Source organism: Planktotalea frisia, assembly GCF_001890925.1.
GTDB classification, from domain to species: domain Bacteria; phylum Pseudomonadota; class Alphaproteobacteria; order Rhodobacterales; family Rhodobacteraceae; genus Planktotalea; species Planktotalea frisia.
Map to the genome: position 1 here is coordinate 1 of NZ_MLCB01000121.1, position 43,847 is coordinate 43,847.

The 43,847-nt window shown below is 53.6% G+C and carries 49 protein-coding genes and 1 pseudogene; 18 read left to right on the forward strand and 32 right to left on the reverse strand.

Annotation, left to right across the window (positions count from 1 at the left end; all coding sequences use genetic code 11):
* Positions 1-88: 88 nt before the first annotated feature.
* The 5 genes from PFRI_RS08360 to PFRI_RS08380 all read left to right on the forward strand — a co-directional run bounded on the left by PFRI_RS08360 (position 89) and on the right by PFRI_RS08380 (position 2,947).
* The gene (locus PFRI_RS08360; protein ID WP_245812327.1) at positions 89-736 is read left to right on the forward strand and encodes a FliG C-terminal domain-containing protein; all 648 of its coding nucleotides are present in this window, start codon (positions 89-91) and stop codon (positions 734-736) included.
* 87 nt (positions 737-823) lie between these two features.
* Positions 824-1,132, forward strand: coding sequence for an SH3-like domain-containing protein (locus PFRI_RS21840; protein ID WP_072630254.1), 309 nt, complete (start codon positions 824-826; stop codon positions 1,130-1,132).
* Positions 1,107-1,424, forward strand: a complete 318-nt coding sequence (locus PFRI_RS21845) for an SH3-like domain-containing protein (protein WP_072630255.1) — start codon at positions 1,107-1,109, stop codon at positions 1,422-1,424. The genes PFRI_RS21840 and PFRI_RS21845 overlap by 26 nt, the downstream gene beginning before the upstream one ends.
* Positions 1,414-2,055 carry a nitrile hydratase subunit alpha gene (nthA, locus tag PFRI_RS08375; RefSeq protein WP_072630256.1) on the forward strand — a complete coding sequence of 214 codons (642 nt, stop codon included), beginning with the start codon at positions 1,414-1,416 and terminating at the stop codon, positions 2,053-2,055. The genes PFRI_RS21845 and nthA overlap by 11 nt, the downstream gene beginning before the upstream one ends.
* Positions 2,056-2,086: 31 nt before the next feature.
* On the forward strand, positions 2,087-2,947 hold the full coding sequence (locus tag PFRI_RS08380; RefSeq protein ID WP_072630257.1) for a lysophospholipid acyltransferase family protein: 861 nt from the start codon (positions 2,087-2,089) through the stop codon (positions 2,945-2,947).
* Positions 2,948-2,950: 3 nt separating this feature from the next.
* Here the strand turns inward: PFRI_RS08380 and PFRI_RS08385 are convergent, their stop codons facing one another.
* Positions 2,951-3,640 carry a DUF1223 domain-containing protein gene (locus PFRI_RS08385; RefSeq protein ID WP_072630258.1) on the reverse strand — a complete coding sequence of 230 codons (690 nt, stop codon included), beginning with the start codon at positions 3,638-3,640 and terminating at the stop codon, positions 2,951-2,953.
* Between the two features lie 238 nt (positions 3,641-3,878).
* Here PFRI_RS08385 and acnA point away from each other — a divergent pair, with 238 nt between their 5' ends.
* Positions 3,879-6,563 carry an aconitate hydratase AcnA gene (acnA, locus tag PFRI_RS08390; RefSeq protein ID WP_072630259.1) on the forward strand — a complete coding sequence of 895 codons (2,685 nt, stop codon included), beginning with the start codon at positions 3,879-3,881 and terminating at the stop codon, positions 6,561-6,563.
* Positions 6,564-6,725: 162 nt separating this feature from the next.
* On the opposite strand, the gene PFRI_RS08395 is transcribed toward acnA, so the two are convergent.
* From PFRI_RS08395 to PFRI_RS08460, 14 genes are all read right to left on the reverse strand, one after another.
* A complete protein-coding gene (locus PFRI_RS08395; protein ID WP_072630260.1) occupies positions 6,726-7,265 on the reverse strand; it encodes a DsbE family thiol:disulfide interchange protein in 540 nt (179 codons plus the stop codon).
* A complete protein-coding gene (ccmD, locus tag PFRI_RS08400; RefSeq protein WP_072630261.1) occupies positions 7,258-7,410 on the reverse strand; it encodes a heme exporter protein CcmD in 153 nt (50 codons plus the stop codon). Before ccmD ends, PFRI_RS08395 begins: the two co-directional genes overlap by 8 nt.
* Entirely contained in the window at positions 7,407-8,135 is a 729-nt protein-coding gene (locus PFRI_RS08405) for a heme ABC transporter permease (RefSeq protein WP_072630262.1), read from the reverse strand. The genes ccmD and PFRI_RS08405 overlap by 4 nt, the downstream gene beginning before the upstream one ends.
* Positions 8,136-8,176: 41 nt before the next feature.
* Positions 8,177-8,833 carry a heme exporter protein CcmB gene (ccmB, locus tag PFRI_RS08410; RefSeq protein WP_072630263.1) on the reverse strand — a complete coding sequence of 219 codons (657 nt, stop codon included), beginning with the start codon at positions 8,831-8,833 and terminating at the stop codon, positions 8,177-8,179.
* Positions 8,830-9,447, reverse strand: a complete 618-nt coding sequence (ccmA, locus tag PFRI_RS08415; protein WP_072630264.1) for a heme ABC exporter ATP-binding protein CcmA — start codon at positions 9,445-9,447, stop codon at positions 8,830-8,832. Before ccmA ends, ccmB begins: the two co-directional genes overlap by 4 nt.
* Complete coding sequence (locus PFRI_RS08420) at positions 9,447-9,806, reverse strand: Mth938-like domain-containing protein (RefSeq protein ID WP_072630265.1); 360 nt, start codon at positions 9,804-9,806, stop codon at positions 9,447-9,449. The genes ccmA and PFRI_RS08420 overlap by 1 nt, the downstream gene beginning before the upstream one ends.
* A gap of 6 nt (positions 9,807-9,812) precedes the next feature.
* On the reverse strand, positions 9,813-10,565 hold the full coding sequence (locus PFRI_RS08425; protein ID WP_072630266.1) for a sulfite exporter TauE/SafE family protein: 753 nt from the start codon (positions 10,563-10,565) through the stop codon (positions 9,813-9,815).
* On the reverse strand, positions 10,558-11,529 hold the full coding sequence (secF, locus tag PFRI_RS08430; protein ID WP_072630267.1) for a protein translocase subunit SecF: 972 nt from the start codon (positions 11,527-11,529) through the stop codon (positions 10,558-10,560). Before secF ends, PFRI_RS08425 begins: the two co-directional genes overlap by 8 nt.
* 1 nt (position 11,530) lies before the next feature.
* Complete coding sequence (secD, locus tag PFRI_RS08435) at positions 11,531-13,192, reverse strand: protein translocase subunit SecD (protein WP_072630268.1); 1,662 nt, start codon at positions 13,190-13,192, stop codon at positions 11,531-11,533.
* 37 nt (positions 13,193-13,229) lie between these two features.
* Positions 13,230-13,517, reverse strand: coding sequence for a preprotein translocase subunit YajC (gene yajC, locus PFRI_RS08440; protein WP_072630269.1), 288 nt, complete (start codon positions 13,515-13,517; stop codon positions 13,230-13,232).
* A gap of 343 nt (positions 13,518-13,860) precedes the next feature.
* Complete coding sequence (locus PFRI_RS08445) at positions 13,861-14,553, reverse strand: nitroreductase family protein (RefSeq protein ID WP_072630270.1); 693 nt, start codon at positions 14,551-14,553, stop codon at positions 13,861-13,863.
* A 9-nt stretch (positions 14,554-14,562) separates the two neighbouring features.
* Positions 14,563-15,312 carry a maleate cis-trans isomerase family protein gene (locus PFRI_RS08450; protein WP_072630271.1) on the reverse strand — a complete coding sequence of 250 codons (750 nt, stop codon included), beginning with the start codon at positions 15,310-15,312 and terminating at the stop codon, positions 14,563-14,565.
* Positions 15,309-16,448, reverse strand: a complete 1,140-nt coding sequence (locus PFRI_RS08455; RefSeq protein ID WP_072630272.1) for a M24 family metallopeptidase — start codon at positions 16,446-16,448, stop codon at positions 15,309-15,311. Before PFRI_RS08455 ends, PFRI_RS08450 begins: the two co-directional genes overlap by 4 nt.
* Complete coding sequence (locus tag PFRI_RS08460; protein ID WP_072630298.1) at positions 16,448-17,434, reverse strand: pyridoxal-phosphate dependent enzyme; 987 nt, start codon at positions 17,432-17,434, stop codon at positions 16,448-16,450. The genes PFRI_RS08455 and PFRI_RS08460 overlap by 1 nt, the downstream gene beginning before the upstream one ends.
* Positions 17,435-17,573: 139 nt before the next feature.
* On the opposite strand from PFRI_RS08460, the gene purL reads away from it, so the two are divergent.
* From purL to grxD, 3 genes are all read left to right on the forward strand, one after another.
* Positions 17,574-19,733, forward strand: a complete 2,160-nt coding sequence (purL, locus tag PFRI_RS08465) for a phosphoribosylformylglycinamidine synthase subunit PurL (protein ID WP_072630273.1) — start codon at positions 17,574-17,576, stop codon at positions 19,731-19,733.
* Positions 19,734-19,801: 68 nt separating this feature from the next.
* Positions 19,802-20,038, forward strand: coding sequence for a BolA/IbaG family iron-sulfur metabolism protein (locus PFRI_RS08470; RefSeq protein WP_072630274.1), 237 nt, complete (start codon positions 19,802-19,804; stop codon positions 20,036-20,038).
* Between the two features lie 34 nt (positions 20,039-20,072).
* On the forward strand, positions 20,073-20,435 hold the full coding sequence (gene grxD, locus PFRI_RS08475) for a Grx4 family monothiol glutaredoxin (RefSeq protein ID WP_072630299.1): 363 nt from the start codon (positions 20,073-20,075) through the stop codon (positions 20,433-20,435).
* A 38-nt stretch (positions 20,436-20,473) separates the two neighbouring features.
* On the opposite strand, the gene olsA is transcribed toward grxD, so the two are convergent.
* The 3 genes from olsA to PFRI_RS08490 form a co-directional block, all read right to left on the reverse strand.
* A complete protein-coding gene (gene olsA, locus PFRI_RS08480) occupies positions 20,474-21,313 on the reverse strand; it encodes a lyso-ornithine lipid O-acyltransferase (RefSeq protein WP_072630275.1) in 840 nt (279 codons plus the stop codon).
* Positions 21,313-22,080, reverse strand: coding sequence for a GNAT family N-acetyltransferase (locus PFRI_RS08485; RefSeq protein ID WP_072630276.1), 768 nt, complete (start codon positions 22,078-22,080; stop codon positions 21,313-21,315). The genes olsA and PFRI_RS08485 overlap by 1 nt, the downstream gene beginning before the upstream one ends.
* A gap of 138 nt (positions 22,081-22,218) precedes the next feature.
* Positions 22,219-22,404, reverse strand: a complete 186-nt coding sequence (locus PFRI_RS08490) for a DUF3553 domain-containing protein (RefSeq protein ID WP_072630277.1) — start codon at positions 22,402-22,404, stop codon at positions 22,219-22,221.
* Positions 22,405-22,445: 41 nt separating this feature from the next.
* Here PFRI_RS08490 and PFRI_RS08495 point away from each other — a divergent pair, with 41 nt between their 5' ends.
* Complete coding sequence (locus PFRI_RS08495) at positions 22,446-23,060, forward strand: histidine phosphotransferase family protein (RefSeq protein WP_072630278.1); 615 nt, start codon at positions 22,446-22,448, stop codon at positions 23,058-23,060.
* On the opposite strand, the gene PFRI_RS08500 is transcribed toward PFRI_RS08495, so the two are convergent.
* The 11 genes from PFRI_RS08500 to PFRI_RS08550 form a co-directional block, all read right to left on the reverse strand.
* Positions 23,057-24,322: a glutamate-5-semialdehyde dehydrogenase gene (locus PFRI_RS08500; RefSeq protein WP_072630300.1), complete on the reverse strand. Its 1,266-nt coding sequence runs from the start codon at positions 24,320-24,322 to the stop codon at positions 23,057-23,059. The genes PFRI_RS08495 and PFRI_RS08500 overlap by 4 nt on opposite strands.
* A gap of 12 nt (positions 24,323-24,334) precedes the next feature.
* Complete coding sequence (gene proB, locus PFRI_RS08505) at positions 24,335-25,435, reverse strand: glutamate 5-kinase (RefSeq protein WP_072630279.1); 1,101 nt, start codon at positions 25,433-25,435, stop codon at positions 24,335-24,337.
* Complete coding sequence (gene obgE, locus PFRI_RS08510) at positions 25,423-26,463, reverse strand: GTPase ObgE (RefSeq protein WP_072630280.1); 1,041 nt, start codon at positions 26,461-26,463, stop codon at positions 25,423-25,425. Before obgE ends, proB begins: the two co-directional genes overlap by 13 nt.
* A 39-nt stretch (positions 26,464-26,502) precedes the next feature.
* Positions 26,503-27,033 (reverse strand): GNAT family N-acetyltransferase, encoded by a 531-nt coding sequence (locus PFRI_RS08515; protein WP_072630281.1) that lies wholly within the window; start codon positions 27,031-27,033, stop codon positions 26,503-26,505.
* A gap of 17 nt (positions 27,034-27,050) precedes the next feature.
* Positions 27,051-27,644 (reverse strand): LysE family translocator, encoded by a 594-nt coding sequence (locus PFRI_RS08520; protein ID WP_072630282.1) that lies wholly within the window; start codon positions 27,642-27,644, stop codon positions 27,051-27,053.
* Positions 27,641-28,147, reverse strand: coding sequence for a GNAT family N-acetyltransferase (locus tag PFRI_RS08525; RefSeq protein ID WP_072630283.1), 507 nt, complete (start codon positions 28,145-28,147; stop codon positions 27,641-27,643). Before PFRI_RS08525 ends, PFRI_RS08520 begins: the two co-directional genes overlap by 4 nt.
* 78 nt (positions 28,148-28,225) lie before the next feature.
* A complete protein-coding gene (rpmA, locus tag PFRI_RS08530) occupies positions 28,226-28,495 on the reverse strand; it encodes a 50S ribosomal protein L27 (protein ID WP_072630284.1) in 270 nt (89 codons plus the stop codon).
* Between the two features lie 15 nt (positions 28,496-28,510).
* Entirely contained in the window at positions 28,511-29,245 is a 735-nt protein-coding gene (locus PFRI_RS08535; protein ID WP_072630285.1) for a 50S ribosomal protein L21, read from the reverse strand.
* 183 nt (positions 29,246-29,428) lie between these two features.
* Positions 29,429-29,737, reverse strand: coding sequence for a Dabb family protein (locus tag PFRI_RS08540; protein ID WP_072630286.1), 309 nt, complete (start codon positions 29,735-29,737; stop codon positions 29,429-29,431).
* 9 nt (positions 29,738-29,746) lie between these two features.
* Positions 29,747-30,148 (reverse strand): cell division protein ZapA, encoded by a 402-nt coding sequence (locus PFRI_RS08545; RefSeq protein WP_072630287.1) that lies wholly within the window; start codon positions 30,146-30,148, stop codon positions 29,747-29,749.
* Entirely contained in the window at positions 30,141-30,746 is a 606-nt protein-coding gene (locus PFRI_RS08550; protein ID WP_072630288.1) for a hypothetical protein, read from the reverse strand. Before PFRI_RS08550 ends, PFRI_RS08545 begins: the two co-directional genes overlap by 8 nt.
* A gap of 215 nt (positions 30,747-30,961) precedes the next feature.
* Here PFRI_RS08550 and tkt point away from each other — a divergent pair, with 215 nt between their 5' ends.
* From tkt to gap (PFRI_RS08570), 5 genes are all read left to right on the forward strand, one after another.
* Positions 30,962-32,980: a transketolase gene (gene tkt / locus PFRI_RS08555; RefSeq protein ID WP_072630289.1), complete on the forward strand. Its 2,019-nt coding sequence runs from the start codon at positions 30,962-30,964 to the stop codon at positions 32,978-32,980.
* Positions 32,981-33,027: 47 nt separating this feature from the next.
* Complete coding sequence (locus PFRI_RS08560) at positions 33,028-34,134, forward strand: THUMP domain-containing class I SAM-dependent RNA methyltransferase (RefSeq protein WP_072630290.1); 1,107 nt, start codon at positions 33,028-33,030, stop codon at positions 34,132-34,134.
* Positions 34,135-34,426: 292 nt separating this feature from the next.
* Positions 34,427-35,431: a type I glyceraldehyde-3-phosphate dehydrogenase gene (gap, locus tag PFRI_RS08565; protein WP_072630291.1), complete on the forward strand. Its 1,005-nt coding sequence runs from the start codon at positions 34,427-34,429 to the stop codon at positions 35,429-35,431.
* Positions 35,432-35,569: 138 nt separating this feature from the next.
* Positions 35,570-35,713, forward strand: coding sequence for a hypothetical protein (locus tag PFRI_RS21350; protein WP_170124859.1), 144 nt, complete (start codon positions 35,570-35,572; stop codon positions 35,711-35,713).
* A gap of 94 nt (positions 35,714-35,807) precedes the next feature.
* Positions 35,808-36,809: a type I glyceraldehyde-3-phosphate dehydrogenase gene (gap, locus tag PFRI_RS08570; protein WP_072630292.1), complete on the forward strand. Its 1,002-nt coding sequence runs from the start codon at positions 35,808-35,810 to the stop codon at positions 36,807-36,809.
* 4 nt (positions 36,810-36,813) lie between these two features.
* Here the strand turns inward: gap (PFRI_RS08570) and PFRI_RS08575 are convergent, their stop codons facing one another.
* Positions 36,814-37,608, reverse strand: a complete 795-nt coding sequence (locus tag PFRI_RS08575) for a phytanoyl-CoA dioxygenase family protein (RefSeq protein WP_072630293.1) — start codon at positions 37,606-37,608, stop codon at positions 36,814-36,816.
* Positions 37,609-37,616: 8 nt separating this feature from the next.
* Positions 37,617-38,609, reverse strand: a complete 993-nt coding sequence (locus PFRI_RS08580; RefSeq protein ID WP_072630301.1) for a type I glyceraldehyde-3-phosphate dehydrogenase — start codon at positions 38,607-38,609, stop codon at positions 37,617-37,619.
* Between the two features lie 176 nt (positions 38,610-38,785).
* Here PFRI_RS08580 and PFRI_RS08585 point away from each other — a divergent pair, with 176 nt between their 5' ends.
* From PFRI_RS08585 to PFRI_RS08595, 3 genes are read left to right on the forward strand one after another with little or no spacing between them, the layout of a single operon-like run.
* Complete coding sequence (locus PFRI_RS08585) at positions 38,786-39,946, forward strand: acyl-CoA dehydrogenase family protein (protein ID WP_072630294.1); 1,161 nt, start codon at positions 38,786-38,788, stop codon at positions 39,944-39,946.
* Between the two features lie 3 nt (positions 39,947-39,949).
* Entirely contained in the window at positions 39,950-41,986 is a 2,037-nt protein-coding gene (locus tag PFRI_RS08590; RefSeq protein WP_072630295.1) for an acetate--CoA ligase family protein, read from the forward strand.
* Positions 41,983-42,768 (forward strand): carnitinyl-CoA dehydratase, encoded by a 786-nt coding sequence (locus PFRI_RS08595; protein ID WP_072630296.1) that lies wholly within the window; start codon positions 41,983-41,985, stop codon positions 42,766-42,768. Before PFRI_RS08590 ends, PFRI_RS08595 begins: the two co-directional genes overlap by 4 nt.
* Positions 42,769-43,200: 432 nt before the next feature.
* Here the strand turns inward: PFRI_RS08595 and PFRI_RS08600 are convergent.
* A pseudogene (locus PFRI_RS08600) lies at positions 43,201-43,584 on the reverse strand (SDR family NAD(P)-dependent oxidoreductase); the annotation flags it as partial.
* Positions 43,585-43,847: the final 263 nt, after the last annotated feature.

Sequence of the window (43,847 nt, forward strand, 5' to 3'; positions counted from 1 at the left end):
TCAGACAATTTCCGCGTCATAACCCATGAAAAAATTCGGGTTTTGGGGTAGCAGCGGTATATTTGGATTAGATGCCGAAAAACTGCTGATGCTTATTGAGGACGAAAGTATCGAAGTCGCTGCCGTGCTCCTCTCCAAGATCGATGTAAAAAAAGCAGCCACGATGCTTGGTCAAATGCCGGGCGAGCGCGCAAGGCGCATTACTTATGCTGTTTCACTCACCAATTCGGTGACACCCGACGCGGTTGATCGCATTGGGCGTTCTTTGATTACCCAACTTGATGACGAACCGATTCTCGCATTTACAAACAAACCCGAGGAACGCCTTGGGGCTATCTTGAACTCGTCGCGTAGCGTGACACGCGACGAACTGCTCGATGGGCTTGATGAGGCTGATCAGACGTTTGCGGCAGAAGTGCGTAAGGCAATTTTCACCTTTAAACATGTTGCCGAACGCGTAGATGAACGCGATGTACCCGCGATACTCAAGTCCGTGGACAACGATACGCTCGTAACAGCTCTTGCCAGCGCAACAGATGAGGCCACCAAAATTTCTGCGGAGTTTATCTTTGCCAATATTTCCAGTCGAATGGCCGAACAATTGCGTGAGGCCGTCCAAGAACGTGGCCAAGTGGGCGAAGAGGATGGTGAAATCGCTATGGCAGAAGTTGTCACCGGTGTTCGAGACCTTGCCCAAACAGGTGAAATACTTCTGAAGGAAGGCGTGCCAGCGTAAGTTCGCGCTCAAACTCTAGACAGTACAATCACGCTTCGATAGCGTCACAATATGGATAATAGAACCGACGGACGCCGCTGGCATGATATGGGTGGCCAAGATGCTGGACCTATCTGTGATGATCAACACGACTTTTCGCTCTGGGAAAAGCGCGTGGACGCATTGATGATATTGTGTAGCGGCAAGGGCTATTTCACAGTTGATGGACTTAGACGCGCGCTTGAAGATATGGGCGAGGACGCTTTCGAGAGCATGAGCTACTATGAGCGTTGGATTGCCTCGATCAATCAAAACCTGATCGAAAGCGGTGCTTATACGATCGAAGAACTCGGCGTGAAAATGGCCGAAGTTCAAGCACGGGGCGAGACTTATGGCGACGCAAGCCTTGGACAATAATGTGTTGCCCGTTGGTGCCAAAGTACGCATCCGTTCGATAATGCCGCCGGGCCATGTGCGCGCACCAGCCTATGTGCGTGGCAAAACCGGTGACATCGAACGCGTAATCGCGCCGTTCAAAAATCCCGAACAATTGGCTTACGGCTTGCCCGCCGCAGAACAAATTCTCTACCGCGTTAGTTTCAGTGCGGTGGAACTTTGGGGCGACGAAGCTGAAAATCCAGAAGACCGGATCGAAGCTGAAATATATGCGCACTGGATTGAAGAATTGGAAACCGCCAATGCCACATGATCATCACGACCACCTGTCTCCGTCTGGCCACCCCTACCGCCAAGACGATGACACACCCCTAAGCTATTGGCAAAGCATGGAAATTGCCGTGCGAGAACTGCTGGTCGAGAAAAACATAACGACCCTTGAAGAGATTTCAACACAGATCGACAAAATGGACGCACGTGGCCCCGCTCTGGGTGCAGCTGTTGTGGCGCGCGCTTGGGTGGATCCCGCTTTCAAATCGCGCTTGTTGAAAGATGGCTCTGCTGCAAGTGGCGAGATGGGATTTGACGTCGGTCCAATGCACTTGATCGCGCTCGAGAACACTGCCGATACACACAACATTGTCGTGTGCACATTGTGTTCATGTTACCCGCGCAACCTACTTGGACTTCCACCTGACTGGTATAAGTCACGCGCCTACCGTTCACGCACCGTAAAAGAACCGCGCAAGGTTTTATCCGAATTTGGTGTGAACCTACCCAATGATACGCAAATTCGCGTTCACGACAGCACCGCGGACATGCGCTACGTTGTGATTCCTGCCCGCCCGAGCGGAAGTGAGGATCTCAGTGAAGAAGATCTCGCCAAGCTGGTCACGCGCGATTCGATGATCGGAACAGGATTGGCGATGATGCCAAATGCTTGAGCATCGCCCTCAAGCGCAGTAAGCCGCCTCTATGAAACGCGTTTCGCAATATATCATTAACCTCTTTCTACGCAGCTTGATCGGGCTCGCGTTGGCCCTGCCATACGCTGCGCGCGTGCGTACGATGGGATGGTTGGTCGAAAAGGTGGTTTCACCCTTGGCTGGCTATCCTAAACGCATCCGCGCAAACCTCGCGCATGTGCTTCCCGACCTGCCCGAAACGGAGGTTGAGCGCCTGTGCAAAGAGGTGCCCAACAATGCCGGGCGCACTTTGATCGAGCTTTATTCCGGCGACGCCTTTGTCCAACGCGCGATCAAAGCGCCAATCAACGGTTCTGGTTATGAAGCTCTAGAAACCGCGCGCGCGGATGGCCGCCCTGTCATTCTCGTCACAGGTCACTTTGGCAATTACGATGCGAGCCGCGCAGCGCTTATTGCCAAGGGGCACAACATGGGCGCGCTCTATCGGCGCATGTCGAACCCATATTTCAATGAACATTACGTCAAATCAATCACGACGATTGGCACGCCGATGTTTGAGCAAGGCCGCAAAGGTATGTCGCAAATGGTGCGTCATATCAAATCTGGTGGCGTTTTAGGAATTTTGACGGATCTACATGCACATGGTGGCGCAAGTCTGGATTATTTTGGCAAACCCGCAATCACCTCTCTGATTACGGCTGAATTAGCCCTGAAATACAACGCCGCTCTCATACCGGTCTATGCCGTAAGACAGGCTAATGGACTCGATTTCGAGATCATTGTGCAGGATGAAATCCCACACAGCGATGCAGAGACCATGACGCAAGCCGTAAACGACGGTTTGGAAGCATTGGTGCGCGAAAACATGCACCAATGGTTCTGGATTCACCGACGGTGGAAAAACACGTAAAGGTTAGTTAATCGCTGCCGCCGCTTCGATAGGGCCATGGCCTGCACGCTGGATCAAGACCACCATAGGACCAGAGCCGATGTTCGCAGCCAATGACAGCGGCGCGCGGCCATCCCATTTCTTTACCGTTTTGAAATCTGATACAACGTTCACGTAAGTGATTGTTTTACCTGCATTCTCACCACGTTTGATCGCCGTGGTGCGTGCTTTGGAATAGCTCACCAGTTTAACTTCGTATTTCGCAGCACGGCGTGCGGTAGCTGCGATCGTAAGCTTGCCGCCAGAGCGTGCAACTTTCATCGCAACGTCTTTGGTATCAGCAGAGTGTTTACGAATGAGGTCTGCAACATCCATCGGATGCGTGCCGACAACTGAATCTTCACCCGCGATTATCATCTGCGGCGTATAAACAGAACGGCGCCCCGCCGTTTGCGCATATGCCCGCTGACGCGCAGCATTTTCGGGACGCCCGAATTCGTCTTTCCAGCCAATATAGTCCCAATAGTCCACGTGCATCGAAAGCGCGATCACATCACTGCGCTGTGCCAATTTATGCATTAATGCATCCGCAGGCGGGCAAGAAGAACACCCTTGAGAGGTGAAGAGTTCAATCACGACAGGCTGGTTTTGCGCCTGCGCGGACCCAGACAAACCGATCCAGAGCGCGGCAAAGAGAGCTGAGAGCGTTTTCATGAGGGTTAGTCCATTTGAAATTATTGCGTTACAGTGGTGATAGGTCGAAAGCATTGTAATGACCAATCACCCTTTTGCGAGAGCCGCGCGAGCGGTACGAACACTTTGTTTCCAATTTAGCTCAAATTTCAGTGTACAATCGTATACAATTTGCTCTGCACCCCTTGATTGAGACGTCTTCATAGGGCAAATAGCAGGCAATTCGCCAGCAATGTAGACTTTAGATCAGGAGGCTTTCATGCCCATCACAGTCGGTCAGGACACCAGCAAAACGCGCAAGACCCTTAAGGTCGGTGACGCGTCCATCGCCTATTATTCCATCCCAGCCGCGACAGAAGCCGGCCTTGGTGATTTCTCCAAGCTTCCTGCTGCGTTGAAAGTCGTACTGGAAAACATGCTGCGCTTTGAAGATGGCAAGACGGTTTCCGTCGACGACATCAAAGCCTTCGCCGAGTGGGGTGCCAAAGGTGGCAAAAACCCGCGCGAGATTGCCTATCGCCCTGCGCGCGTTCTGATGCAAGACTTTACAGGTGTTCCAGCGGTTGTTGACCTTGCGGCGATGCGCGACGGGATTAAATCCCTCGGTGGTGATCCACAAAAGATTAACCCGTTGAACCCAGTTGATCTGGTCATTGACCACTCTGTTATGATCGACGAATTTGGCAATCCACGTGCGTTCAAGATGAACGTGGACCGCGAATATGAGCGCAACATGGAGCGTTATACGTTCCTGAAATGGGGACAGTCCGCATTTTCAAATTTCCGCGTTGTTCCTCCGGGCACAGGCATTTGTCACCAGGTAAACCTTGAGTACCTTAGCCAGACGGTTTGGACCGACAAGGACCAGAACGGTGAAGAGGTTGCCTACCCTGACACGCTCGTTGGCACAGACAGCCACACGACTATGGTGAACGGCGCAGCTGTTCTGGGTTGGGGCGTTGGCGGGATCGAGGCGGAAGCGTCGATGCTCGGCCAGCCTATCTCTATGCTTATCCCTGAAGTCATAGGGTTTGAGCTGACAGGCGCGATGATGGAAGGCACGACCGGTACGGACCTCGTCCTTAAGGTTGTTGAAATGCTGCGTGAAAAAGGCGTTGTTGGGAAGTTCGTAGAATTCTACGGCAAGGGTCTCGATACGCTTCCACTGGCAGACCGTGCGACAATCGCCAACATGGCGCCTGAGTATGGCGCAACATGTGGCTTCTTCCCGATCGACAACGAGACACTGCGTTATTTGCGCACAACGGGTCGTGACGAAGACCGCATCGCATTGGTCGAAGCCTATGCAAAAGAGAACGGTTTCTGGCGCGGCGACGACTACGCACCGATCTATACAGACACTCTTTCCCTCGACATGGGTACAATTGCACCTGCGATTTCGGGTCCCAAGCGTCCACAAGACTATGTCGCCCTCACAGGCGCGAAAGAAGCGTTCAAGCGCGAAATGGAAGATACTTTCAAGCGCCCCATGGGCAAGGAAGTTGCTGTCGCGGGTGAAGACTACACTATGGAATCAGGCAAAGTTGTTATCGCTTCCATTACGTCTTGCACCAACACATCCAACCCATACGTCATGATCGGCGCGGGCCTTGTTGCGCGCAAAGCGGCAGCTTTGGGTCTTAACCGCAAACCTTGGGTCAAGACATCGCTCGCACCTGGCTCTCAGGTTGTGACCGCCTATCTGGAAGCTGCAGAGCTTCAGGTTGATCTTGATGCGCTTGGCTTTAACCTTGTTGGATATGGTTGCACGACCTGCATCGGCAACTCTGGTCCGCTTCAGGCAGAACTTTCTGCCGCGATCCATGAAGGCGATCTGGTTGCGACTTCTGTCCTGTCTGGCAACCGCAACTTTGAAGGACGTATCAGCCCTGATGTGCGCGCCAACTACCTCGCCTCGCCCCCCCTCGTGGTGGCCTATGCGATTGCAGGCACGATGGACATCAACCTTGCAACCGACCCCATCGCGCAAACGCCTGATGGCAAGGACGTCTACCTGAAAGACATCTGGCCCACGACACAAGAAGTGGCAGAACTGGTCGAGCAGACAGTCACACGCGAAGCGTTCCAGACGAAATATGCGGACGTGTTCAAGGGTGACGAGAAGTGGCAGGGCGTGGAAGTGCCCCAGCAGGAAGTCTACGACTGGCCCGCGACTTCGACCTACATCCAGAACCCGCCTTACTTCCAAGGCATGTCCAAGGATCCGGGCGTCATCATCAATATCGAGGGCGCAAAGGTTCTCGCGCTTTTGGGTGATATGATCACAACCGACCACATCTCTCCTGCGGGTTCTTTCGCTGAAAGCTCCCCTGCTGGTCAGTATCTTGTCGAGCGTCAGGTGCCTGTACGCGAGTTCAACTCTTATGGCTCACGTCGTGGTAACCACGAAGTCATGATGCGCGGCACATTCGCCAACATCCGCATCAAGAACGAGATGCTGGACGGTGTTGAAGGTGGTTACACCAAAGGCGTCGATGGCGCGCAAACCTCGATCTTTGACGCGGCGATGGCGCATCAGGCAGCGGGTACACCCCTGGTGATCTTTGGTGGTGAACAGTACGGAGCGGGTTCGTCCCGTGACTGGGCCGCTAAGGGTACAGCGCTTTTGGGTGTGAAGGCCGTGATCGCGGAGAGCTTTGAGCGTATTCACCGCTCCAACCTTGTGGGCATGGGGGTGATCCCGTTCGAGTTCACAAATGGCGACAGCCGCAAATCACTCGGCCTGACAGGTGATGAGAGCGTATCTATCTCCGGTCTCGACACGATTGAGCCTTTGCAAGAAGTGCCCTGCACGATCACGATGGCAGACGGTTCTGTGAAAGAGATCATGCTGAAGTGTCGTATCGATACCGCAATCGAGATCGAATATATCGAGCACGGCGGCGTTCTGCACTACGTTCTGCGCGACCTCGCTGCGGCGTAAGTCACAAAACTTTTGAACTCTGAAAAGGGCTGCTTTCGGGCGGCCCTTTTTGTTGTTGGGGGCAGATGCTCCTCGCGCCTGACAGCGCTCCTCGCACGCAAGCTGGAAGCGTGGTGCGTGTTGAGAATGCAGATAAGTTTATTTTGAAAGATGAAGCAGGGGTTATTTCCCTAAAGCTTTGTTCAGCTCTGGCAAAAAACGCTGCTCATAATCGCTTCCGATCAGAGGGCCTGCGAAACGGTAGAGCACGGTGCCATCACCATCCAGAATGAAGGTTTCAGGCGGAGCAGTGACGCCCCAATCAATCGCGGTGCGCCCTTGTGGATCAAAGGCAACGCCTTTGAACGGGTTGCCATCATCAGTCAGGTAGCTGGACGCCGCGCGTGCTGTGTCTTTGAAGTTCACACCGATGATCGTGTGTGTTTCGGCGAGTTCCAGAAGCTTTGGATGCTCTGCACGACACGGCGGGCACCAACTGGCCCAAAAGTTTACCAACGTGACGTTGCCATTCGCAAGGTCACTTTGCACGACTGGATCAAACCCCGGAAGATTTGCAGCGGTTTCGATAGGAGGCGCAGCTTTACCGACAAAAACAGACTCAAGCTCGTCTTTGCCTTCACGAAACATTCCTAAATAAAACAACGTCGCGAGGCTAAGAAAAATTGCGGGTGGCGCAATCATCAGGGGGGAGATTTTAGCCATTTCGACGTGTCTCGATCTCTTTTAGGGCAGCTTTGGCACGACGGCTTTGCATCACGCTGACAAGAACCAGCAGGAGGATCAAAACGATGGTCGCCGCATAGGCGCTGAGCACCGCATCAGCGTATTTTCCAAGATCAGGCATCATGCCATGCGCTCCCGTGCTAGCAGCGCCTTAGTCCGGCGCGCGCGAATTTCTGTGCGTGTACGCAAAAGCATGAGCGCCACAAACAGCAACACAAACCCTGCGATGCACACCAACAAAGGTTGATAAAACACGTCCGCTACGTTCTTTTCCTTATCGAGCGAAAGCGACGCGCCTTGGTGCAAGCCTTGGTTCCAGAAGTTTACCGCATAGCGCGACAGCACCGCAAAGACGGAGCCAACAAGGCAGAGTATCGACGTGAGATCCGCGGCTGTGTCGTTGTCCTCGATGGCGGACCAAAGAGCGATATAGCCGAGGTAGAACAGGAATAGGATCAGAAACGACGTGAGGCGCGGATCCCAGACCCACCATGTGCCCCACATGGGCTGGCCCCAAATCGCGCCAGTGATCAGAGCGATCAGCGTCATCACGACACCGATAGGCGCTGCGGCTTTGGCCGCCAAGGCGCTGACGTGATGGCGACGGATGATCCAGATGAGCGATGTCACCAGCATCATGAACCACACGTTGATCGCCATAAGCGCCGAGGGCACGTGCAGGTAGATAATTTTGACCGTCGATCCTTGGCGGAAATCATCAGGCGTGAAGAAGAAGCCCCAGATCAAACCAACCACAAGGCAGATCGCTGAAAGTGCGGCTGTCCACGGCAAAATGCGACCCGAAAGGGCCATGAATTTCACCGGATTTGCGTATTCCCATAAAGACATGGTTCGGATGTAGTCCTTAACTGTTGAGGCTTCAATTCACTTTAACGAATGTTTACGCGCAAAACCGCAGCAGAGGCAAAAGGTAGCAGTGCGATTGTGCCCAGAGTGATGCCCGCAAGCATGATGAGCGGAGTGCTGTAGCTTAGCCCGTCTGCGCCGCGACGCGCGACTTCTGAGCCAAAGATCAAGGTTGGCACGTATAGTGGTAACACGAGAAGTGATAGAAGCAGCCCGCCCCGTTTGATGCCAACCGTGAGTGCTGCACCAAAGGTCCCGATCACGCTAAGCGCGGGCGTGCCAAGCAGGAGTGAGAGGATGAGCGGGATGTAACCTGCACTCGGCAGGCTCAGCAAAAGTGCGAATAAGGGGGCTGCTAGGATCAGCGGCAGCCCAGTGGTGAGCCAATGCGCCAGCGCTTTGATCGAAACTGTGCCCTCCATCGGCAAAGGCGCGCAGGCGAGCAGATCAAGCGTGCCATCCTCCCAATCGAGCGCGAGAATGCGATCGAGCGACAGCAAACACGCCAGCAATGCGCCAAGCCAAAGGATGCCAGCCGCGATGGTGGACAAAAGCGCGCTGTCAGGGCCAACGCTGAACGGAACCAAAACCGTGACAATCAAAAAGAACGCAAGGCCAAGGCCGAAGCCGCCCCCTGCCCGCATGGCCAAGCGAAGGTCACGTATGAGCAGCGCTTTCACAAGAACCCCTCCATTGCGTCGTCTTTCATCGCCACGGGTTTAGCTTTGAACGAAGTAATGTCGAGGATGTCCGCCTCTAGCCCCAAATCAATATGCGTCGCGATCAGGGCGATGCCGCCCCCCACAAGATGCGCGCGAATGGCGTTGGCGAACATTTCAACCGCATGGATGTCGAGCGACACAGTCGGCTCATCCAAAATCCAGATAGGACGTGCGGTGACCAGCAAACGCGCAAGACCCAAGCGCCGCTTTTGCCCAGCCGAGAGCGCGCCTGCAGGGCGATTGGCCAGTGGTTCCAGCTCAAAGGCGTTGAGCGCGGGCGCGATATCGTTGGTGCCAAACACATCTGCCCAAAACTCTAGGTTCTCGCGCACGGTTAAGACATGTTTGATCCCATCAGAATGCGCCGCGTATGCGATGCTCTCATTCGGGGCGTTAATTTCGCCGTTGAGCGCAGGTTGAAGCCCCGCGAGCGAGCGTAACAAAGTGGTTTTACCGATGCCATTTGGGCCGCGCAAAATCAGCGCTTGGCCAGGGTTCACAGTGAACGACAGCCCTTCAAGCACAGCAATTCCGCCACGTGCAACGCTTAGGTCTTGCACGTTAAGGTGCATTATTTGGTAACCGGAAGAAGAGCCGCTGCGACACGGCGGCCCTCAGACACCAGCACATTATAAGTGCGGCAGGCAGCCGGAGAGTTCATCGCTTCGACGCCAATGCCTGCTTCATCCAGCGCCTCTTTCAACGCAGATGGCAAGTAACCGATTTCGTCGCCAGTGCCGAAAAAGATTACGTCAATCTCGCCTTTCATCGCCAGAAGCGTGTCTAGATCATCATAACCCGCCCAAGGGCCAGCCCCGCTTGCGGTCACGATCAATGGTGCCGCAACTGCTTCGCCAGCAATGCGGAAGAATCCCGGGCCGTAGCCTTGTACGGGTTGTGCATCGTCAAATTCAAGTTCCGTCAAACGCATCGCGTGTCACCCCCAAATTGGCAAACCATAGAGTGCGGACACTCCAATAATGACATAGGCCACTGTTCTATAAACCGTTTCATATGCAGGACGAAAGAGCCATGTTCCGATGAGAATGCCGAGCATCATCGGAGCAATCAAAACTGCGCCCAGAACGAGGGTTGCGGCGGACAATAGGCCTTGCACACCGACCATCCCAAAGAAGATCACATCAAAGGCGAAAAGAAACACCATGGTTGTGGCACGGATCACGGCGGGCGCATGTGTGCTGGCCATATAGAGTAAGATAACCGGTGGCCCTGCAAGGCCAAGTGCACCCCCCAGAACACCGCCTGCAGCACCTATGCCATAGACTTTTGGCGGGCTTAAGCGTCCTGAATAACGCACGCCAAATATGAGCGCGGCGAGCAAAGCCAGTGAAATAAGCGAAACAGTACCGCGAAAAACATCAACCGGAACCGTCAGCAGCAGCCAAATTCCTATGGGCATGCAGAGAAACATCCCAAGTATCAGACGGCGTAGATCCGTCCAATCCGCTTCACGCACCGCACGAGGCAGCGCTGGGAGTGGGCCGAAACCGTCGATGACCATTAGGGTCATGACGGCTCCGAGCGGTGTTAGAAATTGGCCTGCAAAGGGCAGATAAATCATCGCTGTGCCGAAACCTGCAAAGCCGCGCACAAGCCCCGCGAGCAAGCTTCCCAAAGCGATCCACATCAGCCCATCAGTTGCGAGGGCTGATGCGAGGATGTCAGGCATCTATGTTGGCAAATTGCGTTCCCGCGTTTGCGTCTGGCTTGTTGGTCCAGTCACGCTTTACCCCGAGGTAGAGCAGGATCGCAGAGGCCACGAAGACAGAACTATACGTTCCAACAATCACGCCCCAGATCATCGCAAAGACAAAGCCACGGATCACATCACCGCCCAATACGAACAGAGCAATCAGCGCCAAAAGCGTGGTTACAGAGGTCATGAAGGTACGGCTTAGTGTTTCGTTGATTGAAATGTTGAGAACTTCATTCAGCGGCTTTTTCTTATACTTGCGCAGGTTTTCACGCACGCGGTCGAAGACAACAACCGTATCGTTGAGCGAGTATCCAACAATGGTCAGCAAGGCCGCGATAATGGCGAGATCAAACTTGATCTGAAGCTCGGAAAAGATACCAATCGTCAGGATAATGTCGTGCACAAGTGCGGCCACAGCACCCAAAGCGAACTGCCACTCAAAGCGCAGCCAAATGTAGATCAGAACCGCTGCAATCGCGAGAACGACAGCTATAGCGGCTGTCTGGATCAGCTCGCCAGAGACTTTCGGACCCACAGACTCAACCGAGACAAACTTTATGTCCGGCGCAATAGCTTGCAGCGCGACTTGCACTTGGGCGATGATGTCAGACTTGACCGCTTCTTGGCCCTCTTGCGCTTGGATACGGATCATGGCGACGTGCTGATCGGCCGCGAACGTCGGATCGAACACTTCGGAAATCGTGATGTCACCTAACTCAAGCGGCGAAATCGCATCGCGGTAGGCACCCACATCAATCGGTGTGGTGCTTTCAGAACGAATCGTCGTGCCGCCTTTAAAGTCGATACCGTAGTTCAAACCTTGGTACATGAACGAGGCAAAGCCAACGATCATCATGACCAGCGAAATCCCCAACCACATTTTCCAGCGGGAAAAGAAATCGAACTTGGTGTCTTGTTTGACTAATCTTAGGCGCATCTCACACCTCCAATTCTTTGGGGCGTTTACGTTCGAACCACATCACAATGATCAGTCGTGTGACGAAGATAGCCGTAAAGACCGAAGTGAGAATGCCAAGGCCAAGCGTAATCGCAAAGCCACGCACAGGGCCAGACCCCATAACAAAGAGGATCACAGCCGTGATAAACGTCGTGATGTTGGCATCGATAATGGCACTGAGCGCTTTCTCGTAGCCAAGATCAATCGCGCGCGCTGGACCTTTGCCTGATTTGATCTCTTCGCGGATCCGCTCAAAGACCAGCACATTGGCGTCCACCGCCATACCAATCGTCAAAACGATTCCCGCGATACCGGGCAAGGTGAGCGTCGCGCCGACCATGCTGAGCAGGCCAAAAATGAGGCCAACGTTAATGATAAGCGCAATGTTGGCGAATAGACCGAACGTACCATAGCTCAAGAACATAAAGATCAGGACTGCGGTAAAGGCCACGATACACGCGACCTGACCTGCTTTGATACTATCCGCGCCCAGCTCTGGTCCGATGGTGCGTTCTTCGAGGAAGTCGAGACCCGCAGGCAACGCACCCGCACGCAAGAGCACAGCGAGGTTGGTGGATTCTTCAACAGTGAAGTTACCCGTGATGATTCCAGAGCCGCCCGAAATATGACTTTGGATCACGGGTGCGGAAATGACTTCGCTATCGAGCACAATCGCGAACGGATTGCCGATATTTTCAGCGGTGTAGTCGCCAAACTTACGTGCACCCGTCGGGTTAAAGCGGAAGTTCACCGCAGGACGACCATTTTGATCGAACGCAGGCTGCGCGTCTACCAATTCTTCGCCTGTCACGACAGGCGCAGATTCGAGCGTGTAGTACGCCCCCTCTTCATCCAGCGACGGCAAGATTTCATTACCGATCCCAGCGTTGGCATCAGGATCAGAGCCGCGCCCCAGAACAGGTTGGAAAGTCAGTTGGGCAGTTGTACCAATGATCGCCTTGAGCTCAGCCGCAGAACCAATGCCGGGCACCTGGATCAGGATACGATCCGTGCCTTGGCGCTGGATCGTTGGCTCACGCGTGCCGACCTCGTCGATACGACGGCGAATGATTTCGAGCGATTGCTGCATCGTACGCTCGTCCGTCGCGCGCTTTTCTGCTTCAGACAACCGCACTGTCAGTGCGCTACCGTCCGCGCTGACTTCGATGTCAGAGGCACCGACACCTGAGAGTGAGACAACTTGCTGAGCGAGACCGCGCACAACTTCCATCGCGCGCGTCATGCCGTCAGGCTCAGAAATACGGACTTTGAGTTCATCGCCCGCAGAAGGTTGCAAGCGGATCGTACCAATCGTTGAACGCTCCGGGCGAAGCGCATCGCGCACTTCTGGCCAAAACGCTTTCATGCGCGCTGAATAAACGTCCTCAACCGCGACCTCGGCCAGCAAATGCGCGCCGCCGCGCAGATCAAGTCCCAGATTAACCAAACCAGAAGGCAAAAAGCCCGGCCACTGTGCGGCCATGGCTTCGCGTTCAGGCGATGTACCTGACAGCTCAATCTCTGCAATCGCATCGTTATGCCCTTCTACTTTGCTGTAGAAAGCATTCGGAACCGCGAGCAGCAACCCAAGTGCGCAAAGCGCCCAGATGACCACCCGTTTCCACAGGTCAATTTGCAGCATCTGTCAGGCCTCTCGCACCGACCAGCTTATCCGTAGATTACGCGGACGCTGGTTCTGTTCTGTTGATTACGCTGGTGATCGTGGATTGCACGACACGCACTTTAACGCCGTCAGCGACTTCAACTTCGATTTCGTTGTTGTCTTTGACTTTGGTCACTTTACCGATCAGGCCGCCTTGCGTGACCACTTGGTCCCCGCGGCTTAGGCCTTCGACCATTTTCTGGTGATCTTTGAGCTTTTTCTGCTGAGGGCGGATCAACAAGAAATACATGATCGCAAAGATCAAAATCAGCGGAACAAATTGGCCAAGTGCGCCAGCATCCATGTGGAACATCCTTTTTTGAGATTGGCTTGCCTTGCAAGCACGGTCTGAAATTGGCCAGAACCTATGGTCTGACAGAGGGCTTTGCAATGGGCTACGGCACTCTGTTTTACGGCCACGGAAACCCTTGGATTTTAGGTATGCAAATAACGCATAGCGGACATGCTGCGCTTGTAGCAGATTTTGCCTTGAAAGCGGGCACATCGCACACTAATTCAGCCTCATGAGGACGACGATGGTGCTGCGGTACCTAGTCCTTGTACCTCCCTGTTGGACTTCGGCCGAGCTTAATGCTCGGCCTTTTTTTTGGCTAAAGGGGATCTTCAATCACCATTTTATTGAACGTTTAGTCAAAAACAGTTCGAATCTGCGCCAGAGGCTTTTTGAGTTTTGCCACACTCGGGACAGTTGCATCGCTTGCCGCCTGCCCCACGGCAAGAATCATCACAGGCTTTTCCGAGGCTGGACGATCTAACAAACCATTGAGAAATCTCATCGGATTGGGCGTATGGGTCAAACATGATAGCCCTGCATGATGCAACGCAGAGATCAAAAAACCTGTCGCGATGCCAACGCTTTCAGGAACATAATAATTCTTGTAGCGCGTTCCATCGTCAAATTCGCCCCAACGCTGCGCAAACACAACGATCAACCATGGTGCGATATCGAGATGCGGTTTGCTCGCATTTGTACCAATCGGCTCGAGCGCTTTGATCCATTCGTCATTGCCACCACCTGAGTAGAACTTTTCTTCTTCTTCCTCGGCCGCAAGTCGGATCTGATGTTTCACATCCGCGTTCGAGATCGCAACAAAGTGCCAAGGTTGATGGTTCGCACCAGACGGCGCAGATCCAGCCGCAGTAATCGCCGCATCAATCACCTCTTGCGCAACGGGCGTCGGTTCAAAGTCGCGCACTGTATGGCGCTTTTGCATAAAGCTTAGATGCGCCTGTACCGCTTCAATCTGAGCGTCATCATCCAGCGCGATACGATCGGGCAAAGCAATGGCGGTATAGTCGAGTTTTTCACGTGCGAACATGAGAGTTCCTTAATTTACAGATTTGTCCCAAAGCATCCCATCGCGACGCGCGGATGTTGTGCCTGCAAGGCCAAGCATATGCCAAAAGAACGCTTGATTGGATGAAAGTGCTGGTTTTCCAATTGCGTTTTCAACGTCTTTTAGAATGGAAAAGGTGCGAAGGTTCGTGCAGCTCATAAAGACGGCGTCGGCCCCTTTGTCTTGGCCCAGTTCGATTGCCGCGTCACGCACAGAGGTGGGATCAATCCGCGCAACCTTGGTTTCAACGGGTTCGTTGAAGGTGCCGAACACAGGCGTGTCGATACCATGGGCGCTCAGGGCAAGGCGCAGGCTTTCACTTACCGCCTCTGTATAAGGTGTCAAAAGCGCGAGTTTGCTGATGCCAAGTGCCTCGCAGGCCGAGACCAAAGCGCTGACAGGGTTAGTAACCGCCTTGGTCTCAAGAACCGTTCCGACCAATTCGGTGACCCGCTCTGTCCCGATAATGCTTGAGGCAGAGGTGCAGCCGTAGCCAACAACATCAAAGCTCACGGTCTTTGGCAGCAACCCAGCGGCGCGGGGCAAGTCTGCTTCCATCGCAGCGAGGCTTTCGTTGGACACTTTCGCAGCACTTGGAATGCGCGAAATGAACGCGCCGACGTCCGCATCAGGCAAGACCTGCCGCAGTTCATGTTCCATCGTTTCGTCAGATTGCAAAACGATCAGGCCGATACGCCCATCCGTGCCAATTTGCGGCGCGAGTTTATATGGGATGCTCATGTATCAAGCCGTAGCATTTGATCTGCTGGCGCAGGCGACAGTCGCTCGCAGCCGGTGTCCGTAATGACGTAGTCATCCTCGTGCACCATCAAGCCGGTGCCACCAGACACAGACACGCCCGGTTCTAAGGTGATGACCATCCCCGCCTCTAGCACCGTATGATCATCCGCGATGAAAGACAGCCCTTCGGTTAGTTGTAAGCCAAGACCATGCCCCAAACGCCCCGCGCTTTGACCACCTGCACCACCTGTGCAGACTGTATCCATCGCATGAAAAATATCCGCAGCCGTGCTTCCCGGCTTTAGCAACGCTTCACCTGCGCGCGTTGCCTCCATCAGTTTGTCATAGGCCCGCGCAGCGGCATCACTTGGTGCGCCAACACTATAATTGCGATCGAAATCGCTGAAGTAGCCGTTGCGAATGACACCAGTGTCGAGCATCACGATTTCGCCCGCCTGCAACGGATCATCGCTTGCAGGCGAAATCACATCGTCATAGCCGTCGCTTCCTTTTCCGCCAGAAAGATAAGGTACCCAATCGGCGCCCTCTTCCAAACAGAGCATCTGAAAGCTGCGAAACACCGAACTCAGTGGCGTTCCAGCGCGCGCTTTCTCAGGGACCCGTGCGAAAGCACGGCCAGCGATCTGGCACGCCTCGCGAATAGCTTCGACCTCAAGCGGCGTTTTCACCATGCGCGCAGCGCGCATCACTTGCATGTCGCTGCCGATCTCGACGTCTTTGATCAAGCGGATCCAATCGCCAAGCGGCATCCGCAAATGGCTCTCGATTCCATGCGGCGTGCCAATACGACCTTTGCCCGCCACTTCACGCAAGGTGTCGCGCAACAGCGAAATACCATCGTCGCTATAATCAGGTGCGGACCATGTGCGTATATCCTCAACGACAGAGCGCGACATGAGTTCCGCGCCAATAGACGGGATCACCGCAATGGGCAGTCCACTGGCTGGCAGAACCAAAAACCAAGGGCGCGTCGGGCTTTCCCAAAACCGCGTGAGATACCCTGTGAGATATCGAATATCAGCTTCTTGCGTAAGCAAAAGCGCCGAAAGACCCTGCGCAGCCATACGGGTTTGCACGCCTTTGATGCGCGTGAGAAATTCGTTGGTGTCAAACATCACGCGCCCTCGCTCAAGATACACAACACTTTTGCATCACTTGGAAGATCACTGAGCAAGGCCGCCGCGATCCCTGCTGCGCCTGATGTACTCGATGCGAGACCTAGGTCTGCAAGCTTTGGCAGAACCGCCGCCGCTTCCTCCTCGCTGATTAAAACGCAAGTGTCCGCGTCGCGCGACAAACCTTTGAGCGCGATCAACGACGCCTCTTTGCAATCAAGCCGCCCCATATCAGAGACAGGTCCTGTGCTGGTCATAAACGCACCTGCTTGGATCGAATCATAAATGGCGGGTGCGAACTCTGGCTCGACCACAATAATCTTGGGCTCATCACCCCAAACATCGCGAAACAGCGCAGCACATGCTCCCGCAAGCCCGCCAACACCCGCTTGCAAGAAGATATGTGTCGGCTGTTCCATTTGCTCAGTGCATTCCGCCGCCATGGCGAGATACCCTTCCATCAAGCGATGCGGCAGATCGAAATACCCATCCCATGAACTATCAGACAGCAAAGTCCAGCCATTCACTTCTGCGGCCTTCAAAGCCCCTGCCATGCTTGCCTCATAGTCATCGCCTTCGATGACCACTTCCGCACCCTTTTCGCGCAGACGATCCGCAAATTCGCTCGGTACAGTTTTGGACAGATAAATCACTGCTTTCGCACCGAAAGCCTTTGCTCCAGCGGCCACGGACATCCCATGATTGCCAGCGCTTGCGGTAACATAGGTGCGCCCGTCTAGCGACCCAAGCTGTGCTTCATGCGCAATAACATACGCCGCACCCAAGGCTTTGAAACTCCCTAGCCCCATGCGGCCACGTTCATCTTTGATATGCAGACCAAGTGCATTCACCAAAGGCGTGGCACTATGCACAGGGCAGCGATCTAGCAACGCGCGCGGCGCGCTTGCGTTGACCGACGGCGACGGCGCGCTTTCGAGACCGATACTGATCCCCTGCCCGCGAAATGGGTTTTTCAAATCTTGCATAGGTTCCTCCCAGAATTCGAGCCACATCAGTGCAAAAAACATCGTAGGTCAACGCCACAAATCACATGCTTGTCGCATTGCCCCTAAGCGCCTTTGGCATTATGACACGCCCAACTTCACGTTTTGGGGACCAAACCGGATGCAAGAGCCTGCCATCACCACCGATCTCATCGCCTCTCATGGCCTGAAACCTGACGAATACGCTGTCATTCTAGAGATCATAGGGCGCGAGCCGACCTTCACAGAACTCGGCATCTTTTCGGCGATGTGGAATGAGCATTGCTCTTACAAATCTTCCAAGAAATGGCTACGCACGCTGCCCACCGAAGGGCCGCAGGTGATTTGTGGCCCCGGTGAGAACGCTGGTATCGTTGACATCGGTGACGGCCAAGCGGTTGTTTTCAAGATGGAAAGCCACAACCACCCGTCCTACATCGAGCCCTATCAAGGGGCTGCGACTGGCGTTGGCGGCATTCTGCGCGACGTCTTTACAATGGGCGCGCGTCCGATCGCGGCGATGAACTCACTCTCTTTCGGTGAAACGTCCCACCACAAGACCCGCCAGTTGGTGAACGGTGTTGTGGAAGGTGTCGGCGGTTACGGCAATTGCTTTGGTGTTCCCACTGTCGGCGGCGAAGTGCGTTTTGATCCGGCTTATAACGGCAACTGTTTGGTAAACGCTTTCGCGGCCGGTCTCGCGGATACGGATAAGATTTTCTACTCTGCCGCCTCCGGTGTTGGGATGCCCGTGGTTTATCTCGGGGCCAAGACGGGTCGCGACGGCGTTGGTGGCGCAACAATGGCGTCGGCGGAATTTGACGACACGATTGAGGACAAACGCCCCACGGTTCAGGTCGGCGATCCCTTTACGGAAAAGCGCTTGATGGAAGCGACGCTAGAGCTGATGCAAACCGGCGCTGTGATCTCGATCCAAGACATGGGTGCCGCTGGTCTCACTTGTTCTGCGGTTGAGATGGGCGACAAAGGTGGCCTTGGCGTGCGTCTCGATCTAGAACGCGTCCCTGTACGCGAGGTCAATATGACCGCCTATGAAATGATGCTGTCCGAGAGCCAAGAGCGCATGTTGATGGTCTTGAAGCCCGAACTCGAGGCCGAGGCGAAAGCCGTGTTTGACAAATGGGACCTCGATTTTGCAATCGTCGGCGAGACCATCGCAGAAGACCGCTTTTTGATCGTGCACAACGGCGATGTGAAGGCAGACCTACCGTTGAGCAAACTCGCGTCCTCTGCACCTGAATATGATCGTCCTTGGGTGCCGACTCCTGCGGCTGAGCCCCTCAGCGATGTCCCTCAGATTGATCCGATTGATGGCCTAAAAGCACTGCTGAGCAGCCCAAATTACGCGTCAAAGCGTTGGGTTTATGAGCAATATGATGCTCAAGTCATGGGCGACACGATCCGCATTCCCGGCGCTGGCGCTGGCATTGTGCGCGTTCACGGCACGGGCAAGGCTCTGGCGTTCACCTCTGATGTGACGCCACGCTATGTCAAAGCAAACCCTGTTGAGGGCGGCAAGCAAGCGGTTGCAGAAGCGTATCGCAATCTGACCGCTGTTGGCGCAAAACCATTAGCGACGACGGACAATATGAACTTTGGCAACCCTGAAAAGCCAGAGATCATGGGCCAGTTCGTCGGCGCGATCCAAGGGATCGGCGAAGCCGTAAAAGCGCTGGATATGCCCATCGTGTCTGGCAACGTCTCGCTCTATAATGAAACCGATGGTACTGGCATTCTACCGACGCCGACGATTGGCGCTGTGGGTTTGCTCGCCTCTGAGGACGACTTGATCAACGCGGATGTGCGCGAGGGTCATGTGGCGATGGTGATCGGTGAAACAACCGGCCACCTAGGTCAATCAGCCTTGCTCGCTGAAGTGTTCAATCGCACAGATGGTGATGCACCCAGCGTTGATCTGGTCGCAGAAGCCAAGCACGGCGATTTCATCCGCGATAACCGTGAATGGATCAAAGCCTGCACGGACCTTTCTGATGGTGGCTTGGCTTTGGCGGCGTTCGAGATGGCCGCTTGTGCCGATGTTGGTGTGACTTTGGATAGCGCCGATACGCCCGAGCTTTTTGGCGAAGATCAAGCACGCTACTTGGTGGCCTGCAACTTTGATCAAGCAGAAGCGCTCATGAGCGCGGCTGGGCAAGCAGGTATTCCTATCGCATTCGTTGGTAAATTTGGCGGCGAGGACGTGACAATCGGCGGCTCTACCGCGAGCCTGGCAGAACTCAAAGACACATCAGAGTCCGTCTTTCCGACACTCTTTTCATAAGCAGCTCTTGCGAGCCTCTCACCCCGCTTCTACATTCGGGGGAACACAGACACGAAAGGGCACGATCCATGGCGATCACGGCACAAGAGATTGAAACGCTTCTGCGCGAAGGTTTTCCCGAGGGACAAATCACCGTGCAAGGCGACGATGGTCAGCATTTTGCGGCTGAAGTCATTGATGCGTCCTTTGTGGGCAAGAACCGTGTGCAGCAACAGCGCGCCGTTTATGCTGCGTTGAAAGGTAAAATGGACGGCAGTGAGGGCGAATTGCACGCGCTGGCCCTGACGACTAAGGCCCCAAGCTAAAAGATATGCGCTATTTGCGCGAATGGAGATGACAATGAGCGACGTTAAAGAAACCATCCAAAAGACCGTCACGGACAACTCGGTTGTCTTGTTCATGAAGGGCACAAAAGAGATGCCGCAGTGTGGGTTTTCATCCCGTGTGGCAGGTGTTTTGAACTACATGGGCGTCGAGTTTGCAGACGTAAACGTACTGGCAGATGAAAATATGCGCCAAGGCATCAAAGATTTCTCTGATTGGCCGACGGTTCCACAGCTCTACGTAAAAGGAGAGTTTGTGGGCGGTTGCGACATTATCACCGAGATGACGCTCTCAGGTGAGCTCGACACGCTCTTCACAGAGCAGTCCATCACGTTTGACAAAGACGCGGCCGACAAAATTCGCGAAGCAAACGGCTGATATAGAGAGCCGATTTTTCTAGAAAAATCGCGCGCCTCTCAAATATCCTTACTGTCAAAATGGTGACCGCGCTGAACAGCGCGTTCACACTCCAATGCCATAGACTTGCGGTTATCTGCCTGAGACACTCGCAAGGGTATATGATAAACTACCTCGACCCGCCCTGCTTTGCGCACAGCCAAAGTTTTGACCAAATGCGGGAAGAACCCCATTTCGCCCCACCAACCATAAAAGCGTTTTTCTTCTGCATCTGGCGCATAATAGTTCACGGTGACAGGTTGCACCCATAAAATCTCTTTCAGGTCTTGCGCAAAAAATGCCGCGAACAAAGTTGATTTAAAAGGCAACACGCGCAATCCATCCGTTGACGTGCCCTCTGGAAAGAACAACAGTTTGTGCCCAGCTTTCAAGCGCGCCTCAAAGACCTCTTTTTGTGCTTTGGCTTTGCGCGGATTGCGTTCGATAAAGACTGTCCCCGTCGCTTTGGCCAGCACTCCAATCCCCGGCCAATTGGCGACTTCGGATTTTGAAACGAAATACACACGTTTCGCCGCATTCAGCGCAAAAATATCGAGCCACGAGCTATGATTGGCCACCACAGCGCCCGGATGCGTCATCTGCGTCCCTTTGACGGAAAAACGCATTCCCATAATCCGAAACGCATTGCGGCATACGAACTGTGTAATAAAGGGTGTGATAGGGCGGCCTAAGCCAAACAAAGGGCGTTCAATCAAACGCAAAAGTAAAAGCGCGGTAAGACAAATCAGGATCAACACAACAATCGGAATCGCACGCAATGCAAAACGCAGCCAACCCAGGGCGCCGATTTGGCTCAGATCGACAACATCATCCTCGTCTGGTTTCCAAACATCTGCCATTATTTACGTTCCATTAGATAAAGATTGCGTTGTTTCTCACTGATTTGAGCCACATCAAGAACCAAACATACATCTGTTGTATTAAACGCATGATCCAAATAGGCACCCTGCCCGATATATCCACCCAGACGCAAATACGCTTTGATGAGCGCGGGAATTTGCGTCATCGTAGCTTTGCGATCCAGCTGGTTTGTGTCTGTTTCAGCTGGTAAAACAAACGGCTCCAGAGCAATCGGGCGCAGATGAGCCGGCGCGAGATGACGTTCATGCAGCAAGCGCAATGGCGCATTAAGGTCTGCAAGGTTTGTGCCCTGAAAGCTTGCAACTCCAAAGAGAATATCAATGCGCTGCGCAAAAACATACCGCGCAAGTGCAGACCAGAGGTGATACATCGCCGTGCCGCCGCGATACTCTTTGTCCAAACAAGACCGCCCCAATTCAAGCAGCTTGAGAGGTGTGGACATGAGCGCTGCTAGATCAAACTCTTGCGCAGAATAAAAGCCGCCCGCTCGTTGTGCACCACTTTGCTCCATCAACCGATACGCCCCGACGAGTTGGTGGGAAGTATCGCCTCCGCGCGCGCGATCCAGCAGCATCATATACATACTATGCTGATCGTAGCGGTCTATTTCCAAGCCATTTTCGTGATCAATCATAGGTCCATCGCCGCCTAATTCTGTCACGAATACTTTGTAGCGCAGCGCTTGAACAGCACGGTGCTCTTCGTCTGTGCGCGCAAAAGTAACTTCAAATTCAGGGGTTGGCATGGACGCGGATTCCTTCGCGCAGACGGGCGCGCTCGGGATGAGATTTAGGTAAAGCACCGCTTAAGTTCAAGCAAAACACCCTGGCGGTCTTGATTGCTCACAAATTCAACCTATGGTTGATTTACCAAAAATTAACCTTCACACTTCATCAAAGACAGGCACAAGCGCGATACGAGAGCCATCAATGACCACCTTGCCCATCTCACGGAAATTAACGGTGATCCTACTTTGGATGACAGATTGTACCTGCCCGAGGCCCCACTCGGCCTCATTTGGGTGGCGTACAATCATCCCCGGCTCAAGAAACGCATTCAAATCTGTCATTGTCTTCCTAACTTCTGGCACTTCATTTGAGGAATTCCCAAATGGGTGAACAAAACCTGCATTTTTCGGCTCTTGTCGGATCCCGTATCTGCCACGATCTAATTAGCCCAATTGGTGCGATTAACAACGGGATGGAACTTTTGTCCATGTCCGGTACCCCACCCAGTCCTGAAATGGCGCTGATTTCTCAAAGTGTGGAAGCCGCAAATGCGCGCATTCGCTTTTTTCGCATCGCTTATGGTGCCCCGAGCGAAACGCAACTTATGGGGCGCTCAGAAGTAACGCAACTCCTGAGAGATATCACGCGGGATTCGCGGCTGGTCCTGAATTGGCTCCCGGGTGAGGATGTGACACGCAGCGAAGTTCAATTGGTGTTCCTCGCCATTCAATGCGCCGAACAGGCTCTGCCCTACGGCGGACGTGTCGATATCGAGCGCCAAGATGATCTTTGGAAACTGACTCTTGAAGCCGAGCGTCTGGCGCTAGACCCTGCGCTGTGGGACGCGTTCGAGCAGCACGCCGCGCAAACGCAAAATTCGAGCGACGCGATTATTCCTGCACATGTTCAGTTTGCCCTTTTGCCAATGCACGCAAGTGCAATGGGACGGCGTGTGCAGTATGTTCAACAAGACGGAAAAGTCATCTTGACGGTTTAAGCCCGCGTTGTTCCATCGCCGACCACTAGGTATTTGAAACTGGTGAGCTGAGCTGCGCCGACCGGCCCGCGTGCGTGCATTTTACCAGTCGCAATCCCGATTTCCGCGCCCATGCCAAACTCACCGCCATCCGCAAACTGCGTTGAGGCATTGCGCATCAAGATCGCGCTATCCAGCTCAGCAAAGAACTTGGCAGCACTCGCGTCATCCTCTGTCATGATGCAATCCGTGTGGTTCGAGCCGTATTGGCGAATATGTGCGATCGCACCATCTACGTCATCGACAACTTTCGCGGCGATAATCATATCCAGAAATTCATGACCGAAATCATCTGCATTGGCTTTGTGCGTTCCAGCGATGCTTGCCAAAGCACCCTCTGCGCGCACTTCAACACCTGCATCTATCAGTGCTTTCACCACACCTTGACCAATCGTATCCACCGCATCTTTGTGGATCAATAGACACTCCGCAGAGCCACAAATCCCGGTGCGCCGCGTCTTGGCATTCAGCACCACATCGAGCGTTTTGACAGGGTCAGCAGAGGCATCGATATAGATGTGCACAATGCCTTCAAGATGGGCGAAAACCGGCACGCGCGCTTCGCGCTGAACAAGACCAACGAGCCCTTTCCCACCACGCGGCACGATCACGTCTATCGTATTCGTCATTGTGAGCATCTCTTGAACAGCCGTGCGATCACGGGTCGGTACGAGTTGAATGCAATCTGCAGGCAAGCCAGCCTTTACGGCACCATCAACCATAGCCGCATGGATCGCGCTGGAGCTGTGAAAGCTCTCTGATCCGCCACGAAGAATCACCGCATTACCGGATTTGAGACACAGCGCACCCGCGTCGGCCGTCACGTTCGGGCGGCTCTCGTAAATCACGCCAATCACACCCAATGGCGTACGCACGCGACGAATGTTGAGCCCAGACGGCATATCCCATTGTGCCAGCTCTTCACCGACGGGATCTGCTTGTTCCGCTACAGCGCGCAGACCATCGACGATGCCTTGAATACGCGCTTCATCCAGCATCAAGCGATCCATCATCGCGTCAGAAAGACCTTTGTCGCGGCCATATTCGAGATCAAGCTTATTCGCTTCGATGATCGCATCGCGCGTTTTCCAAACGGCTTCTGCGGCCCCAATCAGAGCGGCATGTTTACGCTCGGCACTAGCGCTCGCGAGTACGGACGAGGCCGCTTTCGCGCGCTTACCGATGTCGGCAATCAAGGCCTGAATACTATCAAAATCTTTCATGTTGGCCTCCATCTAAAGTGCCATATCGTCTCTGTGAATCAATGCTGCGCGCCCGGCGTAGCCAAGCAATTGTTCGATCTCGCGACTATGATGCCCTTTGATCGCGCGCACTTCGGTGCTGTTATAGCGCGTCAAACCATAGCCCAATGCGTGCCCATCAGGTCCCTCGATTGCAACGCTATCGCCGCGCTCAAAAACCCCTGATACAGCCGTAACTCCTGCGGATAAAAGACTTTTTCCAGAGGTCAGCGCATTCACAGCGCCCGCATCAAGACGCACAGCCCCTTGCGGTTTCATTGCAAAGATCCAAGCCTTACGCGCGGCGTGCGGATCAAGCTGAGCGGTAAACCAAGTGGCATTCGCACCATTTTCCAAAGCTGTGATGGGGCGCAAAACAGAACCTTCTGTAATCGCCATTGCGCAGCCTGCCAGCGTCGCAGTCTTAGCGGCCATAACCTTGGTTTTCATGCCCCCCTTTGACAACGAAGACGTCGCATCCCCAGCCATGTCTTGGATCTCGGATGTGATTTCGTCAACCACATCGATGCGTTTGGCAGCGGGGTCTAGCGAAGGGTTTGCGGTGTAAAGCCCATCTACATCCGAGAGCAAAATGAGCCTGTCCGCACCGACAGTCACAGCCACTTGTGCAGCAAGACGATCATTATCTCCAAAGCGAATTTCATCTGTGGCGACAGTGTCATTCTCGTTCACAATCGGCACAGCACCGAGGCTCAAAAGCTGCTCAAGTGTGGCACGGATGTTCAAATATCGCCGACGATTGGCACTGTCTTCAAGGGTTACAAGCACCTGCGCCGCAGTAATCCCAAAGGGAGCCAAGACCTCTTCGTAAGCGCGTGCGAGTCGGATTTGACCGACCGCCGCGGCGGCTTGGCTTTGCTCTAAAGGCAAAGCAGTGTTTGGTAATTTTAGCGCGCCGCGTCCCAATGCGATGGACCCAGAGGACACCAAAACAACGTCACATCCTCGTGCACGCAACATTTCCACATCCTGCGCCAAGGCTTGCAACCAAGCCGAGCGAAGGGTGCCTTGCTCGACCAATAGCGCCGAGCCGATCTTGATTACAATGCGTTTGGCGTCACTTAGGGTTGCCATGGCGCGTCATCCTCAGCCTCTCCGATGTGCGCACGCAGGCGATTGTCATCAATCTGAGCACGAAGCGCGCGCAAAACTTCGGTGGTGCCTAGTTTGGCGACACCTGACATCTCCATGACCGACCCACCGCTCGCCTCTTCGAGGGCCGCTTTCGCCTGTGCGCGTGCGTCGTCATCAAGTGCGTCGACTTTGTTCAAAACTGTCACGCGGTTCTTGAACGCAAGATCCCCGCCATAAGCTTCTAGCTCGCCTATGATGGTTTTATAGTCCTCTGCCACCGTTTCGGATGTACCATCCACGAGATGCAACAGGACTGCACATCGCTCAACGTGGCCCAAGAAACGCACGCCGAGTCCAACGCCCTCATGCGCGCCTTCAATCAGGCCCGGAATGTCTGCGACAACAAACTCAATGTTATCCACGCCAACGACCCCCAAATTCGGATGCAACGTGGTGAACGGATAATCCGCAATCTTTGGGCGCGCGTTTGAGGTCGCCGCGAGGAACGTGGATTTACCCGCGTTCGGCAGTCCCAAAAGACCAACATCCGCAATCAACTTCAGGCGCAGCCAGATTGTCCGCTCTACCCCTTCTTGACCAGGGTTTGCACGTCGCGGTGCTTGGTTGGTTGAGGATTTAAAGTGCAGGTTGCCAAAACCACCATTACCGCCCTTCGCAATCAACACGCGCTGACCAAGCTCGGTCATATCCGCGATCACAGTTTCCTGATCTTCATCCAGAACTTCGGTTCCAACAGGAACCCGCAAGATAATATCGTCACCATCTTTACCCGTGCGTCCCTGCCCCATACCGGGCTGGCCGCTTTTGGCGAAAAAGTGCTGCTGATAGCGAAAATCGATCAACGTGTTGAGACCATCAACCGTCTCGACCCAAACAGAGCCGCCACCGCCACCATCACCGCCATTAGGGCCACCATATTCGATGAATTTTTCACGGCGAAAGCTGACAGAACCGCCACCGCCGCCGCCGGAGCGAATATAGACTTTGGCCAGATCGAGGAATTTCATGTCAGTGCTTTCTACAGGGTTTCGAGGCGGTTTACGCGCTTAGTTCAGTTTGCGCAAATAGGTCCATGTTGGCACATTGGCGCTGCGTGCAACGCTAAATGTTTCTGCGTCCCCGATGTAGTCAAATCCTGCGCTGATCAGAACCTTTGCAGAGACCGGATTATCCTGAAAAACAGACGCAAAAATGGCTTTATTCCCGAGCGGATTGTTCTCGATCAGATTGTGTACCGCCTGACTGGCTGCTCCGGTGTTCCAAAACGCCGGGGCGACCCAACCTGTGACTTCGGATTGGCTTTCATCGAGCCTGTTAAGCATGATCAGACCGATAAGATCAGGACCGCCTTTGTGGGTCATATCGATCGCCCAAATGTCCTGTTCACGCTTTGGGTCATTGGCGCGCATTAACAGCGCTTCCGTCGCACCGGGGGGCAATGGATGCGCGATATTGTTGGTCATACGCGCAACGCGATCATCGCTGGTATACAACTCAATCAAACCCGCATCAGAGGTGCGAAGCGGACGCAAAACAAAGTGCTCTGTGGTGATCGTCGGTTGCTGTGTCAAAGTCATTTCATTCCTACCTTTGCTCATGCGAACAAAACAAACAGTACAGAGGCGACAGTGAGTGCCGCAAGGGTCCACATCAAATAAGTTTCCACGCGCGTCCCCGCGACGGTCTGCGCGATTTTATGACCTGCGAAGGTCCAGATCGGGTGCAGCACGATTTGGCACGCGAGTAGGCAGGCAGCAATCACAGCGGTCGCATAAAGCGTCGGCGTGCCCGGTTCGACAAAGGCGGTGAAACCGCCGACGATCATCGCCCAAGCTTTGGGATTAAGCGGATGCACGATCAGGCCTGCCGCAAAGCCAGGGGCTTTGGATGTGGTCTGCTCGGTGTTGAGGCGTAGGTTGGCAACCTTCCACGCGAGCCAGATGATGTAGGCCGCGGAAATGTACTTGAGCGCTGTAAAAAGCCACGGCACAGTTGCGATGACTTCCATCAAGCCAAACCCGATAGGCCAGATGATCAACTGCTTGCCAAGCGCGACACCGACGACAAAAGGCAGCGCAGCTTTGAACCCAAAGCGCGCACCCGTAGCCATCAGCGCCATATTCGCGGGACCGGGTGTGCCGACTTGTGAGGCGGCGAAGATTAGAAAAGCTCCTGCGGCGACACTCATTTACCTCGCGCCTCCCAATCAGAATTTTTCAAAATCATCCGTTGTATAGTTACTTTGCCTACAACATTTGATCTACTTGGGACCTGCTCTATTCTTTGAAAATTCATTTTTTCCAATATCTTACAAGATCCTTGGTTGCCCAAATGATACCCGGAAATCATTTTAGAATGACCATCTTCAAAATAATCATCCAAAACAGCTTTGGTCGCCTCAGTCATATATCCATGGCCCCAATATGGTTCGCCTAACCAATACCCAAGCTGTGCACCGTAAGAAATACAACCTATGAACGTTCCGTCTTCGCAGATCGCATAATAAGCATCTTCGTTCTGAGCAGTAACGCGACTTACAAAATCCAGCGCATCGCTTTGAGTGTAAGGCCAAGGGATTGGCGTCAACCACTTAGCAACGTTCTCATTGTTTATGAGCGTGAATATTGACTCGGTATCCGTCAAAGCGAGCGGCCGTAGTACAAGTCTTTCAGTTTGAATGTGAGGGGTCATAAACAAAACCTCCAGAAATAGAAAAAGGGACCGGCGTTACCACCGATCCCTTGAATGTCTTAGCACTTCAGAAACGGCTTACTCCGCGGCCTCCGCTGCCGGGAGAACCGAAATGAATGTGCGGCCTTTGAGGCCCTTGTGGAATTTCACCGCGCCGTCCGTCACAGCAAAGATCGTGTGATCTTTACCAAGACCAACGCCCTCGCCTGGCCAGAACTTTGTTCCGCGCTGGCGTACGATGATGTTACCAGAGATAGCCGCTTGGCCACCGTAGAGTTTTACACCGAGACGGCGACCCGCTGAGTCGCGACCGTTACGGGATGAACCACCTGCTTTTTTATGTGCCATGGGGTCGTGCTCCTCTTATTCTGCTGCGAACTGAGTTGCTTGCGCAATCCAGTCGTCACGTTCGATGCGACCTTTAAAGGACAGACGATCATCCATATAGGAAATCTCTGCCGGGCCCCATGCTGCGATTTGATCGAAGTGGAAGACACCGATCTCGTGCAATGTACCCTCAAGCTTCGGGCCAACGCTAGAAATACGCTTAAGGTCATCTGCAACGCCACCGCGTGCTTCTTTAAGAAGGTTTGCTGGCTCTACGCCTGCAACTTCAGCGGCTGGCGCTGCGGCTGCGGCTTTCGGAGTCGCTGCCTTCTTAGGTGCGGATTCTTTTTTCGGTGCAGCGGCTTTCTTAGGAGCAGCTTTCGCTGCAACTGCGGCAACAGCCACGCCTGCAACAGAACCAGCACCTATTGCTGCTTTAACGCCAGACTTGTCGCCACCGGACGCAAGAATGTCACCAATACGCACCAAAGTCAGCTTTTGGCGGTGACCCTTTGTACGCTGGGAGCCGTGCTTACGACGACGCTTAACGAAATTGATAACTTTTTCGCCTTTGATCTGGTCTACGACCTCGGCCTGAACAGCAGCGCCGTCGACCATAGGTGCGCCTACGACAGTCTTGTCGCCGCCCAGCATCAGAATTTCATTGAATTGTACGGTTTCACCCGCATCTGCAGCTAGCTTTTCCACTCGAAGCATATCGCCTGACTGGACTTTATATTGCTTGCCGCCGGTTTTCATTACCGCGAACATGTCGTCTTCCTTGTTTTCCGCGTCTTTAGGGTCCCGCGAAGCGGCGTTTGCGAGGTTACCCTCACCCGTAAACAGCGCGCACGTCCGTGCGTCATTACTATATCACCCAAACGGGAATCCCCCGTGCAGGCTCGCGGTGTATGCGGGGTTGCGCAGGTTCTGTCAAGCAGATGCTTGGCGCGCTTAGACCTCTAGGTCGAACACGATGATGCCATCTGCGCCACCGTCGCAAAACGTGCACAGCTGAGCACCAAGTTCTTTGTGCGTAGGGTGCTCTGCGTAACGTTTTAGGGCATCCGCATTTTCGAAACGGATAATGAAACCATCCGAATAGATCTTGGATTTTTGTTCGAAATCTCTGTTTGGTCCGCTCTCAAAGGACAAAGCGCCTTCGAGCCTCTCGCACAGGGCTTCCAACTGCTGAAAGAGCGCAGTCACTTCATTGCGCTCTATCTCGCTCAGGACGCTACAATAGACAGCATGCAAGATCATAAGGCGGTGTCAGCTTGCAGGCTGGCACTTTTCTTCGATCGCGGCCGCGAGAGATTCTGCGCGCGCGGCGACTTCTGCCAAGGTATCCGTCACTTGCGGGGGCACGACAGGCACCTCGATCCGCTCCGGAGCCGGCGCAGGTTTGTTCTGCAAGGCCGTCAATTCGTTTTGAGTTGCACCCAGCTGTTTTTCGACGCTGCGCACCTTGTCTTCCATCGCAGCGGTTTTATCCGCAAGCATCAAGCCTGCCATCAACAACATGCGTGCTTCCGGTATACGACCGATTTGGCTGGCCAAGGTCTGTGCTTCTATGTCGAGCATTTTCGCGGCGGAGTGCAGATAGCTTTCCTCGCCCTCTTGGCAGGAGACCTCGAAATTGCGCCCACCGATGGAAATAGTGACCTCAGGCATGAGTGCCCTCCTCTTCACCAGCTTTTGCTGCGTCTTGTGCAGCACGTTTCACCAATGGATCAAGTGCTGCCAGAACGGCATCTGCTTGCGCCATTTCTACAGCACGCGTTGCGCGCAGGGTTTCAAGTTCTGCAAGCATTGCCTTGTTAATCAAATGCGGCTCGCTCAGCCCTTCTTCCATCGCGGATCGAAGGCTCAGGTTAGATGCGCGTAAATCTTCAGCGGCGCGGCGCAGGCGTTGCAGGTCTGTATCAAGCTTGGCAGTCGTCTTTTGCTGCTCAAGCGCCTGGATATCCATCGCAGAGGCATGACGGTCCGCGGTATCGCGCACGCTTTTCATGCGTTCCTCAAGCTGGGCATTCGCAAGTTTCTCATCGCTCAAAGCTTGCTCAAGCGCATCCATATCCGCACTAGCGGCTTTCAGATCGCTCAGCTCTTTTTCGAGCTCTTCGACACGCGCGGCGGCAATATCCAAAGAGTTTTGTAATTCAGCAGGATCAGGACCAAGAGGCGCAGGTGCCTCCAGCCCATCTAAACCAGCCCCAATTCGATCCAGCGCCGCCGTAATCCGGCGCTCGAGCTCGGTGATATCGCTCATCGTGCTCTCCCTCGTCTGCTTCTTTTTAACCAACACGCAATTGGACTCGCATCAAGCGAATCGCTCGTTTGCGCGGCTTTTTCCAACTTTAGCCAATGCTTTCGCAAAATACTCCCCCCTTTCATGCCAATCACTTAAGAGCCGCGCTTGATCTTTGCCACTAGCTTGGTATGCAGCGCGCAAACATACTCCGCCTCTCACAAAGGACGACCCTTTTGGATATTGCAGCTCTTCGCTCCGCCAACCCTGATCACTGGAACAAGGCAGCCGCCATTCGTGCGCTGACTTTGGACGCAATCCACGCCGCCAATTCTGGCCACTCGGGTATGCCGATGGGCATGGCCGATGTTGCGACCGTGCTCTTTGAGAAGCACATGAAGTTTGACGCAAGTGCGCCGCTTTGGGCTGATCGCGATCGCTTTATTCTCTCGGCGGGTCACGGCTCCATGCTGCTTTACTCCCTGCTCTATCTTGTGGGCGATGCTCAGATCACTTTGGACCAAGTAAAGAACTTCCGCCAAAAAGGTGCGCTCACAGCGGGCCATCCTGAGAATTTCCTCGCAGATGCGATTGAAACAACGACCGGTCCCTTGGGCCAAGGCATCGCCAATTCCGTTGGTTTCGCGATGGCAGAAGAAATCCAGCGCGCGCGCTACGGCAAGAAAATCGTCGATCACAACACATATGTGATCGCGGGCGACGGCTGCTTGATGGAAGGTGTGTCCCAAGAAGCGATTGGTCTTGCAGGCCGTCACGAGCTTGGCAAATTGATTGTGCTTTGGGACAACAACAACATCACGATCGACGGGACGGTTGAGTTGTCTGATCGCACAGATCAAGTCATGCGCTTCAAAGCCTCTGGCTGGCATGTGCAGGAAATTGACGGGCATAACCCTGATGAGATCGACGCTGCTTTGACAGCGGCGAAAAAATCCAACAAGCCGTCCATGATCGCGTGCAAAACTCACATTGCACTGGGCCACGCGGCGCAAGATACCTCAAAGGGTCACGGCGCTTTGACGGATGATGCGCAGATGGCTGAGGCCAAAGCGCTCTACGGCTGGACATCCGGTCCGTTCGAAGTTCCCGCAGACATCAAATCCGCGTGGGAAGCGATTGGATCACGCGGCGCATCCGAGCATGCCGCTTGGAAAGAGCGTTTCGCGGCGATCTCTGGCAACAAACAGGCCGAGTTTGACCGCGCCTATGCGCTCGAAGCACCTAAAAAGTTGGCCGCAACGATCAAAGCGTTCAAAAAACAAGTTACTGAGAGCGCACCAAAAGTGGCAACGCGCAAATCCTCTGAGATGACGTTGCAAGTTGTGAACCCGATCATGCAGGAAACTGTTGGTGGTTCCGCGGATCTCACAGGGTCTAACAATACCAAGACCGGTGATATGGGCGTGTTCGACACGGACAATCGCGAAGGGCGCTACATTTACTGGGGCATCCGTGAGCACGGCATGGCCTCTGCGATGAACGGCATGGTCCTGCACGGCGGCATCCGCCCATACGGTGGCACATTCATGTGCTTCACCGATTATGCGCGTCCTGCGATGCGTCTTGCAGCTTTGTCCAAAATCCCGACTGTTTTCGTGATGACGCACGACAGCATCGGTCTTGGCGAAGATGGCCCGACGCACCAACCCGTCGAGCATCTCGCGATCTCGCGCGCAACGCCGAACACTTATGTGTTCCGCCCTGCGGACACCGTTGAAACGGCCGAGAGTTGGGAAGTCGCCCTGACCAGTAAAACCACACCTTCTGTCTTGGCTTTGTCGCGTCAGAACCTGCCGACAGTGCGCCTTGAGCATAAGACCAAGAACCTCTCTGCCATGGGCGGATATGTATTGGCTGATGCGGATGGCAAGCGCCAAGCGATCCTGATGGCATCTGGTTCCGAAGTCGAAATCGCCCTCGCAGCGCGTGACTTGTTGCAGGCCGAGGGCATCGGCACGCGCGTCGTGTCTATGCCGTGTATGGAGTTGTTCGCCGAGCAAGACGCAAGCTACCGCAAGCGCGTACTTCCGGGCGGTCCTGTGCGTGTCGCTGTCGAAGCAGGTGTGCGTATGGGCTGGGATCAGTGGCTTTTGGGTGAACGCGGTCGTGAAGCGAAAGCAGACTTCGTTGGCATGGATAGCTTTGGTGCTTCTGCCCCTGCGGGCGAGCTATATGAGCACTTCGGCATCACTGCGCAAGCAACCGCTGCCAAAGTCAAAGCTTTGCTGGGATAAAGAGATCGGTGGGTGCGTGATCTTGCGCACCCAACCGCTCCACAGATATGAAACCCTTTGAAATCTTTTGCGCCTGCCCTCCGGGTCTTGAGCTGTATCTACAAGCCGAAGCGCTTGAAGCAGGCTTTAAAGGCGCAGAAATCACGGCTGGTGGCATCACGTTCTTTGGCCTTTGGCCAAATGTCATGCGCGCCAACCTCACTTTGCGCGGTGCATCGCGCGTGCTTGCGCGTTTTGCCATTTTCCGCAGCTTCAACCTCAGCCAGCTTGAAAAACAAACCCGCACGCTCGACTGGGCTGCCCTGTTACACGCGGGCACTTTCGTGCGTGTCGATGTGACAACTCGCAAATCGAAAATCTATCATGCCGGTGCCGCCAAAGAGCGCATCGAGAAAGCAATCCGCGAACGTTTGGGCCAAGCGGAACCGAATGAAGATCCCATCAAAATCATGGTCCGGATCGAAGACAACATGTGCACGTTTTCTGTTGATAGCTCAGGTGCGCCACTGCACCAGCGCGGCCACAAAGAGGCGGTAGGCAAAGCCCCTATGCGTGAAACCCTCGCGGCTCTCTTTTTGCGCGCGAGCGGCTATCAAGGCTCCGAGCCAGTCCTCGACCCAATGTGCGGTTCTGGAACATTCCCACTCGAGGCCGCAGAAATTGCGGCTGGACTGCATCCTGGTCGCTCGCGCAACTTCGCGTTCGAGCGTCTTGCGACATTTATGCCTGAACGTTGGACAGACTTGCGCTCATCTGTGCCAAAACCGATCGAAACGCCACATTTTTACGGCTCAGATCGCAACGCAGGTGCGATCACCAACGCCACCTCAAACGCCAATCGCGCTGGCATCGAACACCTATGCACCTTCACTCACGCCTCCATCAGCGATCTCATGCGCCCCGATGGCCCGCCTGGCCTCGTTATACTAAACCCACCCTACGGCGCACGCATTGGTGAAAAGAAGCAGCTCTTTGCGCTCTATGGCGCGCTTGGCACCACTCTCAAAACACGTTTCAGAGGATGGCGCGTGGCAATAATCACCACCGATACGTCGCTCGCACGCACCTGTGGCCTGCCCTTCAGCGACACCAGCGCCCCTATTCCCCATGGCGGGTTGAAGGTGCGGCTTCACCAGACCAAGGCGTTACACTAAACCAACTCGATCGCCTTCATCTTTCCGATAAACTTTGGGGGTCTGGGGGCTAGCCCCCAGTTGGTCCGATCATGAAATGATTGGAAAATCACTCATCACCAAACGAATCGCAGTTCAACCGCGCGCGCGTGTTACCGCAACCACGACCAAGCGATGCTAAACAGTTAGCGCCACCATGCGCCAACCCGCCAAGTTTATCGCTAACACACTGCCAATATTCGATTATTCCTTTGGCCACTCTCCCATCCGCTCGCTATACAACCCTCAACAGACGCGCAGTTAGGAGACTTCCATGACCGTAACACTTGGCATCAACGGCTTTGGCCGTATTGGACGCTCCACACTCGCGCATATCGCAGAAGCAGCGCGCAATGACGTCCAAGTGGTCAAGGTCAACGCGACAGGTCCGATTGAGACCAGCGCGCACTTGCTGCGCTATGATAGTGTGCACGGGCGTTTTCCGGGTGATGTCAAAGTCAGCGGCAACACAATGGATCTAGGCCGCGGTCCGATGGAAATGTTCTCGACCTACGATCCCGCTGAACTCGATTGGTCCGGCTGTGATGTGGTGCTCGAATGTACTGGCCAATTCAACGATGGCGACAAAGCAAAAGTCCATCTTGAGCGTGGCGCGAAAGCAGTGCTCATCTCCGCCCCTGCGAAAAACGTTGAGCGCACAATCGTCTTCGGCGTGAACCACCGCGATATGCGCGAGGGCGATACGATGATTTCCAATGGCTCTTGCACCACCAATTGCCTCGCCCCGCTTGCTAAAGTCTTGGATGAGGGTATCGGAATTGAGCGTGGCATCATGACCACGATCCACTCCTACACAGGTGATCAACCGATGCTCGATCGCCGCCACGCGGACCTTTACCGTGCACGCGCGGCTGCTATGGCGATGATTCCGACCTCGACGGGCGCTGCGAAAGCACTTGGCGAAGTGCTGCCGAACCTCAAAGGCAAGCTCGATGGCACGTCCATGCGCGTGCCGACACCAAACGTCTCTGCGGTGGATCTTACATTTGAAGCTAAGCGTGAGGTAACGGTCGAAGAAGTTAACGCCCTCGTCAAAGATGCCGCAGCAGGGCACATGGGGGCTGTGCTGTCGTATGATCCAGAACCCAAGGTTTCTATCGATTTCAACCACACGACAGAGAGCTGCATTTTTGCGCCGGACCAAACCAAAGTCGTTGGTGGTCGCACTGTTCGCGTGCTTGCATGGTACGACAATGAGTGGGGCTTCTCTGCTCGTATGGCAGATGTGGCCGCTACATTGGGCCGTTTGAACCAGTAGAGTTTGGAGGCTTAAAAGGTCTAGCAAAGAGCCTCACGATTTTCGTGCGCTTGCGAAACAGCAAGGCTAAGGTTTTGTGCCTTGGCATTTCGACCACGGTGTCGCATCTTGCGGTTAGGCAAATCAGCAAAGCATCTCATGACAAATACACTCGCGATCATCTTGGGCCTTCTCGTCACAATCGCGATTGTTGCAGACGTTGTTATGACAGATTCAACAAACATCATCTTTTTGGCCAAGAAATTCACCGATATGACTGAATGGCTCGCATTCTGGCGCTAAGCGGGTCACATCTGCTCGGGCGCTCTTGACTTTACCCTCTGCTTGCTTTTGTTAGCGCTAACGAAACCGCTAAGCGAATGATGAGGATGTGGACATGGCTGTAAAAGTAGCAATCAACGGATTTGGACGTATCGGCCGCAACATTTTGCGCGCGATCATCGAAAGCGGTCGCACAGATATCGAAGTTGTTGCAATCAACGACTTAGGCCCTGTGGAAACAAACGCTCACTTGCTGCAATACGACAGTGTCCATGGCCGTTTCCCTGCCACTGTGACGCACAACGACACCTCTATTGACGTTGGTCGCGGACCCATTGCTGTCACCGCACTTCGCAACCCTGCAGAGCTTCCATGGGCAGATGTGGATATCGTCATGGAATGCACAGGCGTCTTCACAGACAAAGAAAAAGCAAAAGTGCATTTAGAAAACGGTGCGAGCCGCGTTCTTGTGTCTGCTCCGTCTAAAGGGGCTGACAAAACCATCGTTTACGGCGTCAACAGTGACACCCTTACAGCCGATGATCTGATCGTATCCAACGCGTCTTGCACAACGAACTGCTTGGCCCCTGTCGCTTATGTTCTCAACAACGCATTCGGTATCAAGCGCGGCTTTATGACGACTGTGCACAGCTACACAGGCGATCAACCGACGCTCGACACGATGCACAAGGACCTCTACCGCGCACGTGCTGCCGCGATGAGCATGATCCCAACCTCTACAGGTGCGGCCAAAGCCGTCGGACTTGTTCTGCCAGAGCTTGAGGGCAAACTCGACGGCGTGGCCATCCGCGTCCCTACGCCGAATGTCTCCGCTGTTGATCTCACATTTGAAACCAATCGCGACGTAACGGTTGAGGAAATCAATGCAGCCATAAGAGCCGCAGCTGACGGTCCTCTCGCGGGGGTTCTGGAATGCAATGATCGCAAGCTTGTCTCAATGGACTTCAACCACGATCCACATAGCTCAATCTTTGCAACGGATCAGACCAAAGTCATGGATGGCAACATGTGTCGCATCCTTGCGTGGTATGACAACGAGTGGGGTTTCTCCAACCGTATGGCAGACACGGCCGTTGCGATGGGTAAATTCCTCTAAGCCTTTAGCGGCGGTAGAGGATCGGAAACCAATCCTCGCGTAGCTTTTGGCCAGCAACCATATCATGACCCGGAAACGGCGGCGACGTCGGCCCGGGTCGTTCTACATAACGCGTATCATCCCCGAGCAATCGCAGTGAGAACGCGCGCCTGCGCTGGCTGGTCTCATTGCCGCGCGCGCCATGTAAAATTGAATAGTTGAACGCCACAGCATCGCCCGGCTCCATCTCGTATTCTCGTACAGTCATCCCTTCCGCGTCGGGATCAGGGACCGGCATGTAGGCGTCCTCATCAGGATAGAAACTGGTTTCAGATAACCAACGCGTTGGAAGGACTGGCTTTTCCCAAAGATGCGATCCGGCGACACATCGCAAAGACGCATCCGTCACGGCATCAAGCGGCGACCAAAAGCTGACGGTTTGCTGACCTTGAACGAAATAATACGGCCCGTCCGTGTGCCATGGCGTTGGCTTTGATGTCCCCGGTTCTTTCACCAATACATGGTCGTGAAACAGCTGCACGCTCTGTGAGCGCATCAAATCTGCCGCGACTTCAGCCGCAGCACTTTGGCGCGCAACCTCTTCAAACTCGTCAATGCGCGACCAATTGCAATAATCATCGAAAAAGCGACCACCCTCGCCCGCTTTCAAGTTTTCCGCCGCGTATGGCCCGGGTTCATCCATGTTTCGCTGAACACCTTTGCGCAGCGTTTCAACATGCTCCGCAAACAACCCTTTGATCAGCACAACACCGTCGCGCTGATAGCTCTCTATCAAGTCTTCTGTCACCAACGGATGCATATCATGTCCTATCTTTGAGCCATGCGCTGTGCCAATTCGAGCATCCGCATGGAAAAACCCCATTCATTGTCGTACCAACCAAAGACCCGTAACAAACCACCAACAGACACAGAGATTTCCGGCCCGACAATAACCAATGACTCTGGTCGCATGCGCAAGTCCGAAGAAACCAACGGTTGTTCAGTCCAACCCAATACGCTGCCTTTTGCTTGTGAATTTAGATGATCACGCACTATCCGCGCCGTTACGCTCGCGCGTGTTTGCACTGTTAAATCAATCGCTGAAACACTGGCCGTTGGCACCCTGATCGCGCGTGCTTCAATCCGTCCTGCAAGATGTGGCAGAACCTCATCGGTAAGGCGCTGCGCACTTGTTGTCGTAGGCACCATCGACAAGGCCGCCGCGCGGCTACGCGCAAAATCAGCACCCGGTTTGTCTACAGTCGGCTGGCTGCCCGTATAGCAATGAACCGTCGTCATGTGACCGCTTTCGATGCCATAAGCTTCGTCCAAAACCCGCAAAAGCGGCGCAAGCGCATTGGTTGTACAGGACGCGTTTGAAACTATGCGCGCCGCCCCGAGGTCTTGATCGTTAGCGCCAATGACAATCGTTTTATCTGCGGTCTGAGATGGCCCAGATATCAAAACGGAAGTCGCCCCAGCCTCTATTCCGCGCGTCGCAATAGCTCGGTTTCCCGCAAGCCCCGTACATTCGAGCACAACGTCTATGTCGGATAGATCCAATTTGCTCAAATCATCCGTATGCTGAAACGCAATCCTATCGCCATCCAGCTCTAAAGCGCCGTTAAAATGTTCAACGACACCATTGTATCGCCCAAAAACACTATCGTATTCAAAGAGATAGGCACACACATCAAGCGGCTGAATATCGTTTACGAGAACCAGCTCAAACGGCAGGTTCTCACTGCGCAGGATCCTCAAAATTGATCGCCCGATGCGGCCAAATCCATTCAAAGCGATGCGTGTGTTCTTCTGTGTCATAGGCTGAGTGTTGCCGCAAAGGGTGATGGTTTCCAAGCAAACAATTGTACCAATTCAAGACCTTGTTTTGCACCCCTTGTAAAGTCCGTCGCAAACAGACATGCGATGTCGCACGCGAACAGGAAACCCAGCTGTGTCTAGGGCGACTTTAGAGAGGTAACAAACGGAATATATGCATGCAATTTGGACTGAGCGAAGAGCAAAATATGATCGTCGATACGGTCCGTAGTTTTGTTGAAAACGAAATTTATCCATATGAAAGTGAAGTTGAGCAAAGCGGTCAGGTGCCACACGAGCTTGGTGAAGCGCTCAAGCAAAAAGTGATAGATCTCGGCTTTTATGCCTGCAACTTTCCCGAAGAGGTTGGTGGCGCGGGTCTTTCCCATCTCGATTTTACACTGGTCGAACGCGAACTCGGCCGTGGCTCCATGGCGCTCACGCATTTTTTCGGTCGGCCACAAAACATCTTGATGGCTTGCGAAGGCGATCAGCGCGAACGCTATCTGTTACCCGCAGTACGCGGCGAAAAAATGGACGCCTTGGCAATGACCGAACCTGAAGCTGGTTCTGATGTGCGCGGGATGAAATGCAGCGCGATGCGGTCCGGTGGTGATTGGATCATCAATGGCTCAAAACACTTTATTTCCGGTGGCGAACACGCTGATTTCTTTATCGTTTTCGTAGCAACAGGCGAAGATCAAACCCCTAAAGGGCCCAAAAAACGCATTACCGCATTCTTGGTTGATCGAGGAACCCCCGGCTTTGAAGCACGCGAAGGCTACAAATCAGTTTCCCATCGTGGCTACAAAAATTATGTACTCGATTTTACGGATTGCCGCCTCCCCGATGCGCAAGTCTTGGGCGAGGTCGATGGCGGTTTTGCGGTGATGAACGAATGGCTTTATGCCACTCGTCTGACTGTGGCGGCATTTAGCGTCGGACGTGCACGCCGCTGTTTTGACTATGCTTTGAACTACGCCGCAGAGCGAAAACAGTTCGGCCAGCAAATCAGCAAATTCCAAGGTGTCAGTTTTCAAATTGCCGATATGATTACCGAAATTGATGCCGCGGATTGGCTTACCCTTTCGGGTGCATGGCGTCTGGATCAAGGTTTGCCAGCGAACCGAGAAATCGCGAGCGCCAAGCTTTACGCGACAGAAATGCTCGCACGCGTCACCGATACGACATTGCAGATCCATGGCGGTATGGGCTTGATGGACGACTATCCAATCGAGCGTTTCTGGCGCGATGCCCGTGTCGAGCGGATTTGGGATGGAACCAGCGAAATCCAACGCCACATCATAAGCCGCGACTTGTTCCGCCCTCTTGGCGCATAATCCATGTCACGTAAGTCACTAGAACGTTTGCTGAAACCAAAATCCATCGCAATTGTCGGCGGTGGAGCTTGGTGTAGAAATGTTATCAAAACCTGCAAATCTATTGGCTTTGATGGCGATATTTGGCCGGTGCATCCGACAAAGACGTCAATCGAAGGGTTGCGGGCCTATCCAACAATTGAGGATCTTCCTAGCGCACCTGATTCCAGCTTTCTCGGTGTCAATCGCAACGCGACTGTAAAGTGTCTGACCTCTCTTTCTAAAAGCGACGCAGGCGGCGCTGTTTGTTTTGCCTCCGGATTTGCAGAAGCGTCGGCCGAGATTAAAGATGGGGCGGATCTTCAAGCAAGGTTGCTACAAGCTGCGGGTGATATGCCGTTTCTAGGACCAAACTGTTACGGTTTTCTTAATTACCTAGATGGTTGTGCACTTTGGCCAGATCAACATGGTGGGCAACGCGTTGAAAGTGGTGTCGCGATCATCACTCAAAGCTCGAATATCGCGATCAATTTAACCATGCAAAATCGCGCGGTTCCTCTTGCGTACGTGGTTACAGCGGGTAATCAAGCGCAAACAGATCTCCCTGAAATTGGAATGGATTTACTACGTGATCCTCGCGTCACTTGCCTTGGCCTTCACATTGAGGGGATTAATGATATCAGAGCATTGGAGCATTTAGCTCACCTATCACATGAACTAAAAAAGCCTATTTGTGTTCTTAAGGTTGGTAAATCAGATCAAGCACAACTTGCGTCTGTTTCGCATACCGCCTCTCTCGCGGGAAGTCATACCGGTGCAAGCACGCTTATTAACCGTTTAGGGTTCGCGCAGGTCGATGATTTGAGTACCTTCCTAGAACTCTTGAAAATTTGGCACATTGCGGGTCCGTTAGCGTCGAACAGGATCGCCTCAGCGTCGTGTTCAGGCGGCGAAGCGAGTTTGATGGCGGACCTTGCTGCCGAATCCGATTTAGCGTTTCCACCCCTAAAAGTTGCTCAAGAAACAAAGCTACGCAAAACTCTAGGTCCCAAAGTAGCACTTGCTAACCCTCTAGATTACCACACTTATATCTGGCCTGACAAAGAACTGATGCAACAAACCTTTGACGCGTTGTTCGATGCAGACATCGCTCTGGGGCTCGTCGTTTTGGACATCCCGCGCGCAGATCGATGCGATACTTCAGACTGGGATTTCGCACTAGACGCGATTATTGCCTGCAAGCGCGGTACAAATATTCCGATTGGTGTCGTTGGATCGCTCCCTGACACGATGCCCGAAGGCGTCTCACAAAGGTTAATCCGCGAAAGAGTGATCCCGCTCAATGGGATGGACACCGCCCTGCGCGCCGTAGCATTGGCAGGCATCAAACGGCTGCATGCAAAGCCCGTTTTGCTACCTCAACAGCCTGAGAACGTTTCGACTTTGAGTGAAGCTGACGCCAAAAAGGCACTTGGGAAATTCGGTTTGGAAATCCCTAATTCGCTGATCTGCAAGACGTCAGCAGATTTTGAAGCAGCAAAAACCTCGCTGTGCCCCCCTTGGGTGCTTAAGGGGCTCGGCCTAGCACACAAGTCTGAAAGCGGTGCGGTGCATGTGGGCTTAACCAACATCGAGACCGTCAAAAGCGCTCGTGCGAAAATGAACTGCGAAGAATATCTTCTTGAAGAGATGATACAAAACTCGATCGTTGAGATGCTCGTCGCCGTAACGGTCGATCTGGCGCACGGATACGTGTTAACACTTGGTGCCGGTGGAACGCTGACTGAATTGCTAAAAGACACCACTTCGCTTGTTTTACCTGTCACAGAAAATGATGTCACCCAAGCGTTGAGCAGTTTGCGTTGCGCGCCCATTCTCGACGGGTATCGCGGCGCTCAACCAATTGATCGTAAAGCACTTTGGGCTGCGATTGACGCGATCCAAAAATATGTCATTGCACATCAAGGTCAGGTGCAAGAAGTTGAGGTTAACCCGTTGATCTGCACCCCAACCAGCGCGGTCGCAGTAGATGCCCTCATCGTCCAAGGAGACGCGCCATGAACGACAATCCAATCAAGACCCACCGGGTTGGGCATGTCCTTGAAGTTACGCTTGATCGCCCAAAAGCCAATGCCATTGATCTCGCGACGAGCCGTATAATGGGTCAAGTTTTTAAAGACTTCCGTGACGATCCTGATCTTCGCGTTGCGATTATCACGGGCGAAGGTGACAAGTTTTTTTGCCCTGGTTGGGACCTCAAAGCAGCAGCTGATGGGGACGCAGTCGATGGCGATTATGGTGTCGGCGGTTTTGGAGGTTTGCAAGAACTTCCCCACCTAAACAAACCGGTGATTGCCGCGGTAAATGGGATTTGCTGCGGCGGCGGTCTCGAACTCGCACTGAGTGCAGACATCATTTTGGCTGCCGAACACGTGAGTTTTGCTTTACCAGAAATTCGCTCAGGTACTGTTGCCGACGCTGCAAGCGTTAAGCTCCCAAAGCGTATTCCTTACCATATTGCGATGGAAATGTTGCTCACAGGCCGATGGTTAGATGCAAATGAGGCCGCGCGCTGGGGTATGATTAACCATATCTATCCCGCGGTTGATCTTATGACCGAGACCCGCAAACTCGCCCAGATGCTCGCGGAAGGGCCGCCCCTCGTCTATGCTGCGATCAAGGAGGTCGTGCGCGAGGCTGAGGACATGAAATTCCAAGACGCGCTTAACAAAATCACAAAAAGCCAGTTCAAAACTGTGGAAACACTTTACACTTCTGAAGATCAATTAGAGGGTGCCAAAGCCTTTGCCGAGAAACGTGATCCAGTTTGGAAAGGACGCTGAATCTGGCAATTCCCCAGTGAAAGCAGTTGCTTTTTCAAGTGCTTCAAGGCGCTCGGTCCGTCAGGGCACTTTTAAGCTATTAGTTGTGAACTGGCCAAGTCGGTTTGAGGATTACTGAGCTACCCCCGAAATTCGGACACTGACGTAAGCTACGATTTGTAGTCTGCTGATCTTCAACAAGAAGGAGATCAGGAATACTTTCTGCGCCAGCAACACGTTGTTTTTCCACAGAATCGGCGGATTGCGGACCTTCGCTGCAGTCGCACATTCTCAGTGGCTTTTTCACCAAAGCAGCCATTCATTGATCGGGCTAAAAGCCAAAATGTTGTGATCGATCTATTGATTTTGGAGATGCTGATGCAAGATACTTGTCTAAAGCCAAGAGGCTTGGTGAAGACCCAAAAAAAAGACAATGATTGCGTCCTTGCTAAGCTACTTAGCAGTATGTCCGCCGTCCACATTCAACGTTTGACCGGTGACATAAGTCGATGCGTTTGAGCACAAAAATAAAATCGGACCGTCAAGTTCTGTAGCTTTTCCAGTTCGCCCAATACAAGTTCCCACTTCAACGTCATCGATTTGCTCTGAAAAGCAGTTGGGTACAATAGCATTCACTGTCACCCCAAAGTGCGACCAAGCGTCAGCCATTGAGCGCACCGGCTGTGTGACGCCAGCAATAGCTGCGCCGTAGCTTACGGCATTGGGTGCACTATGAAGGCCATCGGTGCTCGTAATATGAACGATGCGACCCCACTTTTGTGCCTTCATGCTCCCCACAAGTGCTTCATTGATGAAAAACGGATCCGACAAGTTCGCCTTAACCGTTTGGTTTCATGTCCGCTCGGTGACATTATCTGCGGTTTCCTCAAAGGAATTGTCGGTGGAGTGGACCACAATATCGGGTGACCCAAAAGGTTTGGTAACTTCGGTGATGAAAGTCTCTAGTGTGTCCTTGTTAGGTGATGCCGCTTGAAAAACCTTGAGTTCATCTGATTGGAGTCTCGCCAATTCATCTACCTATCCCGAGCTATGACTGAATCTGGTGTTTGGGCGGTTTGAAGGTTGGCGGCGTATCTGGT

Excerpts from the sequence above, each read along its gene's own strand:
- PFRI_RS08360 (WP_245812327.1), top strand. The coding sequence starts at position 89 with ATGCTTATTGAGGACGAAAGTATCGAAGTCGCTGCCGTGCTCCTCTCC.
- PFRI_RS21840 (WP_072630254.1), top strand. The coding sequence starts at position 824 with ATGGGTGGCCAAGATGCTGGACCTATCTGTGATGATCAACACGACTTT.
- PFRI_RS21845 (WP_072630255.1), top strand. The coding sequence starts at position 1,107 with ATGGCGACGCAAGCCTTGGACAATAATGTGTTGCCCGTTGGTGCCAAA.
- nthA (WP_072630256.1), top strand. The coding sequence starts at position 1,414 with ATGCCACATGATCATCACGACCACCTGTCTCCGTCTGGCCACCCCTAC.
- PFRI_RS08380 (WP_072630257.1), top strand. The coding sequence starts at position 2,087 with ATGAAACGCGTTTCGCAATATATCATTAACCTCTTTCTACGCAGCTTG.
- PFRI_RS08385 (WP_072630258.1), bottom strand. The coding sequence starts at position 3,640 with ATGAAAACGCTCTCAGCTCTCTTTGCCGCGCTCTGGATCGGTTTGTCT.
- acnA (WP_072630259.1), top strand. The coding sequence starts at position 3,879 with ATGCCCATCACAGTCGGTCAGGACACCAGCAAAACGCGCAAGACCCTT.
- PFRI_RS08395 (WP_072630260.1), bottom strand. The coding sequence starts at position 7,265 with ATGGCTAAAATCTCCCCCCTGATGATTGCGCCACCCGCAATTTTTCTT.
- ccmD (WP_072630261.1), bottom strand. The coding sequence starts at position 7,410 with ATGATGCCTGATCTTGGAAAATACGCTGATGCGGTGCTCAGCGCCTAT.
- PFRI_RS08405 (WP_072630262.1), bottom strand. The coding sequence starts at position 8,135 with ATGTCTTTATGGGAATACGCAAATCCGGTGAAATTCATGGCCCTTTCG.
- ccmA (WP_072630264.1), bottom strand. The coding sequence starts at position 9,447 with ATGCACCTTAACGTGCAAGACCTAAGCGTTGCACGTGGCGGAATTGCT.
- PFRI_RS08420 (WP_072630265.1), bottom strand. The coding sequence starts at position 9,806 with ATGCGTTTGACGGAACTTGAATTTGACGATGCACAACCCGTACAAGGC.
- PFRI_RS08425 (WP_072630266.1), bottom strand. The coding sequence starts at position 10,565 with ATGCCTGACATCCTCGCATCAGCCCTCGCAACTGATGGGCTGATGTGG.
- secF (WP_072630267.1), bottom strand. The coding sequence starts at position 11,529 with ATGCGCCTAAGATTAGTCAAACAAGACACCAAGTTCGATTTCTTTTCC.
- secD (WP_072630268.1), bottom strand. The coding sequence starts at position 13,192 with ATGCTGCAAATTGACCTGTGGAAACGGGTGGTCATCTGGGCGCTTTGC.
- yajC (WP_072630269.1), bottom strand. The coding sequence starts at position 13,517 with ATGGATGCTGGCGCACTTGGCCAATTTGTTCCGCTGATTTTGATCTTT.
- PFRI_RS08445 (WP_072630270.1), bottom strand. The coding sequence starts at position 14,553 with ATGTTCGCACGTGAAAAACTCGACTATACCGCCATTGCTTTGCCCGAT.
- PFRI_RS08450 (WP_072630271.1), bottom strand. The coding sequence starts at position 15,312 with ATGAGCATCCCATATAAACTCGCGCCGCAAATTGGCACGGATGGGCGT.
- PFRI_RS08455 (WP_072630272.1), bottom strand. The coding sequence starts at position 16,448 with ATGTTTGACACCAACGAATTTCTCACGCGCATCAAAGGCGTGCAAACC.
- PFRI_RS08460 (WP_072630298.1), bottom strand. The coding sequence starts at position 17,434 with ATGCAAGATTTGAAAAACCCATTTCGCGGGCAGGGGATCAGTATCGGT.
- purL (WP_072630273.1), top strand. The coding sequence starts at position 17,574 with ATGCAAGAGCCTGCCATCACCACCGATCTCATCGCCTCTCATGGCCTG.
- PFRI_RS08470 (WP_072630274.1), top strand. The coding sequence starts at position 19,802 with ATGGCGATCACGGCACAAGAGATTGAAACGCTTCTGCGCGAAGGTTTT.
- grxD (WP_072630299.1), top strand. The coding sequence starts at position 20,073 with ATGAGCGACGTTAAAGAAACCATCCAAAAGACCGTCACGGACAACTCG.
- olsA (WP_072630275.1), bottom strand. The coding sequence starts at position 21,313 with ATGGCAGATGTTTGGAAACCAGACGAGGATGATGTTGTCGATCTGAGC.
- PFRI_RS08485 (WP_072630276.1), bottom strand. The coding sequence starts at position 22,080 with ATGCCAACCCCTGAATTTGAAGTTACTTTTGCGCGCACAGACGAAGAG.
- PFRI_RS08490 (WP_072630277.1), bottom strand. The coding sequence starts at position 22,404 with ATGACAGATTTGAATGCGTTTCTTGAGCCGGGGATGATTGTACGCCAC.
- PFRI_RS08495 (WP_072630278.1), top strand. The coding sequence starts at position 22,446 with ATGGGTGAACAAAACCTGCATTTTTCGGCTCTTGTCGGATCCCGTATC.
- PFRI_RS08500 (WP_072630300.1), bottom strand. The coding sequence starts at position 24,322 with ATGAAAGATTTTGATAGTATTCAGGCCTTGATTGCCGACATCGGTAAG.
- proB (WP_072630279.1), bottom strand. The coding sequence starts at position 25,435 with ATGGCAACCCTAAGTGACGCCAAACGCATTGTAATCAAGATCGGCTCG.
- obgE (WP_072630280.1), bottom strand. The coding sequence starts at position 26,463 with ATGAAATTCCTCGATCTGGCCAAAGTCTATATTCGCTCCGGCGGCGGC.
- PFRI_RS08515 (WP_072630281.1), bottom strand. The coding sequence starts at position 27,033 with ATGACTTTGACACAGCAACCGACGATCACCACAGAGCACTTTGTTTTG.
- PFRI_RS08520 (WP_072630282.1), bottom strand. The coding sequence starts at position 27,644 with ATGAGTGTCGCCGCAGGAGCTTTTCTAATCTTCGCCGCCTCACAAGTC.
- PFRI_RS08525 (WP_072630283.1), bottom strand. The coding sequence starts at position 28,147 with ATGACCCCTCACATTCAAACTGAAAGACTTGTACTACGGCCGCTCGCT.
- rpmA (WP_072630284.1), bottom strand. The coding sequence starts at position 28,495 with ATGGCACATAAAAAAGCAGGTGGTTCATCCCGTAACGGTCGCGACTCA.
- PFRI_RS08535 (WP_072630285.1), bottom strand. The coding sequence starts at position 29,245 with ATGTTCGCGGTAATGAAAACCGGCGGCAAGCAATATAAAGTCCAGTCA.
- PFRI_RS08540 (WP_072630286.1), bottom strand. The coding sequence starts at position 29,737 with ATGATCTTGCATGCTGTCTATTGTAGCGTCCTGAGCGAGATAGAGCGC.
- PFRI_RS08545 (WP_072630287.1), bottom strand. The coding sequence starts at position 30,148 with ATGCCTGAGGTCACTATTTCCATCGGTGGGCGCAATTTCGAGGTCTCC.
- PFRI_RS08550 (WP_072630288.1), bottom strand. The coding sequence starts at position 30,746 with ATGAGCGATATCACCGAGCTCGAGCGCCGGATTACGGCGGCGCTGGAT.
- PFRI_RS08560 (WP_072630290.1), top strand. The coding sequence starts at position 33,028 with ATGAAACCCTTTGAAATCTTTTGCGCCTGCCCTCCGGGTCTTGAGCTG.
- gap (WP_072630291.1), top strand. The coding sequence starts at position 34,427 with ATGACCGTAACACTTGGCATCAACGGCTTTGGCCGTATTGGACGCTCC.
- PFRI_RS21350 (WP_170124859.1), top strand. The coding sequence starts at position 35,570 with ATGACAAATACACTCGCGATCATCTTGGGCCTTCTCGTCACAATCGCG.
- gap (WP_072630292.1), top strand. The coding sequence starts at position 35,808 with ATGGCTGTAAAAGTAGCAATCAACGGATTTGGACGTATCGGCCGCAAC.
- PFRI_RS08575 (WP_072630293.1), bottom strand. The coding sequence starts at position 37,608 with ATGCATCCGTTGGTGACAGAAGACTTGATAGAGAGCTATCAGCGCGAC.
- PFRI_RS08580 (WP_072630301.1), bottom strand. The coding sequence starts at position 38,609 with ATGACACAGAAGAACACACGCATCGCTTTGAATGGATTTGGCCGCATC.
- PFRI_RS08585 (WP_072630294.1), top strand. The coding sequence starts at position 38,786 with ATGCAATTTGGACTGAGCGAAGAGCAAAATATGATCGTCGATACGGTC.
- PFRI_RS08590 (WP_072630295.1), top strand. The coding sequence starts at position 39,950 with ATGTCACGTAAGTCACTAGAACGTTTGCTGAAACCAAAATCCATCGCA.
- PFRI_RS08595 (WP_072630296.1), top strand. The coding sequence starts at position 41,983 with ATGAACGACAATCCAATCAAGACCCACCGGGTTGGGCATGTCCTTGAA.